This is a genomic window from Bacteroides sp. K03, from assembly GCF_019734355.1.
GTDB classification, from domain to species: domain Bacteria; phylum Bacteroidota; class Bacteroidia; order Bacteroidales; family Bacteroidaceae; genus Bacteroides; species Bacteroides nordii.
In genome coordinates this window covers 1-57,671 of sequence record NZ_JAASHC010000015.1, presented here as the reverse complement: position 1 = coordinate 57,671, position 57,671 = coordinate 1, and the positions used below count along the sequence as shown (strand labels likewise).

General features: G+C 38.5%; 35 protein-coding genes (1 of these 35 running past the window's edge). 15 read left to right on the top strand and 20 right to left on the bottom strand.

The genetic code is table 11. The features are described from left to right. Positions 1–491: the final stretch of a GNAT family N-acetyltransferase gene (locus HCG69_RS12010; RefSeq protein WP_195349481.1), read on the top strand. The gene continues 523 nt to the left of window position 1, outside the view; 491 of the gene's 1,014 nt are visible here — the last part of the coding sequence; the start codon falls outside the window, past its left edge; the stop codon is at positions 489–491. Positions 492–846: 355 nt separating this feature from the next. Here HCG69_RS12010 and HCG69_RS12005 read toward each other — a convergent pair whose 3' ends face one another. The 4 genes from HCG69_RS12005 to folP form a co-directional block, all read right to left on the bottom strand. After that, positions 847–2,166, bottom strand: a complete 1,320-nt coding sequence (locus HCG69_RS12005) for a TldD/PmbA family protein (protein ID WP_025867685.1) — start codon at positions 2,164–2,166, stop codon at positions 847–849. Positions 2,167–2,278: 112 nt separating this feature from the next. Next, positions 2,279–3,817, bottom strand: a complete 1,539-nt coding sequence (locus HCG69_RS12000) for a TldD/PmbA family protein (RefSeq protein WP_002558947.1) — start codon at positions 3,815–3,817, stop codon at positions 2,279–2,281. Between the two features lie 16 nt (positions 3,818–3,833). Further along, a complete protein-coding gene (gene cdaA, locus HCG69_RS11995; RefSeq protein WP_044095016.1) occupies positions 3,834–4,598 on the bottom strand; it encodes a diadenylate cyclase CdaA in 765 nt (254 codons plus the stop codon). 44 nt (positions 4,599–4,642) lie between these two features. Then, a complete protein-coding gene (gene folP / locus HCG69_RS11990; protein WP_007483652.1) occupies positions 4,643–5,497 on the bottom strand; it encodes a dihydropteroate synthase in 855 nt (284 codons plus the stop codon). 220 nt (positions 5,498–5,717) lie between these two features. Between folP and murF the strand changes: the two genes are divergently transcribed. Next, positions 5,718–7,016, top strand: a complete 1,299-nt coding sequence (gene murF / locus HCG69_RS11985; protein WP_025867684.1) for a UDP-N-acetylmuramoyl-tripeptide--D-alanyl-D-alanine ligase — start codon at positions 5,718–5,720, stop codon at positions 7,014–7,016. Positions 7,017–7,020: 4 nt separating this feature from the next. On the opposite strand, the gene HCG69_RS11980 is transcribed toward murF, so the two are convergent. Continuing rightward, a complete protein-coding gene (locus HCG69_RS11980; protein WP_002558943.1) occupies positions 7,021–7,428 on the bottom strand; it encodes a VanZ family protein in 408 nt (135 codons plus the stop codon). Positions 7,429–7,531: 103 nt separating this feature from the next. Between HCG69_RS11980 and HCG69_RS11975 the strand changes: the two genes are divergently transcribed. Further along, positions 7,532–8,899, top strand: coding sequence for a sodium-dependent transporter (locus HCG69_RS11975; RefSeq protein WP_195349479.1), 1,368 nt, complete (start codon positions 7,532–7,534; stop codon positions 8,897–8,899). Position 8,900: 1 nt separating this feature from the next. Then, a complete protein-coding gene (locus HCG69_RS11970; RefSeq protein WP_025867683.1) occupies positions 8,901–9,806 on the top strand; it encodes a helix-hairpin-helix domain-containing protein in 906 nt (301 codons plus the stop codon). A gap of 181 nt (positions 9,807–9,987) precedes the next feature. Here the strand turns inward: HCG69_RS11970 and HCG69_RS11965 are convergent, their stop codons facing one another. The 3 genes from HCG69_RS11965 to HCG69_RS11955 form a co-directional block, all read right to left on the bottom strand. Next, positions 9,988–10,644, bottom strand: a complete 657-nt coding sequence (locus tag HCG69_RS11965; protein WP_002558940.1) for an ABC transporter ATP-binding protein — start codon at positions 10,642–10,644, stop codon at positions 9,988–9,990. 101 nt (positions 10,645–10,745) lie between these two features. Next, positions 10,746–11,456, bottom strand: coding sequence for a ThiF family adenylyltransferase (locus HCG69_RS11960; protein WP_221650237.1), 711 nt, complete (start codon positions 11,454–11,456; stop codon positions 10,746–10,748). Continuing rightward, positions 11,456–13,591 (bottom strand): cation:proton antiporter, encoded by a 2,136-nt coding sequence (locus HCG69_RS11955; RefSeq protein ID WP_221650236.1) that lies wholly within the window; start codon positions 13,589–13,591, stop codon positions 11,456–11,458. Before HCG69_RS11955 ends, HCG69_RS11960 begins: the two co-directional genes overlap by 1 nt. A gap of 143 nt (positions 13,592–13,734) precedes the next feature. On the opposite strand from HCG69_RS11955, the gene HCG69_RS11950 reads away from it, so the two are divergent. Then, on the top strand, positions 13,735–14,745 hold the full coding sequence (locus HCG69_RS11950) for an aspartate-semialdehyde dehydrogenase (protein ID WP_221650235.1): 1,011 nt from the start codon (positions 13,735–13,737) through the stop codon (positions 14,743–14,745). A 98-nt stretch (positions 14,746–14,843) separates the two neighbouring features. On the opposite strand, the gene HCG69_RS11945 is transcribed toward HCG69_RS11950, so the two are convergent. The 12 genes from HCG69_RS11945 to HCG69_RS11890 all read right to left on the bottom strand — a co-directional run bounded on the left by HCG69_RS11945 (position 14,844) and on the right by HCG69_RS11890 (position 39,914). Then, a complete protein-coding gene (locus HCG69_RS11945; RefSeq protein WP_221650234.1) occupies positions 14,844–17,303 on the bottom strand; it encodes a phosphodiester glycosidase family protein in 2,460 nt (819 codons plus the stop codon). Positions 17,304–17,371: 68 nt separating this feature from the next. Continuing rightward, complete coding sequence (locus HCG69_RS11940) at positions 17,372–19,798, bottom strand: Ig-like domain-containing protein (RefSeq protein ID WP_221650233.1); 2,427 nt, start codon at positions 19,796–19,798, stop codon at positions 17,372–17,374. A gap of 6 nt (positions 19,799–19,804) precedes the next feature. Beyond that, entirely contained in the window at positions 19,805–20,671 is an 867-nt protein-coding gene (locus HCG69_RS11935; protein WP_221650232.1) for a hypothetical protein, read from the bottom strand. Between the two features lie 30 nt (positions 20,672–20,701). Then, positions 20,702–23,185, bottom strand: coding sequence for a phosphodiester glycosidase family protein (locus HCG69_RS11930; RefSeq protein ID WP_255585889.1), 2,484 nt, complete (start codon positions 23,183–23,185; stop codon positions 20,702–20,704). A 28-nt stretch (positions 23,186–23,213) separates the two neighbouring features. Continuing rightward, positions 23,214–25,658, bottom strand: a complete 2,445-nt coding sequence (locus tag HCG69_RS11925) for a phosphodiester glycosidase family protein (RefSeq protein WP_221650230.1) — start codon at positions 25,656–25,658, stop codon at positions 23,214–23,216. A gap of 62 nt (positions 25,659–25,720) precedes the next feature. Further along, complete coding sequence (locus tag HCG69_RS11920) at positions 25,721–28,156, bottom strand: phosphodiester glycosidase family protein (protein ID WP_221650229.1); 2,436 nt, start codon at positions 28,154–28,156, stop codon at positions 25,721–25,723. A 145-nt stretch (positions 28,157–28,301) separates the two neighbouring features. Then, positions 28,302–29,741: a T9SS type A sorting domain-containing protein gene (locus HCG69_RS11915; RefSeq protein ID WP_221650228.1), complete on the bottom strand. Its 1,440-nt coding sequence runs from the start codon at positions 29,739–29,741 to the stop codon at positions 28,302–28,304. Positions 29,742–29,799: 58 nt separating this feature from the next. After that, positions 29,800–32,589 (bottom strand): family 10 glycosylhydrolase, encoded by a 2,790-nt coding sequence (locus tag HCG69_RS11910; protein ID WP_221650227.1) that lies wholly within the window; start codon positions 32,587–32,589, stop codon positions 29,800–29,802. A gap of 82 nt (positions 32,590–32,671) precedes the next feature. Further along, the gene (locus HCG69_RS11905; RefSeq protein WP_221650226.1) at positions 32,672–34,330 is read right to left on the bottom strand and encodes a PKD domain-containing protein; all 1,659 of its coding nucleotides are present in this window, start codon (positions 34,328–34,330) and stop codon (positions 32,672–32,674) included. Positions 34,331–34,351: 21 nt separating this feature from the next. Further along, the gene (locus tag HCG69_RS11900) at positions 34,352–35,197 is read right to left on the bottom strand and encodes a hypothetical protein (RefSeq protein ID WP_221650225.1); all 846 of its coding nucleotides are present in this window, start codon (positions 35,195–35,197) and stop codon (positions 34,352–34,354) included. Positions 35,198–35,223: 26 nt separating this feature from the next. Beyond that, on the bottom strand, positions 35,224–36,879 hold the full coding sequence (locus tag HCG69_RS11895) for a SusD/RagB family nutrient-binding outer membrane lipoprotein (protein WP_221650224.1): 1,656 nt from the start codon (positions 36,877–36,879) through the stop codon (positions 35,224–35,226). A gap of 14 nt (positions 36,880–36,893) precedes the next feature. Next, entirely contained in the window at positions 36,894–39,914 is a 3,021-nt protein-coding gene (locus HCG69_RS11890) for a SusC/RagA family TonB-linked outer membrane protein (RefSeq protein ID WP_221650223.1), read from the bottom strand. Between the two features lie 489 nt (positions 39,915–40,403). Between HCG69_RS11890 and HCG69_RS11885 the strand changes: the two genes are divergently transcribed. The 10 genes from HCG69_RS11885 to HCG69_RS11840 all read left to right on the top strand — a co-directional run bounded on the left by HCG69_RS11885 (position 40,404) and on the right by HCG69_RS11840 (position 56,969). Continuing rightward, positions 40,404–41,252 (top strand): hypothetical protein, encoded by an 849-nt coding sequence (locus tag HCG69_RS11885; RefSeq protein ID WP_002558923.1) that lies wholly within the window; start codon positions 40,404–40,406, stop codon positions 41,250–41,252. An 836-nt stretch (positions 41,253–42,088) separates the two neighbouring features. Continuing rightward, positions 42,089–43,003 (top strand): hypothetical protein, encoded by a 915-nt coding sequence (locus HCG69_RS11880; protein WP_221650222.1) that lies wholly within the window; start codon positions 42,089–42,091, stop codon positions 43,001–43,003. 11 nt (positions 43,004–43,014) lie between these two features. Then, positions 43,015–46,896: a T9SS type A sorting domain-containing protein gene (locus tag HCG69_RS11875; protein WP_221650221.1), complete on the top strand. Its 3,882-nt coding sequence runs from the start codon at positions 43,015–43,017 to the stop codon at positions 46,894–46,896. Positions 46,897–47,027: 131 nt separating this feature from the next. Continuing rightward, positions 47,028–47,474, top strand: coding sequence for a T9SS type A sorting domain-containing protein (locus HCG69_RS11870; RefSeq protein ID WP_122201050.1), 447 nt, complete (start codon positions 47,028–47,030; stop codon positions 47,472–47,474). 43 nt (positions 47,475–47,517) lie between these two features. Continuing rightward, on the top strand, positions 47,518–48,699 hold the full coding sequence (locus HCG69_RS11865) for a hypothetical protein (RefSeq protein WP_221650220.1): 1,182 nt from the start codon (positions 47,518–47,520) through the stop codon (positions 48,697–48,699). A gap of 5 nt (positions 48,700–48,704) precedes the next feature. Further along, on the top strand, positions 48,705–54,794 hold the full coding sequence (locus tag HCG69_RS11860) for an FG-GAP-like repeat-containing protein (protein WP_221650219.1): 6,090 nt from the start codon (positions 48,705–48,707) through the stop codon (positions 54,792–54,794). Positions 54,795–54,798: 4 nt separating this feature from the next. Next, a complete protein-coding gene (locus tag HCG69_RS11855) occupies positions 54,799–55,179 on the top strand; it encodes a hypothetical protein (RefSeq protein WP_221650218.1) in 381 nt (126 codons plus the stop codon). A gap of 12 nt (positions 55,180–55,191) precedes the next feature. Further along, complete coding sequence (locus HCG69_RS11850) at positions 55,192–55,614, top strand: hypothetical protein (RefSeq protein WP_221650217.1); 423 nt, start codon at positions 55,192–55,194, stop codon at positions 55,612–55,614. Then, positions 55,611–56,381 (top strand): hypothetical protein, encoded by a 771-nt coding sequence (locus HCG69_RS11845; protein ID WP_255585882.1) that lies wholly within the window; start codon positions 55,611–55,613, stop codon positions 56,379–56,381. Before HCG69_RS11850 ends, HCG69_RS11845 begins: the two co-directional genes overlap by 4 nt. Before the next feature lie 174 nt (positions 56,382–56,555). Beyond that, a complete protein-coding gene (locus tag HCG69_RS11840; RefSeq protein ID WP_221650216.1) occupies positions 56,556–56,969 on the top strand; it encodes a hypothetical protein in 414 nt (137 codons plus the stop codon). Positions 56,970–57,671 lie beyond the last annotated feature (702 nt).

Here is a 57,671-nt window from a genome sequence, read left to right as displayed (position 1 = left end):
AAGTAATTTTTGCAGATCTGCTTATCAGTAAAGGCACATTCTACATAGCTACCGTTCAGGAGCAGATAGCAGGCATAGCCGTTGTTTATCCGAATGGTAATGGATTACAAATAAATGAATTGCTGACAGAAAACAGCGAAATTGAAAAAGCATTGCTCTATCATATCCGGCAGGAAGCAGGTACCGACGCTATAACAATGATTACTCCCCCTATGGCTGCCGAAGAACAATATCCCCTCGGCATGGCACGTATCATTGATGCCAGAACTATTTTACAGTTCCATGCGGCCTTGCATCCGGAAATTGAAATGAACATAAAGCTAACAGACGAACAATTGGCTATAAATAATGGCTACTACTACCTTTACAAAGGAAAATGTAAATTCAGTAAAGAGCGGTTGTTAGGTAGCCACCGGCAATTGACCATCGGGGAACTATGCGAAAAGCTCCTCTCTCCATTACAACCTTATATGAGTTTAATGCTGAATTAACAGCTATCATGCAAAGCATTATCTACTAATCCTTTCGTACTCTTCTTTAGATTTAAGGATACAGAACATCCGGATGTTGTTAAGCAAAACACCCGGATGTTCTGATTCACAACATGGGGATGTTTTCACCGACAACATCCCCATGTTATTGATTCTTTCCATTTGATTTATTACAGGCAGAAATAGGGTAGTCTGATTGTATGATAAGTATTGGTTTACACACTTAAAGTAGTAAACACGGTAGTGATCATATAAAAGAGAGCATCCTGCACACCTCTCAGCTTTTGTCATTGAAATGCCAAGAAATAGTGTACAGGATGCAAGTGTGCTTCGGAAAGATTTGTATAAGATTAATTTAGAGTCCGCTAAAGTCTACCCCTTCAAAGACCAATGACGGGATACGCCAGGATGAAGACAACCGCGGATCGTTTCCTGTTTCGGACAACGACGACCAGAGAGTCAACATATTACCAGTCACATTCATTTCGGATACAGGCTGTGTCAGCTTCCCATTTTCAATAAGGAACCCTTCGATACCATACGAAAAGTCTCCTGTAGAACTATTACAGTTCCCCCCATTAAAGCCTGTCACAAGAATTCCATGGTCCACTCCGGCTACCAGCCCGTCGAGATCCTTTAAGCCCGTTTGCATGACTAGAATAGAGGGTGAGTTAATAGTTGGAGAAACTCCCATCTTTCTGGCATTATAGGTATCAATAAAATAAGTTTTCAACACTCCATTCTCAAAAACCGGACGTCGTTCTGTTGCTACGCCTTCACTATCAAAATAGCGGGCGCCAGATGCCTGTTGCAGATGCGGTTCGTCTATTAATGTCATCTTATCGGCCAGTACTTTTTCGTTCAGTTTATCCAGCAGGAAAGAATTTTTCTGCTGAAGAGAAGATCCATAAAGAGCATCTACCAAGGGACTTAGTAGCTGACTGACATTCATTGGATCCACCACCATCGTATATTTACCGGATTTCGCTTTTCTTTGTCCTACCTTACGCAAGACGCGTTCCAGAGCTTTCTGCCCGACGCCTTCTTTCACCAGTTTATCAAAATAGAGTGATGATTCATACCAACCAGCAGAAGGGCGTGCCTCTCCTTCGCCCTTTATTGCAACCTCGGCATAAAGAGAATACCAACTTGATTTTGTTTCTCCTTCAAAACCATTACTGGTGATCCGGTATCCAAAATTATCTCCATCGCTATAAGAAGAGCTGACAGAAATAATACGGTCATCTCTACCCAGTGCCTCTTCGGCAACCGCTTTTGCCAATGCTACTTTATCATCGGGACGGATGGAAGAGAATTTCGCATCCAACAACTTCAAATCGGGGCTTCCCCCTTTATAATAGCGGGAAGCATCCGGCAATACACGTGCCTCATCCTTTGCCAGATAACGGGTAGAGTCAATACCATTCTTTATAAATGTTTCAAGTTCTTTCTTATCCAGCCGATTGGTAGAATAGGTTCCATAGCGTCCGTTTACATATAAGAAAATGGTCAGGCCATTTTCCGAAGCCTGCTGTAAACGGTCCATTTTGGCATCACGCAACTCAAAAGAAGAGTTTGATCCGGCATAAAGATTCACTTTTGCTTGCTGACAACCATTCTTCAAGGCATAATCCATTGCCCATTGTGCCAGTTTTTTATTGCTATCTGAAATCATAAGAGTTGAAAGTTGAGAGTCGAAAGTCGGGAACTAAATATATATCTTTACCACATTCCGCGAAATTTCAACTTTAATTTTTAATTTCTAATTTTTAGTTCTCACTGTTTCCTCAGTTTTCTCCTCCAACGGTCAGTTTACTAACCAACGCCGAAGGCATACCACAAGTCACCGGACAAGATTGTCCATCCTTTCCGCAAGTCCAGGTACCATTATCAATCTTGTCATTATTAGCCACCATAGTAATATCTGCCAATGCTTTCGGACCATTCCCGATGATATTGATATCTTTAATGGGTTGTGTCAATTTTCCATCTTCGATCAGATAACCCGATTTCACGAAGAAAGTAAAATCACCTGCTCCAATCTGCACCTGCCCGTTTGTAAACTGATCGACAAAAATACCTTGTTTCACAGATGCTATAATATCTTCCTCTTTCATATTGCCCGGCTCCATATACGTAGCACGCATACGAGGAATCGGCATATTCCGGAAAGTCTCACGCCGTCCGTTTCCAGTTGGAGCAATACCATAATGTTTGGCACTGATACGGTCGTGCATATAACTGGTTAAAACTCCTTCTTTAACGAGATATGTTTTCTGTCCTTCCACTCCCTCATCATCAAAGTTTACAGATCCACGATTGAAAGGAATAGTACCATCATCTATTACAGAAATATGTTCATTGCACACTTTCTTATTCAACTGATCGGAGAAAATAGATACATTCTTACGATTGAAATCTGCTTCAAACGCATGTCCGATAGCCTCGTGCAACAGGATACCGGAACCTCCTGCACCCATCACCACAGGCATCTCTCCACCTTTAGGCTTGATGGCTTTAAAAAGAATGGCTGTATTATCTACGGCTTCACGTGCCAAAATATCAACCAGGTCATCAGACAGAAACTCAAACCCTTTACGATAAGCACGGGCAGCATAACTGTTTTCCGTCTTTCCGTTTTCCTCCATAATGCAGACAGCACCAAGTGTCACCATAGGTCGATAATCATAATACATCACGCCTTCACTGTTACAGAAAAGAATATGCGATGTCGAATCACTTTGATTGGCCATTACTTTGGACACACGTTTATCCAGTGCAAATATTTTGTCATTCAGCTTTTGAAGATAAGGCATCTTATCTTTCAAACTGATCTCCTCCCAAGGAGTAGTGATCGGATAATAGTTTTTCTTCAATGTTTTTTCTGCCAGACGTACAGGACCGTATTTCTTCTTGCCGGATGCAATACGTGCAGCCGTACGTGCAGCATTCAACATATCGTCAAGTGTCACATTTTCCACATAGGCATAACCGGTCTGATCGCCTGCCAGCACACGCACCCCCATACCAAAATCTATATAGGAATTACAGCTATTCACCGCCCCGTCTTTCAAACTGATTACATTGGTGAAGGTATGTTCAAAAAAGAGATCAGCATAATCTCCTCCTTTTTCAAGGGCTGTTGCCAATACTTTCTTCATATCTTCTTCGCCCACACCAAAATGATTCATTGCCTGCGAAAGCGCCGCCTTCTGGTCAGCTCCTCCCAAAGCTCCCTTCACCGAAGGAATAGCCAACGCTGAGCCTGCAGCCAACGAACCTAATAATGCCATACCTCCTGTTCTTATAAAATTTCGTCTGTCCATAATATATCTATTATTTTTAGGATTTCTTCGTTAATAAACTTTCCAGCTCTTCGGCACTCAAACGAAGATAAAACTGCCCCTGATAAGCAACAGAAATCGATCCGGTCTCCTCAGATACAATAATAGCATGCGCATCCGATTCCTGTGATATCCCCATTGCAGCACGATGACGAAGCCCCAATTCTTTGGGTATATCCAGATTGTGAGATACCGGCAGAATGCATCCGGCAGCTTTAATACGCTTTTTACTTATTACCATCGCACCATCATGCAAAGGACTGTTTTTGAAAAAAATATTTTCTATCAAACGCTGATTTACATCCGCATTAATAATTTCTCCGGTACGTACTACCCCATCCAAAGGAACATTGTGTTCAATCACAATCAGGGCGCCTACCTTTTGTTTACCCATACTGATACATGCCATTACCACCGGCATGATATCTTCATGTTCTAATGACTCTTTTTTATTCCCGGTAAAAAAACGCGCCAGGGCATTGACATGCTGATGCGAACCAAGCGTAAGCAGAAAACGGCGTATCTCATCCTGAAAAAGTACAATCAGAGCCAGCACACCGACATTCATCAAAGTATTAAAAATAGAACCCAGAAGTTTCATCTCAAGCACCTGAGTTACTACCAGCCACATCAGAATCAGCACAAGAATACCTGTGAACACTTTGATAGAACCCGAAGCTTTCATCAATTTGTAGACATAGTACAAAAGGAAAGCCACCAACAGGATGTCAATAAAATCTTTGATACCAAACTCAAAAAACATACCGGCAGCCATGGCTATTATTTGATATTCACCCATATAAACATTTACAATTTATAACTTACAATTTTCTCCACCATCCTTACTGCTTCCACTGCTTCACGCACATCATGTACCCGCAGGATATTGGCTCCCTTCATTAAAGCAACCGTATCCAATACAGTAGTTCCGTTCAGAGCGTCTTGCGGCGTACCTCCAAGCAAACGATAAATCATTGATTTTCTTGAAACACCCACCAATAAAGGCAGTTCGAAAATACTGAATTCTTCAAGGTGTGCCATCAGTTCATAATTATGCTCTAACGTCTTACCAAAGCCAAAGCCCGGATCAAGAATAATGTCTTTCACACCCAAATCACGTAACTGCTGCACTTTCATGGCGAAATACATAAATACCTCCTTAAGCAAATCGTCATAATGTGGCTCAGATTGCATATTCTGAGGTGTACCTTGCATATGCATCATGATATAAGGCACTCCCAACCGGGCAACAGTTTCAAACATTTTCGGATCCATCTCTCCGGCTGCAATGTCATTGATGATAGCAACACCATATTCCTTTACACATTGTTCCGCCACATCAGCCCGGAACGTATCTACAGAAATAACAGCGTCCGGATGATTACGAACCACAATTTCCAATCCTACCCGTAAACGACGCATCTCTTCTTCGGCAGAGATGTTTTCCGCATTAGGGCGGGAAGAGTAAGCACCAATATCAATTATGGAAGCACCTTCGGCCAATATTTGTTGTGCACGTCCGACAATATCTGCCTCAGTTTGCATCCGGCTTCCGGCATAAAAAGAATCAGGAGTAACATTCAGAATACCCATCACTTGTGGGACAGAGAGATCGAGCAACTGCCCGTTGACATTTAAATATCTATGCGCTAATGAGTTCATTAATCTCGTTTTTCGGTTAGATTATTGCAAATGTAGAGAAAAAAAGCAAGTAACCGCCTATTATCACAAGAAATTGTACCGGATACGGCATTCTCTTAGTGCTCATTAAGAAAGAATCTTATCAAATAAAAAGAAAAGGAAGAGATTTCCGGCTATTCTTTTCACACGATTCAAGATTATACTCTATCTTTGCTGCTGTCTTTATAACTATAGAAAGAATATGGAACTCTCTGCTCTCTACCAGATATTTCTGGAATGTAATACAGTAACTACCGATAGCCGCAATTGCCCTAAAGGCTCTATGTTCATTGCCCTCAAAGGTGATTCATTCAATGGGAATGCTTTCGCCACACAAGCTATTAACGACGGGTGCGCATACGCAATTGTTGACGAAGCAGCTCATGCAGTGAAAGGTGACAAACGCTACATCCTTGTAGACAGTTGCATCGAAACTTTACAACAACTGGCCAACTACCATCGTAGGCAATTAGGTACCCGGATCATTGGTATTACCGGAACTAACGGGAAAACAACCACCAAAGAATTGATCTCAGCCGTACTGTCACAATCCTATAATATTCTTTATACGCAAGGTAATTTAAACAACCACATTGGAGTACCTGTTACCCTTCTTCGCCTGAAAGCAGAACATGACCTTGCAGTCATCGAAATGGGAGCCAATCATCCGGGAGAAATTAAATTCTTAGCAGAGATAGCCGAGCCGGATTACGGCATTATTACTAACGTGGGTAAAGCACACCTCGAGGGTTTCGGCTCATTTGAAGGAGTTATAAAAACCAAAGGAGAACTGTATGATTTTCTGCGTAAGAAAGAAGGTGCAATTATCTTCATTCACCACGACAATCCATATCTTATGAATATTGCTTCCGGACTGAATCAAATACCTTACGGAAATGATGAATCACTCTATGTCAATGGTCATGTGACTGGGAACTCGCCTTACCTTACCTTTGAATGGAAAGCAGGAAAGAACGGTGAAAATTACGAAGTAGAAACCCTGTTAATAGGAGAATATAATTTCACTAATGCTTTGGCTGCTATTACTATCGGACGCTTCTTTAAAGTTGAACCGCAAAAAATAAATAAAGCACTCACTGAATATGCTCCGCAAAACAATCGTTCGCAGCTGAAAAAAACAGCCGAGAACACACTGATTATCGATGCTTATAATGCCAATCCTACAAGTATGATGGCAGCACTGGAGAACTTTAATAAAATGACAGTTGCGCATAAGATGCTAATATTAGGAGATATGCGCGAACTGGGAGCTGAAAGTGCAGCTGAGCACCAAAAGATAGTAGACTTCATTAAAGCATGCGAGTTTGAGAAAGTCATATTTGTTGGAAACCTGTTTGCTGCAGCCGAACATTCATACCAGACATACTCCAATGCCCAGGAACTTATACAGGCATTACAGACCGATAAGCCTAAAGATTATACCATCTTAATAAAGGGCTCTAACGGAATAAAACTTAGTTCAGTAGCAGATTATCTATAATCTGCTACTGTTTCCCTTTTATTGTTTGTTTCAGCATCCGGGGGCGTATCCAATAGTAACCGATAAGACTGGCAAAGATTGCCCCCAAAGAATTGGCTGTAAAGTCTAACCAATCTCCTCCACGATACGTTGTACAATACTCCTGTAACAACTCTACACACCCGCTAAACAATACCGGGCAAACAAAGGCACCGACCCATGCATGCCACATAGGAGAATCTCCTTTTCTGTGAGTACGCAAAAACTCCAGCCACAACATGCCGGACATACCGAAATACATACAAAAATGAACAATTTTATCTATATTGGGTATTTTGCTTAACTCTGTTGAAGGTGGTCTAAAAAACGACAGGTAGATAACTACCAGAATAATTAACAGAGAAACCGGGTATTTCTTAATATAATAAAGCATATCTAAATAAATTACAGATGTTGGGCAAATATAAGGAACATTTCTTATATTTGCATGTTTAAGTAAGATAAATATATCGAATTGTAAGATAAATAAAGCTTTTATGACTAAAAATGACAGAGCGAACTTTGGCACTAAGTTGGGGGTGATACTTGCCTCTGCAGGATCAGCTGTAGGACTGGGTAATATATGGAGATTTCCATACGAAACCGGTAATCATGGCGGTGCCGCTTTTATCATTATTTATCTGGGTTGTATTTTTCTTCTGGGACTTCCGATCATGGTATCCGAATTTCTTATTGGACGCCATTCTCGCGCAAACACCGCCAGAGCTTATCAAAAGTTAGCTCCCGGTACGCATTGGCGTTGGGTAGGACGTATGGGAGTACTTGCCGGCTTTCTTATTCTCAGTTATTATTCGGTAGTGGCCGGATGGACGCTCGAATATATTTTCGAAGCATTAACCAACGGTTTTTCAGGTAAAACTCCGGATGAGTTTATTTCTTCATTCCAGACTTTCTCAAGCAACCCATGGCGACCGGCGATTTGGCTGATCCTATTTCTACTCGGTACTCATTTTATTATTGTGAAAGGCGTAGAGAAGGGAATAGAGAAATCTTCCAAGATAATGATGCCTATGCTGTTTATTATCATCCTTATATTAGTAATATGTTCTGTGTCTTTGCCAGGAGCAAGCAGAGGTATCGAGTTTCTACTCAAACCAGATTTCAGCAAGGTAGACGGAAATGTATTCTTAAGTGCAATGGGACAAGCTTTTTTCTCACTTAGTTTAGGGATGGGGTGTCTTTGTACCTATGCTTCCTATTTTAGCAAAAAGACCAATTTAACTAAGACAGCTTTCAGTGTAGGGATTATTGATACAATTGTAGCCGTACTTGCAGGATTCATCATCTTCCCGGCTGCTTTCTCTGTGGGTATTCAGCCGGATGCAGGTCCAAGCCTCATCTTTATCACCCTGCCTAATGTATTCCAGCAAGCATTCAGTGGAGTGCCGTTATTGGCGTATATATTCTCTGTGATGTTTTATGTACTGCTGGCAGTGGCAGCTCTTACTTCTACTATCTCTTTGCATGAAGTTGTTACAGCTTACTTGCACGAAGAGTTTAAGTTTACTCGCCACCGGGCAGCATTATTTGTTACAGGAGGGTGCATCTTCCTCGGTATACTCTGTTCTCTGTCACTTGGAGTAACAAAAGGTATTACTATTTTCGGATTAGGAATGTTCGACCTATTTGATTTTGTCACCGCAAAAATCATGTTACCACTGGGTGGGTTGTGTATCTCAATATTCACCGGGTGGTATCTGGACAAGAAAATCGTCTGGAGCGAGATTACAAACGATGGTACACTGAAAGTCCCGGTTTATAAACTCATTATCTTTATCCTGAAATATATTGCACCTATTGCAATCTCCTGTATCTTTATCAATGAGTTAGGATTACTCAAGTAATATGTGGAAAGACTTTTTCTACTTTTCGCGTACAGAACGGCAAGGTATCATAATTCTTGCCGCTTTGATTATTTTGGTCGGTACAGCTTCATGGTTTATACCGCCAAGAGAAGTAGCAAAAATTGAAGATAACCAAAAATTCGAAGAAGAGTATGCCATTTTCATGGCATCACTAAAAGAAAAAGAACAACAAAAAGAAGTAAGTTCTAAAAAATACCAGTATGAAAAACGAGAAGTAATACTCGCTTCTTTCGATCCTAATACGGCAGACTCTATTACTTTTCTTAACCTGGGACTTCCGCTATGGATAGCAAAGAATATTTTGAAATACCGTGCCAAAGGAGGACGCTTTCGCAAACAGAGTGACTTCCAAAAAGTATATGGATTGACAGAAAAGCAATACACAACTCTCGAACCTTATATATCCATAGCAGATATACCGAAAGAACAGGACACAATTCGCCTGTTTAGTCATCAGGAACCGCGGGATACTCTACAATATTACAAATATCCGAGTGGAACAACAATCAGCTTAAACCAGGCTGACACCACTGAATTAAAAAAAATCCCGGGTATAGGAAGCGCTATCGCCCGTATGATTGTAGGATATCGGAAAAAACTGGGAGGATTCTACCAAGTAGAGCAACTGCAAGATATTCATTTGGATACGGATAAACTACATGAATGGTTGTTTGTTAACAAGAATGAGACCCAACGGATAAACCTGAATAAAGCAGGAATTGAAAGACTTAGAGCACATCCTTACATCAATTTCTACCAGGCAAAGGTTATTGTTGAGTACCGTAAGAAAAAAGGAGAAATAGAGAGTCTGAGCCAATTCAAACTCTATGATGAATTTTCTGAAAAAGATTTTGAACGGATATCACCTTATGTTAGTTTTCATTGAAATAAAAAAGATGCATCCTTATCACACTAGATAAGAATGCATCACACACAAACAAAACAAACACTCTACCTACTATCTTCACAGACTTCTGTAGAGAAGCGATATAAAGATACAGCTAATTGATTAATATTAATAACCAATCAGCCATATGGTATCATTTTTTAGAATTTCCCCCTTCGTATTAACACTTATTAATTATACCATCTATCATATGGACAGTACGATCTGTAATCTGAGCTAGCCCCTCATCATGGGTTACGATCACAAATGTCTGTCCTAAACGGTCACGAAGTTCAAAAAACAATTGATGTAATTCTTCCTTATTATGCGTATCCAGGCTACCAGAAGGCTCGTCAGCTAATATTACTGCCGGATTATTGATAAGAGCACGGGCTACAGCAACCCGTTGTTTTTCTCCACCGGAGAGTTCATTAGGTTTATGAGAAGCACGCTCTGCCAATCCCATAAAGTTCAGTATCTCTAATGCATGCGCTGTGGCTTCCCTGGAAGATACCCCGGCTATCAATGCGGGAATCATGATATTTTCCAATGCTGTAAATTCAGGAAGTAACTGATGAAACTGAAAAACAAAGCCGATATGCTTATTACGAAAAGCAGAGAGCTCTTTTTCTTTCATCCTGCTGACATTTGTACCATCAATATAGACATGTCCGGCATCTGGTTCATCAAGCGTACCCATAATCTGCAACAGAGTAGTTTTACCGGCACCACTTGGTCCGACAATACTTACAACTTCTCCTTTATTTATCTCCAGATCAATACCTTTGAGAACCTGTAAAGAACCGAAACTTTTAGTAATTCCTTCTAATTTTATCATATAATAATGTGCTAATGTGGCAATATGCCAATGTGCCAATAGGCTGCACTATAGTAACATACCAATTGGCACATTGGCATATCAGCACATTGAATAATTATTCATAATCGTTTTATTACATACTCTGCCAGATAGCAACCAAAGACGGCAGGCATATAACTCACCGTACCGCAAGTTGACTTCTTATTCATTTCATCATCAGTGAGCAGTACAGCGTTAGAATCAGCTTGTTCTGTACTAAATACTACCGGCACTTTTCGTTTAACTCCCATCTTCTGCAAACGTTTCCGGACAGCTTTACTCAATCCGCAATGATAGGTATCCCAAAGGTCGGCAAAACGAACTTGAGTTATATCACTTTTTGCCCCGGCTCCCATACTGGATACAATCTTAATACGGCGTTGCAAAGCATGATAAATGAGATAGCATTTAGGGCTCAACGTATCTATGGCATCAACAATAAAATCATATTGGGCAGCATCCAGCAGTTCCGGGATATTTTCATCTTTCAGAAAAACGGGTAACACTTTTAAATCCAGTTCCGGATTAATATCTTTAAATCTGGCTTCCAATATATTGGCTTTAGGCATTCCCAGGGTAGAATGCAAAGCCGGTAACTGACGATTTAGATTGGTAGGCTGAACCGTATCAGCATCTACAATCGTCATTCGCCCCACTCCGGCACGGCAAATCATTTCTGCTGCATAAGCACCTACTCCACCCAAACCGACTACAAGTACATGGGCATTACGCAACCGCTCCATCTTCTCTTCACCTAACAAGAGTGCTGTTCTTTGCTTCCAGTTTTCCATCAATTTTTCTTAAACCATTTATAAAACCACTTACCTACCTTTTCATAATGCTGCGACTCATTACTACCACGTGGATTTGAGAAAGAAATAGCTTCCTGAGGTTCTCCCAACTGATCCGGATATAAAATAATAAGGCTGTTATTTGAGAAATATTTCCCAAGTTGGGCCGGTAGTTTTTCAAAAGCCGGATCATAAGAGATAGATCCCCGGCGAGCACTGACTATAACCAGTAAATGATCATAATTCACTTGACCGGTAAGCAATAGCAAGTCTCCCCAATCGTCCAGACGGGAGAAATCTGTCATGGTCAATCCATATTTCTTTTTCACCAATTGCTGTAAGTATCTCAACGTCTGTTCATTCGCAAAGAAGTGCGCACGACATCCCAGGATGTTTGCCATGCGACAAAAATGTTCCACCCACTTCTGAAATCCGGCTTCGTACTCCGCCTTCGGAGGGACAGCAATAATAATACGCCGAAGCGTATTAACCGGCATAAGGAACTTGGCTATCATTACTTCCCTATGTAACCCCTTCAACAAACTATCTGCCAGATTACCAAAGAAAGAGTCTACAATATTGACCTTACGATGCAATCCGATTACCACATCAGTCACTTCATATTCTTTTGCTGTATGGATAATACCGGAGGCAATATTAAGATCATACCGGCTCACCTGTGACAAAGGCACATCCGCTGATGCAGCTATCATAGCAGCACGTTCCAAATTTCTTTTACCACACAACTCCAAACGTTCCGAACTACTGTTATCATTAATCACATTCAACGCCAGCAAATTATTTTTTTGTTTAGAATCGCGGATCAGCAAAGACAAGTTTATCAAATCATCAATAGTATCCGGATTTGCCACCGGAATCAGAATCTTCTCAGGTGTCTCCTTTTTACTATTTTCCGTATCCAACTGTGCTTCATGCATAGCGAGCTTACGAGCAGCCCGTTCAGTAGCAAACGAGCTGATGATGCAAGTGAACAGAATTAATACAATAGTACCATTCAACACATCCTCATTCAATAATCGCTCGCCACTGGGCAAAATAATATTATAGCCCACAAGTACGGCTGCCAGCGTAGCTGCCGCCTGTGCATTGCTAAGCCCAAACATCAACTCTCTCTCGATAGCTTTCATCTTATAGATTTTCTGAGTAAGCCACGAAGCAATCCACTTACTCGCCAATGCAACAGTAGTCATTACTACTGCCACTTTTAAAGCGTCACCATGTCCAAAGAGAATTTTAATATCAATCAACATTCCCACTCCAATCAGGAAGTATGGAATAAACAAAGCATTACCCACAAACTCCAGATGATTCATTAACGGAGATACATGGGGAATAAGACGATTTAATACCAATCCGGCAAGAAATGCTCCCAAAATACCTTCCATTCCTACAAACTCCATCAATCCGGCTCCCAGGAAAACCATTGCCAGAACAAAAATAAACTGCATCACATTGTCGTCGTACTTTCGAAAGAACCAACGTCCGATACGAGGAAAAAAGAAGATAATAAGAAAACCCAGGAAAATAACTTTAACTACCAGCCACAACCAGAACATCTCCGAAGACTCACCTTTAAACAATCCACCAATAACCGCCAGCACCAACAAAGTCAATGTATCGGTAACCGCTGTTCCTCCAACGGCAATACTTACACTTCGATGACGTGATACTCCGTAACGAATCACAATAGGATAAGCCACAAGCGTATGGGAAGCATACATACTGGCGAGTAACACAGAGGTAATGAACCCATATTTCAATACCGTCATGTTAGTGATAAACCCCAGTGCCATAGGAATAACAAATGCCAACAGCCCTAATACCACAGCTTTACCACGATTCTGTTTAAAGTCCCCCATGTTCATTTCGAGCCCGGCCAGAAACATTATGTAATAGAGACCTACTTTTCCAAAAAGTTCAAAACTACTATCGCGTGCCAGAATATTGAATCCATGTTCACCAATCACCACACCAGCCAGAATCATTCCGATTATATGTGGAATACGAAGCCGACCCAACACCATAGGAGCAAACAATATGATAAGAAGTACAAGGAGAAATATCCATGTAGGATCTATTATAGGTAGGTTTAAATTAAAATCGGGCCACTGCATATATCTAAGTTTTACGTTTTCTCTGCAAAATAACAAAAAAGTTATCAATTATATGCCAGAATGTTATAATTTTGCAGTCAATTATTTGCTATTCGGAAGAATAGTAAGCGAAATACAATATTCAATTAAAACAAAAGAAAAAGATGAAAGTAGCTATTGTTGGCGTAAGCGGAGCCGTAGGACAAGAGTTCCTGCGCGTGCTTGATGAGAGAAATTTCCCGTTGGACGAGTTGGTTTTATTCGGTTCTAAACGTAGTGCCGGCAGCAAATACACCTTCCGCGGTAAACAGATCGAGGTCAAACTCTTGCAACACAACGATGACTTTAAAGGGGTAGATATCGCTTTCACATCGGCTGGCGCAGGTACGTCCAAAGAATTTGCAGAAACTATTACTAAATATGGTGCTGTGATGATTGACAATTCCAGTGCTTTCCGTATGGACAATGATGTGCCTTTGGTAGTTCCTGAAGTAAACGGAGCTGATGCCAAAGACCGTCCACGGGGCATTATAGCTAACCCTAACTGTACAACGATCCAGATGGTAGTTGCACTGAAAGCCATCGAACAGCTTTCACATATAAAAACTGTACATGTGTCTACTTATCAGGCAGCCAGTGGAGCCGGTGCAGCAGCCATGGACGAACTTTACGAACAATACCGTCAGATCCTTGCAAATGAACCTGTCACCGTAGAAAAGTTTGCTTATCAACTGGCGTTTAATCTAATTCCTCAGGTTGACGTATTTACTGAGAATGGATATACAAAAGAAGAGATGAAAATGTATAATGAAACACGTAAAATCATGCACTCGGACATAAAGGTTAGTGCAACTTGTGTACGTGTTCCGGCATTGAGAGCTCACTCTGAAAGTATTTGGATTGAAACAGAACGTCCTGTATCTGTAGAAGAAGCACGCGAGGCTTTTGCTAAAGGTGAAGGGCTTGTCCTTCAGGATAATCCAGCAGAAAAAGAATACCCGATGCCGCTATTCCTTGCTGGTAAAGACCCTGTATATGTAGGCCGTATCCGTAAAGATTTAACCAATGATTGCGGATTGACATTCTGGATTGTAGGCGATCAGATAAAAAAAGGTGCGGCACTGAATGCTGTACAAATTGCAGAATATCTGATCAAAGAAAAGAATATTGGATAATTTACAATAGGAATAAACAAAGCCGTCTGAGAACTATTTCTGAGACGGCTTTTTCATTTACACATATTTAATCTAACACCTATATATTTTTTCTTTTGTCACTTCTTTACAATAAATTTGTGCACCTCTCTTTTTCCATCAATAGTCACCGACAAACAATAGATTCCATCATTCAAAGAATACAAAGGAATATTATACGTATATTCTCCGGCAAGCTGGCGATTCGTAAGATAGTTCATAATCTTCTTCCCATCGACAGTCCACAAAGCAATAGAAGCAGTTCCAACTTTAGATAAAGAATAGTGTAAAACAGCCTCATCCCGCCAATTTAGTAACTTCGAAAAAGATTTATCAACAGTAGTTCCGGAAATTCCAACCTCTGAGGAAGATGGATAATAGGCTTTCAAATCTTTGAAAGAAATCTTTGTATCACTGAGAGTTATACCTGGCTTTAAATAAAATTTCATACCGGTTAGGGCCAAAGGATATTCAATCAGATCAAGCGGTATATTACCATCCATAAAAGATATGTAATAGGTAGAATCTTTCCTGACAACAGGTATCAACTTCGTTTTCAAAAAACTTGTTTTTGTATTTGATGCAAAATCAAGGTAGAGTTCTTTAATCAAATCATCTCTCACGAACATCCGGAAAGAGACCGAGTCAGGTAAACTATAAAAAATTACAGGCTTATTAAACTCAATGGAAGCAGAACGTCCGGTTTTGACATCAAATATCATATTGATACCATCCTCCCAGCCATTGGGTAATGCGGTATTTTCATACCTCAAATTGGAAAAGGTTCCGGAAGTTTTTATTGGCCACGATGCTAAGTCAGCAAAGGTCTCATGTATTCTTTCCTTACCAGCTATCTCAACTTTCACATTTACATGTACACTCAACTCATCTAAAGTTCCGTGAAGTTCTGTCTCGCCATTAGCTATACCCTTTATCACTCCATCCTGTACCAGACAGCAATCAGGATTAGAGGAACTCCAGGTAAATGCTCCCGGATCTAATTGATAAACCTGTTTCCATGATTTTGCATCAATCCTGATAGGGAATTCACGTATCCCATCTATCAAAATATTCTGCGGATAGGCCTGAACATCCGAGACTGGAGATACAAAAACATTCAAAACCGCTTTTTTACCATCCTTGGTGGCTATAATCTGACCTTTTGTCGCATTCAGGCTCGCATGGAATACATCATCTGCGTCTACATATCCCAAGTCCTCAGGTACACATTGATAAGTAAATCCTTGAACTCCCTTTTCCAACATTTTATCATGTTCATTAAAAGACAGAAGTGTAAGTGGATTCAACGAGACTGCCGTAGTATAAAGACTGGGGGTTATGAACGCATAAGAAGCAACAACCTCTTCCTCAGGTGCAGTTGATACAACCAGCAAAGCATCGGCTACCGGACGAATGCTACCACGCATCGGATAATTCAGCATTTCATGATCAACAGCTATCGTTGCAGAACCTCCACTATCGAAGTTTACTACATTCCACGAACCATGGGCCAACATCCAATTAGCAATATCAATACAATTTACTCCCGGACTGGCAGAAGTTCCTCCTTCAACCGTTACAACATAAACTGTTTTGCCGTCTTTTGACATTCCGGCCATCACCCGGGCAGAGACCTCATATTCGCGCCCGTTTTCGAAATCATTATATTCACCTTCATGTAATTTTCCTTCATAAGCAATACTGGGATAACCATGAAAACCAGCTACAATATTTTTTATTGGTTCGCCAAACTTACCTTTCACAAATTTCTGTGAAATAAAGATTATATCACCCGGAGTGACTTTTCCCTCGAAGCTCTGAATACTTTCGTTCCGTGCATAAATCACACATTCCGTTTGTGACGTTTGTAATGGAGCATCTGATACTTCTAAGACTTCACACTTTATATCATCACCATTTACCGTCCACCCACCCAATGGTTTGACCTTGATATATTTTCCAGGTTCTGTCAGCGTTCTACTATTCAAGTGATTAAGTAACACACAGTTTCCCGAAATAAATGTAGCAGCAGAGTTATAATAATCAATTTTCACAATACTGCCATCTTTTAAAATAACATTTGAGTTCAGAGACGGGTAAAATACTGCCGCTGTTTTATCTTCCGAAACAGCAAAGATAGAGCGTCCCCAACCTACTCCATAAGGTATCTCACCATTACTAACATTAACTCCGATACATACACCTGCTTCATAAACGAAGAAATCATGGTTGAATGCAGCACAAACGCGATGTCCGGGATAAGTGTGGGCTTTAGACATACTCATAACAGTCTCTCTGGGTACATCCGGAACCTTATTGTTCGATTGTACCTGCTCAATCTTCGTATAAGGATTCGTCAGATCTATGGTTGTGACCCACATTAGTATAGGTTTATCCCGATAGGCTATTTTGGTATATTGCACTCCCGCTCCCAAGCTATAATGCTCCAGTGTATCCGGAGTTCCCCATACCGGTTCTTGTGCTTCCAAGGTATTACAGAATGCCAATAGTAGTATATATAAAAGAATCTTTCTCTTCATACTTAATGATTTTTTATCAAATTAAGTAACGGCCGGCTTATTTGCCAGCCGTTATTAAAAAATCAGTATCAATCTCTCAAAACTATTTTCTGCGAAACGCTACTTCCTGATTCCAAATTAGCCTTTATCACATAAATACCTTTGGTCAATCCACCAACATCCATCCGGGATGAAGCCACTTTCGATAATAGTTCTCCCGACAATGAATAAAGCTCCATAGATACAACCTTGTCACTGCTTGCCACAATTTCATTAGTTCCGGCAATATAGCGGAAAGAGAATCCTGAAACGATTTCAGCCTCTATAGATGTCAAAGTATTATCATATACTAAAACATTATCCACATAAATTGTTCCTGTTTTTGTCAGAGGTTGTGCTTTCTGCTTTATTTTCAGTCCGGTAAGTTCATAAGTTTTCTTTGCAGGAAGGGTTCCCAAAGATACTTCTACAAATGCCCAGTCACAAAATGTAAGATCGGTAAGCTTGATCTCCTGAATATCTCCATCAGAAGAAGACAGTTGTAACCAAACCTCATTACCGGTCAGATCACCCAAAACATGCATACCAATTGCTTTAGTGGCATCAACCTGAAATCCTGAAGTTGTTTGATAACATGCTATACCGTCTGCTGCATCTACTGCAAAATTATATGTAAACGCACCAGAAGAAGAGCCAAACAATACTTTAGAGGTATTCCGGGAAGTACTGGCCGACGTAATGCCCGTACTGCCATCTGCGAAATAAGTAAATGTTCCGGCAGTTTCCATATCCAAGCCAACCGTTCTATCTGTTACTTTCACATCTACAGCTTTAAAAGTATAATCTATCGGTTCAACAATATCAATACCATCAACATCAATCATATTTCTGTCAACAACAACACGATACGTTTCATTTTCTGTTAATCCTTCGGAAAGAGTGAACGCCAAAGAACCATAAGGTGCACTGACAGAATTTACTTTTATAGAACGAGGAACTTTAGATAACTCTTCACCTTTTGAATTATAGATTTTAACAGCATCTCTGACCAATGTAGAATTCAATTTATTATCAAATCTGAACTCAAATGGAGCACTTTTACCATAGTTAACGCATTCTACCCCAGGAGTCGGATAACAACCCAATAGTTTCAATCTATTACGATCTTTAGTGAGGAAACTGAATACAAAATCTTTTTCCATTGCCATATTACCAGGGTGTTTCAGGCTTTTATCCAGTTTCACTGTATACAAAGTAGAAATATCATACGGTTTATCCGGTGCAAAGATCATCCGATGTTGACTATCTTCAAATGTAATTGTCCCTTTTACATTCGGAGTAATGGAAAATGCTTGTATTGCAGATTCTGTATCTACATCCCAATTAAACTCAAAAACGATCTTCGAACTACACTCTACAAGTTCACCTTCTTCTACTTTAGGAGAATAGCTAACCACTTCGGGAGGGGTCAAGCGCTGCATATCTAAACGCGCATCTAAATAACTGACCTCTCCAGCTTTTACTTCCAAGTCATACGTTTTATCAAAATACTTATCAGCAGTCACTTTTACTGTATACTTTCCAGGGAGTAGCTGCTTAAACACAAATACCCCATTATCAATATCATCCGTTGTATATGTAAGATTTCCGGGGTTAACCGTAACAACTGCTTTATTCAAGGCTAATAGCTCATCTTTTGAGTTCCTGATTTTCACATGGCTTCCCAAATCTTTATTTCGGCTATCATGAACACTACCTACAATATTTCCCGTAGTAAGAAGGGCTTCCGCCTTAAATATTTCACAAAAAGATTTATAAAAATTCCACGCCTCTAACCATTTATAATCCATATTCATCAAACGCCGGGTTTCAGGTATGTAATCATGCATAGAACCTTCCGATATACATCCGGGGACGGTCAATCCTCTCAAAACGCCGTACCCGTTACTCCACCCCATTACCTGAGCTGCAAATGTTTTATCACCACGTACAGTATAATCAGAAGCCCAACAATTTACTTCGTTTGCATAAAGATTCTTAGCGATAACAGTACTAATCTCGCGGCTACGATCTGAATGAGGAGTAGGTGTAGGATATGTATGATTATCATCCGGATCCACACCTGCATAAAGCTGAAGAACATAGTTTGTAACTCCGGCATTACTATGAATAGAAAGCATATAATCCGCATTACATTCATTTGCTTCTCTTACAATCTGAGTTAAAGGCAGATCATCGGCTGTTGTATTTGTTGTACGACTAATGTATACATCAGCCTTCGCACTTTTCAACAGTTCAACTAACTGTACTCCTTTATCCAAATTAGACTGTGACTCCCAAAAGCCATTTACATCACCCGGTCCATAAGGACCAACCGGAATGTTCCGGTCATCACTATCAAATCCACCATGCCCCGGATTTACATAAATTGTGATTCCTGACAAATCCTGTGCGTATGTTCCACTTGTTTTTAATAATAACAAGCCTATAAAAAGAATATAATATATTTGCTTCATAGCGGCCTATTTTTTTAATTCTAATACTATAATTTCACCCTCCAAAGTATTGTAGGCTATCTTACCACTTTTCCAATTAGTAGTTGGATACATTGCTATCTCTGTAAAAAGGGACAATACTTGTCTTTGTTTCCCATCGGCAGATACCATTACAACAGATGACTCTGTTATATAATCTCCATTATCTTTATCAGCCATACCTACGATTTTATGATCGTCATACCATACAGGAGCATTCAGATAGCCTATCTCAGAAAGAATCTTCCCATTCAAATCACAGATATAAGTTCCTTTTCCGGTTGCAGTAAATAAAATTTTAGTTTTATCGGGAGATAAAGATCCCCACAAATATCGGCTCCCTTTTGATAATGGCTCAAGCACTTTACGATCTCCATTGCGTTCAACAATCAACTGAAGCTTCTCTGTATAAGCATTTATGCTCTCCGTCTCCTGAAATTCCAGCCCCATACGAACTTTATTCAATTCAGATTGAAGACGCACAGGAGAATTCATACAATTCTTCGACTGCAACAATTGACGATCATAACACATCAAAGTATTCTGCCGGTGCATATTTTCTCTTTCCACCGACCTATAATAGATCTTATCATTATTCTGACTGAAATCCGGAGAATACCCTGCACCCTCAGCATCCGTAATCATCAGAGAAGTTTTATTATTCAGTTTATACAGATACAAACCCTTATAATTCTCAGACGTATACAACAATTCAGAACCATCCGAATTAAACACCGGATAAAAAGCCGGTACTTTTTTCTCCACAGTAATTCGTTGTACTACCGAAACCATTTGTGCTTCGGCCCAGGTGACATTACAAATTAACAATATCCATATACAAATACTCTTCTTCATAATATTCTATTTAAAATTGTACTAACCCAACTAATATTTCATAAACTTAAATACAGAAACCTCTGCTCCCTTATAAACCTTCAGCAGATAAATTCCTTTATTCACTCCAGAGTCATCCAACCTGATTTTGCCAGTCTGAAGGCGACCCAGTTTTTTCATTTTTACTGCCATACCTGAAACTGAATATATCTCATAACTCACAGGTAACTCTTTATCCATACTAAATGACAAATAAGTTCCATCAACATCCGTCAAAAGGCTTATCTCATTATCTCCTATCCTATTAGGTATAATACCATCTCCTTGTTCTTCATAAATCAACGAAAACTCTTTCAACTCGAAAGCATACTCAGCTCCAACAGTGTGTCCGGAAGCATTAAGAGTTACCTTTATTGAATTAAATTTGAGTGGCCAAATAGCCATATCCGTAGGATCATCAACAAGATCTGCCAGAGATAAATAAATCACATTATCCTCATTTACCTTAAAATCGGAAAATTCTTTTACTACAGAGTGAGATAAATTATTAGGAACAAGATCCAGAACAATCTTATTCAAAGGTAATTCGTGAGGATTGAATACAATCTTCAGAGCCTTAGGCAAACTATAAAGATTCATTTTTTTTGCCAATGTGAAATAAGGAGTACGAGTAGACGAATATTTATAAGCAATATTCAATGTGCTTGTACCACTCATTGAAATATCTTTTAGATTGGAAGTTAACTTAAGCGAAGGATCCGTAAAACTAATAGCAGGTAATGAGGAGGCAGAAGGTATTTCAACATTCACTTTTAATGTTCCCTGATAATCATTCATTGAACCCGTAACCATAGAGGAACCATTGGCTACAGCAGTTAAAACACCTTTGTTGACTTTACAAATATTCTCATCTTCAACTCTCCAATCCAAAGCATTATGATCTATCAAGACTTTATTTCCTTCCAAAGTCGTTTCTACTTCAATCGGATAATGAATCTTAGAATCCAGAAGTACAGAGTCCAAACGAATAGAAAAATCCTTCACTTCTTTTACATAAACAGTCTGAGAAACTTCTAACCTTCCATAATGAGCAGTCAAAGTACCAGAAACAGCATCTCCTGAAACCACAAAATTACCTGCCTCATCAATATGCCCAAGATTTGGAGAACAGGAGAAGGTAACACCCTCAAGATTATCAGTAAGCAATCTGTCATACTGATTATACCCCATTATTTGGGGTTTAATTATACCATATTTAGGTAATTCAAACTTATAATCTGAAAAACGTAGACGGGTAATATCCTGAGATTCCTGAGATAAATCTACAACCAACCAACCGTTACCTACAGGTCGTTCTTTACCATCAGCCGGACGGTTAGCTACTTTATTGTTTACTATTATTTCCGAAGAACCTCCACCGTCAAGTCCAATGGCATCTGTGGCCCCCCAATGTTTCAAAATATCACAAACTTCCGTAGTCGTCAACCCAATAGAAGCTGATGTCTTACCATCCGCAACAAGCAGATACACCCAACGTTTGTCTTTAGAAGCTCCAACAGCTGTACGCGGATATGGAACCGCATTATAGTTTTCAGTAGTATTACGTTCTGTAAGTACTCCGTCGTACATTAATGCTGTATTGCCACCTATCATTTGCTCAATCTCTGGATAAGTTCCAAAATTCACACAACGTATCCCCATATTAATAGTGATTTCCTGTCCCTCTTTCAATTTACATAAAAAAGCCCGGGATTGCTCACTTGTACCAGAAAGTACGTATTCATCAGCAGCAATCGGATTACTTCCTCTGTTTTCTATCCTTTTTCCGACAATGCACTTTACTGGTTTATTCACTCTCCACTTTTCACCAGATTTCAAACTTAAATATACCTCAGTACGTTCTACTCCAAACATCTCACTGAAATTTTCATCTTGACGTGTTTTCTCTCCTGCAAACCGATTATAAAAAGTCAAATCACAAGCAGAGCAATCTGCACGAGGAATATTAACATGCTGAAATTTATAAGTTCCGGCATCCCCGGCGTCAACCTTACCCTCAAACTCCATATGATCGAAAACCGGAACATTATTCACGTCTATGGTAGCAAATCCCCACCAGGCATCCCGGGGTTCACGTTGTATTTCACCATCTTTAATACTACCTCCACGAGGAGCTCCCAAAGGAAACTCATGATGATCAGTTACATTAAAAAAATCACCATTTATACCACAATATGCTTTATGTCCCTCATAAGTCATACGCTCACAAGCATGCGTTACAAGTTCTGTCCCCGGTATGCTATCATTGGCCAGAAAAGTTTCAATCTTATTGTATGGATTATGCATATCCAGTTTAAGGATATAGGTGTAAGCAGGTATATCAGGAATATAAATTGAAGTATAAATAGCTCCCGGACCAACAACTTTACACTCAAGAGTATCTATATAATGAGGTTTCTCATTGATCGTTATATAACCTCCGGCATACACATATTGTCCTAAGAGTAAAGGTAATGCCAATAAAAACTTTTTCATTTTCATACTATTTTTATATGTTACATGATTAGTTATGTATAATCAACTTAACCGTATCTGTTTTACCACCAACTAACACTTTCACCAAATAAGTACCATTAGCTAAATTGTTTATCGGTAAAACAAGATTCCTTCCATCACTCATTTTGTAATCTTCAGATGCAACCATCATTCCGGTACTTGTATAAATTCTTAAACTGACATCTGTTTTTTTATCCAGATTAACATTCAAACAAGCTTCTTTTTTTGCCGGATTAGGATAAATGGATAACCAGGAAAGAGTTTTCAGTTCGGGGAAACCAACCGTAATATAGTCATATACCATAACCATTTCTTTGATCTGAATTTTATTATGCCCTACAGGATTATCAGAAGTAAATGCAAACCTCATCGAATGAAAATGTATAGGATATCCGACTTTGTCATTTACATCTGTTAAGATATCTGAGGCTGGTATTACAATTTCACGATCTTCATCTTTCGAAATATCAGTAAATTCATACGGAGTATAAGCAGATTTATCGTTTGTCCGTAAGGAGAAAGTAACTTTACTCAAACCTGCTTTTCCCGGATTCAATATTATACGCACAGATGTTGGCAAACTATATAAACAAAAATCATTCGTCAATTCTATAAACGGAGAACGTCCGGCAGAGTAGTCATACTCTATTCCATCAGGTAATAATTTTATATTCTTCAAATTAGAGGTACTTTTTACACTCCAGGAAGGAGTAGACAAAACGGGCATCTCCAGAATTGGTTGAGAAGGTATTTCCACTTTAACCTTCTGTTTGCATGAGAACTCTCCCAATGTTCCATGAATATACGTCACTCCATTGGATAATCCTTTTAATACCCCTTCAGTTACTGAGCAAACTGAAGGATCTTCAACTTCCCATTGTAATAATTCCGGTGCCACAAACAACGTTTTATTTTCTACTTCTGCCAATAATTCAATATGATATGTAGAAATATTATTGAGTAAAACAGAATCCAATCTCAACTTAAATGAAGACTCAACTAATGAGACCGGCCTTGAGGTCTTCACCCCTTTATACTCTGCGGATAATATTCCAGTACCGGTTTTTTCCGCACCAATAAAATTACCTTCTGCAGTTATATATCCTATCTCCGGAGTACATGAAAATGAAACATTCTGAAGGTCCTTGCTCAACAAATCACCGTATCTATTATAAGCATATACAGCAAGTTTTAAAAAGCCGCACGTCGGTAGTGTATAAGACACTGGTGCAAAAGCGAGCGAAGCAATCTCCTGGTCTTCAGGGGCATTCGACACAACTAACATCCCATTACCGACAGGGCGTACAGCACCATCAGAAGGGGAGTTTTTAACTTCTCCATTAACATACATAACAGAAGAGCCTCCGCCATCCAGATTAACAGCATTCCATGCTCCAATTCCTTTAAAAATATCTCCAAATTCAAAGAGAGTTACTCCACGTGAAGAAGTTTGCCGGCCATCAACCTCAACTAAATAAACAATCGTACTATCTTTTGAAAATCCGATACCGGTACGAGGATTTGCTGATTCATCTCCTTCATATCGTTGCCCATTTTTCAAGAGAATGTGATCGCTTCCTCCCATCAATTCTTTGAAGTCGTCCAATGTTCCCGGATTACTTCTCAAATCCGTTTTAAGGTTGATTGTCAATTCATCTCCGACTTTCAATTCTTTTAAGAAATCAGATGATACTCCTCTTCCATGTAGTACAGCCTTTCCCTCTGGAATAGGGCTAAAACCGTGATTTTCTATTATTTCTTCCGCAATACAAGTTATTTCCTTATTTGCCGAGAAAAAAAAGGTTTCACCGTTTTTAGGGGTTATAATAACTTTTGTACCTCCCTCAATCCCACTGGTATATGTACCATAGGCATTAGTATAAAGGGTTAATAAATCGGTCACTTGTGGTTCCCACTCTAAACGTTGCATATTTACTGTATGCAGCCGGGTTGCTCTATTACCACTTTTTACTGTTCCGGAAAAGTCTATCCTATCAATATAAGGACGATTATTTTTATCTAAAACAAATGCAGCTCTTCCTACAGGATTAGTAACACATTCATTATTAATGAACTGTCCGCTACGAGGTATACCTATCTCAACAGGATCTATATAAAAATAAAAATCACCATTAGTAGCTGCAAAAACATTATGTCCCGGAGCCGACTTTCGTATAGCCATTTGAGTCGGACGCTCAGTCGTAACAGCACTATCTCCTCCCAAACAGGTTTCTAACTTTACGTTGGGATTTCTAAGATTAACTTCCAGTACATGGATTTTTAAAGGAAATTCCGGTAAATCAATATAAACATATTCTGTTCCAGGTCCAACTTGATGCTTATAAATCAGTGTATCAATTCGATATGGTTTATCATTTATCGTAATATACTCTTGGGCAAGTGAATATTGCCCAAGAAGTAATAAAAATAATGTAAACAAAACTCTATTCATGTCAGTCACATTTATTAGTTTAAAAGTAATTTAATCATTACCTCAAGTATATGAATATACTATTATTTTATTATGAGCTTCATCGTTTCGTTACTACCATCATCCATACAAACTTTTATCAGATAAATGCCAGAAGTCATGTTACTCACAGGTAGTTCCAACAAATTACAAGTAGAATTATCAGCTGATATTACATTTAGTAATCTTCCCTCAGGACTAAAGATCGAAGCACTCGTTATATGTATATCCTCATTCTTCAATGCCACATATGCACGGCCATCAGCTGTCGGGTTAGGATATATAACTAATGAAGAAAGCAACTTTAATGAAGAGAGGCCTACTGAAATCTGGTCATAAATAAGTTCCATATTTCTGATATAGATAGTGTTCTCACCAGCCAGATTTCCCGAAGCAACTAAAGGAAACTTGATTGAGCTGAAATGAATAGGGAAAGAAGCATGTTCCGGCTCTTTTGCAAACCAGTCTTTCATTGCCAAAAGTATCTCTGTATCTTGATTCTTTACGAGCTCATTCGTATATTCATAAATAGAATTAGAAGACGACAAGTTCTCTCTACCAGAAATAATAACTTTTGCAACAGCTGCATTTCCCGGATTAATCATAAAACGAATTGCATTGGGTAAGCTATAAAGGTCAAAAGTTTTTGCAAGTTCAATAAAAGGCGAACGGCCAGATGAATATGTATACCGAATTCCACCTGAAAGTAATTCGATATTCTTTATATTCGTACTTGCTTTTACTGTCCATTCATCATTTATCAGCGGAAGTAATGAAAGTGAATACTTCTCCGGGATTTGCACCTTCACTTTTAACGCACATTTCAGATCATCAAGTGTACCACGAATAATCGTTTCTCCATTTTTAAGTCCGGTAACAATTCCATCATTAATCGAACAAATCGTTGGATTATCAATGCTCCATTCCAATGCATAAGGTGCCAAAGGATATTCTTTATCTCCTACACGTGCATTCAGTTCAATTGGATAACCGGTGTATCCATCAATTATCACTGAATCTAAACGAAGAGAAATTTCTTCTTCTTTTAAATATTTGATATGGATTGACGTTTCTAGTTGATTCCATTTGACTTTTAGTATACCATCACGACTTCCATTAGCAAAAAAAGAGCCGTCCTCTCTTACAGTACCTACTTCTTTTTCACAGCTATAAATTACATCTTTCAAACCTAAATTTATAAGTGTTCCATACTGATTATAGCCATAAATAACAGGTGTATATGATCCATATCCCGGTAACATCACAGTTTTCTCATAAGGAAGAATTTCTGCAATTACATCATCACTTACTGACAAATCCACAGCAAATATACCATTAGAAACTGCACGTTCATGACCATCACTTGGTGTATTCATCAAACCGAACTTATTCAGATACATGCCACTGGACCCACCACCATCAAGATTTAAAGCGGTAGTTGCACCTGCACTCTTCATTATATCTGCCAAATGTTTTGTTGTCAATCCGGTAGAAAAAGACGAACGCCCATCTACCACACAAAAGTATACTTTCTTCCCATCAGCAGAATATCCTATGGCAGTACGAGGATGTCTTTCAGCCCAATCATTGTCCTGTACAACACCATCTTTTAAAATTATTCTATCACCTCCCACCATGGCTGTTAGTTGAGAAGCACTTCCGGCTGTTTTGTTTACACCAATAAAAAGAGTAAGTTCATCACCTTCTACCAAAGACTTTAATGCTCCAGCAACAGTTCCATGACCAGATAAAACAGCATGTCCTGCCGGTATTTGCATATTACCTTTTCCATCAACCACTTTAACCACCTTCACTTTTAAATCCTTATTCACTGTCCAGGCCATAGTAGGTTCCAACTGCACAAGCACTTCTACTCCATAGGCATTGGTACGCGTATAATTGCCATTTAATGTATTATACAAGATTAACTGGTTTTCGCCTCTTCCTACATTTACACCATTTATTGGGTATACTTTTTCACCTATTGAACAAGTAGAATTCGCAAAAAGCATGTTATCAATTATAACATCTTTACCAGAAAAGGCGATATGTGGAGTCTGAGCAGGAGTTCGTCCCATCTGTCCTTCGACGATACTTCCATGAATCGGATATCCGACATCTCCTGAAGTAGCAAAAAAGTCTGCATTCGTTCCTCCGAAATATACCTTACCTTCTTTACTTTTTCGCTGAGCCATAGAGCTGATGCCTTCACAGGTAATCAAAGAATCTTTTCCATGAACAGCTTCAAAAGAGATATAGGGATTTGTTGCATCGACTTCCAGAAAAAATGTACGAAGTTTCACACTTGATGTGTAATAATGCATAGCTGTATAATAAGAGCCTGGTCCGACTTTAAAATGGCTCAATGTATCGGCCTGGTACTCCGTTCCTCCAATTGTAACAGTGGTTTGTGCCAGAGAAATGCTGCAATAATTTGAGAGGAAAAATAAAGATAAAAATAGTGCTGATAATGTTTTCATAATTTTATTTTTCAAGCTAAAGAATAAGAAATAAAAAGAGCTGTATCTATTTATATATCCGCATTAAAAAGACGGCATATTCTTACAGATACAGCTCGGTATTTCAGAATGCTCTCATCCGAAATGAGATATTCAAAATGCAATATTATTCAACAACAACTTTCGTATTCAAAATATTGCCAGCATTCTTAGCTTTCAAAACATAAATACCCGGTAATGCCTTAATTGAAGTAGTATTTGTTCTTTCTACCACTTTCTGTCCAATCAGATTATAGAGTTCAATGTCAGCTGTTTCTGAAAGTACCACTTCTCCTTTAGACGAAATTACTTGCAGTGTTGACATAAATCCATTCTGTATACCTACTGAAGGATGAGCTCTATTTATATTTTCTCTTGTACCAAAATCATAGGCAACAGCTCCACCACGATTACAATAAATAACAATACGTGCAATACCAGTATCTTCATTTACTACTACACGGGGAAGCACTGTTCGTTCCGGATTAGAAATATTTCCTAATCCCTTCTGCGGCAAGTCATAGACTAACTTCATAGAAGAGAACTCCATCGCCTCATTCAAGGAAACCAAACGTAATCCTGTTTGAATTGCATCAAGCTGATTTGAAATACTATAAATAGCATAATTAACCCCTCCTAATGAAAATTCTGCGACACCATTATTACCGGCACTCATTGGTTGAATAGCTTTTCTTGCTTCCTCATCAGTGATACTTGCAAAACTATCGGCAATCGTTCCATCCATATTATAAAGGGTTGCATAGGCAGTAAAAGCATCCATATAGAAAAGATTTTCATCAACCGGACAAACGCGTGTACCATAATTATTTGATGCTGCCGTTGGATAATATTCCTGAATAAAAATCTGATCTGATTCTTCCTGAGGTTGAAGTTTACCGCCAACATAACGCCATTTCAATACAGTTTTTCCATACAATTCATCGCCATTAGAAGTAGCAGAAAGAATATATCCATCGCCATTCACAACATCACCATAAACACCACAATAGTCGAAACGTCCTTCAAGTCCTTCAACTGTTGTACTCAAGATATTTTTCACGCTACCATCTTCCAGGTTTACAGCCCAACATTCTGCCGGTGAAACTCCAATATTAGTTGTCATTCTCCATAACAAAACATTACCTGCTGCATCCACCTGAATATCATTCGCCTGGAATCCGGAAATATCATCAACTTCATTCCCATCTTTATCTGTAGTTTTACCACGATACCAGATGTCTTTTGATACCTGGACCGATTTTATATGCTCACCAGTCAAAGCATTATAAATTTCTACATGAATATCATTATCAGCAACTCTGTTTGAAATCAGCATTTTACTCCCGTCAGCAGAAATTGCCATACCACGAGAATTAGCTCCGATTATTCCATAGTTCTGATTTCCTAATGCAGTATACCATCCCCACAATGGGTATACAGCCATAGTCTGACCATTTACATCTACATCTGTGTAAGTAGCATCATCTTTACCAATTTGAGGACCATCCTGGGCATTCAAAGAAATACCGCCCAACAACATAGCTGCTCCAAGTAATAACTTTTTCATAATACATTTTTTTAAATTAAACATTTGAGTAGAAATACTATATCCTTTTTACTAAGAATCAATTCAATAACTTTAAAGTCCATAATTGTCCATTCAAGTCAACTCTCAACAAATAAACCCCTTTAGGTAAATCACCCAATTCCAAAGAAATTTCAGCTGTATTGTCTATTTCTTGATTCTGACAAAAGACTTTTCGTTCATTTCCCACAATATCAAAAAGGGAGGCTGAAAGAGTGCCACCATTAATACCGGCATTTATTTTCAATATTTGGTGAGTTCCCATACCTATTACACTGACTTTCTTTATATCCTGCTCTGAAGTAATGGACGTTGCTCCTCCCCAATGAAATTTCACAACTGGCGACCATTCAGTCTGCCCATCTTTATATTTAGCTCTTACCCTTGTATAATAGGTACCTACAGCAAGTGTTCCAAAGTCTGTCCGGTATTCAAAGGCTCCTGTTGTCTTTGATGTAGTTCCCCGAACCGGGAAAGTTACTTCCTTCGACAAGTGTGCCTGAAAACCGGTCGCATAGATATTATCCTTCCATTCTATGACCATCGACTCTCCAGATAAAGATCCTTCATTTACGGGCGAAACAATTATAGGAATATCCGGGTAAACCATTTCAGTCGTGAAAGTCACAACTGCAGTTTCCACCTCTTCGCCATCCTGAAGAGCTTTGATCTTAACATAATAAGTCGTAACAGGTAACAGAGTTCCTACAGGAATTTTTAACGAGTTCTTCCCCACAACCTTCTCTGAATATACAATCACTTTATCCGTAAAAGTATAAGCAGATGCCACAAGGACAGTATATTCCATGTCAGATTTACCGAATGTACTCCACGAAACAACCGGAGTTAGTTCAATATTAGTACTCCCCATTGACGGACTTGTTACTGAGAAAGTCATAGGTGTAAACTGACGGATTTCGGATATTGCATCTTTATGTCCTGCCTTATGAGATACTACTCTCCAATAATAAGTTTTTCCAGACTCAAGTATTGCTATTTTATCTGTAAACAGCTCATTCGTAACAACATCTTTACTACTATGCAACACAGAGAACTCCTGATCTTCAGCAATCTGCAGAGTATACCAATCAGCAGATACAGGTTCCCATTTAAATCTGAATGGAGCCATTATCTGATCACCGGATACCGGATATATCAAATTTGCAGCTACTCCTTCTACTTGCTCTTTATCAATCAAAATCGGCGTATATTCATTTCCATACCTATCAAAAACTGCTACAGCAAAAGTTACAGTATTCAAATCTATACTTTCAGGAATTTCAAAAGAATTCGTATATGAAACCCCAAGTAAATAACGTGACGAATTAAATGCATCCAAATCTGTAACTTTGTCCTTGGGAACTGCATATACAGTATAACGTACATTTTTATTTGAAGAATTCCACTGTAATATTCTCTCATTCAGATTTATCGAAGAGACTGAAGATACAGAAGACGCATTCTTCCAATCAATAGCTGGTACCAATGCCTTTTCCATGAAGCAATAATTCTTCAAATAAGGCATTACGCCTTTTACATTATATATATACTTAGTAGAATAGAATACGCTTCCGGGAGCTCCATCAAGCGTACTAAGTCTGTTACGCTCTATTTGCAGTCCAATTTCCTCCGGTCCGAAAGATGCACGTGTCTGCACTGTATTCATTTGATTATTCTGTTCCCAAATGCCTCTCTCCATAGCAGAAAGAGTACTTAGAGAAACTTTCTCCTCACCTATTTTTACAATATCCTCCACTACCGAACGCGTATAAGATGAAGATTGAATTCCACTAATAGAATGACTACTGTAAAAATGCTTTTTAAAACGGAAAGCTAACTCAGACCACCACGGACAAAGTACATCATAGTCTTGTCCCACTGCTGTTGTAGTCCAATAAAGTTGTGGAGAAATATAATCAACTGTACCTTCCTTTAACCATGCTACCGGATCACAATATATCTCTTCATACATATTTCCACCGGTAATACCCTGTGGTAACACAATACCCTCTTTTTGAGCAACATCATTATTCGTTGTCCATATTCCAAACGGAGAAACTCCAAACGTTACATATGGCTTCTCTTTTTGAATCATATTATACACAGAAGCCACCATTTTATTAATATTTTCTCTTCTCCAATCCCCTAAAGACATATCCTCCGGTTTATACTTTTGCTGAGCATCTGCATCCAGATCTACAGGTGTACCACCATAAGCATAAAAATAATCATCAAAGACAACGCCATCGACATCGTAATTTGTTACAACCTCGCGCACTATATCTGTAATCCGTTGTCGAACTTCAGGCAAAGCAGGGTTCATAATAGCATTATACTTACCATCTTGTACGGGATAAGTAAGTATCCATTCTGGGTGAGTTTCACGATAGTCACCAGCTTGCCCATCCCAATAGGTTGATGCTGTAGAGAATCGGTAAGGGTTCATCCATGCGTGCACTTCTATACCACGTTTATGAGCTTCTTCCACTACAAATGCCAAAGGATCATAACCAGGATCTTTTCCTCGCTCTGAGACTAAATCACTTGACCATGGCTCATAAGAAGACTTATACATTGCATCGCATCTGCTTCTAACTTGAAAGAAGACAGCATTTATATTCACTGACGCTAAATTGTCTAAAATCCGGATCATTTGATCTTTCTGGGCTTTTATTTGTGCTGAATTCCCTGTTTCAGTTATTTTCGTCGAAGGCCAATCCAATGACCAGACTGTCGCCAGCCAGGTAGCACGCATTTCTCTTTTAGGAGTTTGTGCATATCCCGATATTAAAAATAAACTAAGAAATAATATAGAGTATAAATACTTCATGTATATATAAATTTAGAATATTATAAAAGTGTACCAGAGTATACACCGGAATGTATCTCCGGTACACATTCTCTCTCAATTATCAAAATAACTTTGATTTTTTATGATTGATAGCTACTCCATAGATTTCGACACCTTCTATCACTGTTTCAACCTTATAGGTACCTCCATCGGGATAACAACGCATCAATCCGGATTTAACAGATGAAGTCGGATCTGCACGGTATCCGAAGTAAACGGAACCATCCTCAGGATCTAATACCATTTGGCAAATATCAATATACTCACCAGAGCTTCCTTCACTGTCAGATACAAGTTCTTTAATAAGATAATTCTTTATTGAATTTTGCAGAGCTGTCTGTCCTGCCGATTCATTCGGAATTGCAGACATCGGAATTGCATAAATTCCACTAGTAGCTCCTTCACGGACAGCAAAGAATACCATCTGACGCAATTCATCAATTGCCAATGATTTAATAAATAATCCTCCTGCTGTCATACCATTTGAAGGTACACTTGAACTACCAATATCTGAGTCTTTGAAACGGAAAATACCCGGATTATTAAATGTTTTAGGCCACCACCAAGTACCATCACTTGTTTTAGTAAACGAAGCATTCATTGCTCCATAATCATATCCATTTTTATAATAACCCAATTTGTCATTTTGCACAAAATAGTCATATTTACTATTTGTCACATCCAATAATAAGTTTCTTTCCGATAGAGCCAATCTACGAATACCCGTATTTCTGTCCGTATAATAAAGCATCTTTTGATTTTCATCAATATATCCGAAATGAGGATCATTAAAAGCTGTTTTTTGATTATTAGTCAACATCGTTTCGACTGAGGCACCATCTTTAGAAATCACAGAAATCTTTCCATCACCCAAATTTCCATCAACATCATCCACATAACCTATCTGTTTTCCTGCATCCAATACAAATAACAAAGAATCTGAAAATAATAAGTTATAAGGATGTTGGCCGGACTTCACCCCTAAGTCAAAAGAAGAAATTTTAATATTATCAGGAGTATCATGAACTAATTTCAAGGCTTGTATATTTCCTTTTTTAACAGCATAATAAAGAGTCTTTACTTCTTCTGTATAACCAACAGGAACTTTAATAACTCCCTCTTGTAATGTACGTCCGCCAAGTTTAGTTTTCAGCACTATTTTTTGTGATCCTACATTTAAAAATTTCAGCTTACCAGGATTTTCTTTATTAGATGTATTTACAGGAGTTGAATTCTCATCTACTGTCCCTTCCGGAAAAATCCATTGATATTCCACTTCTTTGTTATCTGGATTTGGTAAAACGACAGACAATTCTATAAATGTCTTATTTACTTCACATATTTCATCTTCCATAGCACTAATAGAGACAGTAGGAGCTATGTCATTGATAAGTAATCTATAATTTCTTTGTCCCTCTCCTTCCACTTTTAACGTGACAGTATAAGTACCAGCTACTGTATATTTGTACTGAGGATTTTCTTCATTAGATACAACAGTACCATCTCCAAATTCCCAAACACAATTTCCTTTAGCAGATGACGTATTAGTAAATTGTATTACGGAGCCAACCAAATAATCCAATTTATATTCGTTTCCTGCTACTTCATATTTAAAATCGACTTTCTCACTAGGAAAATCTTCGATTTTAGGATCATTCTCTACACATGCATAAGAAAGCATCAAAAGAGATAACATCAATATATATGGTAATTTCTTCATAAATTTATAAGAGTATTAAGGTTAGTTCAATGTTAGTTCTTTCTTCTCCGAGACACCTACATTTCCCTGCTTATCAAAGACTTTATAAGCAGCATTTAGAATGTAGCTTTTAGTATACTCTAAGTCATAAGTAAGTGTACTTATATTGTAGATTAACTTTTCGAAGGGAATAGCATCGTATTTAGCTTTAACAACTTCTTTATACTCATCTTTTATCCAATATTCCATTTCTTGCTTATTGTCGTTAAAAACAGAGTCCGTATAACTTTTAAACTCTTCAGAATTGGACATATCCAAATTCAACATTAGCATTCTTAAATCTGAATATTTTTCTTTCTTTTCTAACTCTACATATAAATCACGCTGAAAAGCTGTAGCAAAAGTATCAGGGAATAGTTTATTAAATCTCTCTTGATCGAATTCTTCTACATTTTTCCATTCAACAGTTTTCAATGTGTTACTTGTAGGAAATACATCATTTACAACATAAGCTCTTTTATCTGCATTCCAATATTCTTCTTGAAACTCATATGTGGCTTTTTCTTGAAATACATGTGCAATGTTACTTACATCTACACTCTTGGTAAAAACAAATGTAACATTTGGGCAAGTGGCTTGCATCGAAATATGTTCTTCTTCATCATACCATACTTCCATATGATCTATAGCTACTCCTTCATTATTATAAAATTGTGCGGTAAAAGCAACCGTATTTCCTGCATTTACTGTACTAGAGGGTATCTCCCAATAAGTATGTGAAGTTCTCTGTCCAATACGAGCCCAATCATTGATAAGATCATGCTTTTCACACCCACTTACCCAAAACGTTAAGAAGGCAAATATTATCAGTATATTCTTATTTTTCATATATGTAACTCCTTTACTACACTTAATTATTTATGAGCACCATTATAAATCCCCCATATCATAGGCTTTTTCAACCATTCCGGATTCTTATAAGCTCCTAAACGCTCTAATTCCAAACGACTATATTTTTCTTCTGTTTCCGGATCATAATTCAAACGTTGTACCCAGACATCTGCTAATGTTCCATCCGGATTATAGTCTATGCACCAATAAGGTTCATACAAATTATATGGACGTTTCAGATTTGGATAAATTACAACTCCGTCATATGTAACATTATTCTTGCTATTACTATAGTTATAGCGACGCATATCAGTCCAAATTTCCGGCTGTAGGTACATACATACATATTTCTGCCGCATAATATGTCCAATATTAAAACCTATTTCAGGAAGGTAATCGACATTTTTCAAATACTTTTCTGTATATTTTGTATTACAATTGAAGCGTTCAAAACTTTTTTCCACCGCTTTTATAGTCCATTCTCTTGCACCAGTCTTATCTCCTCTCCAATACAAAGCTTCAGCCTTTATCAGCATCAATTCTTCAGTCAGAAATAAAGGTACATAACCATCATTTTTAGTATATGGATTTACAGTCAGATCTTGCGAACTCATCGGAGTAGTGCAATATAAATCGGGATAATGACTTTCTTTAGCAGAAGCATCCATACCAATATTACAATCCAGATAGCGGAAAATCGTTCTTCCGTCAGCACCTTTTCGGGGTTTCATAAGAGCCTCCATACGCGGATCTTTAGCATAACCTTTTATCGGATTTGGTGAAGCTTCAATGCCAAACATGTCTACCATCAAATATTTCGACGGAATTGTTTTATCTAAATCGTTCGAACGGCTTTCCCAACCTCCGATTTTGGGTTTTGCAGGTCCCCATGGGCAGTTAGCTTCACCTACTCCACCATCAAACTTGTAATTTGGTTCTTCCCAATCTTCCAAAGCAGCATTTACAGAATTTATTATCTGGTCACATGTATTTTGTGTATTATCCCAGTTAGGTAATTTACGCAACAAAATACGTGCTTTCAGTGCATATGTAAATTGTCTCCATTTTTTCAAATCACCAGAAAAAATCCGATCCATACTTTTGGTTATGGAGATATTTGCCGGACTATTTACAATACTTGGATCATTATACTGTGCCAACAAATCCTCAACCTCACTTAGCATCCATTCATAAATAGATTCTTGAGTGTCATAAGTCACATGATCTGTATATGCTGTAGTACGTGGCATATCACCAAAAACATCTGTAGTAAGTTGAGTAGACATCAAACGAATTGTTCGTCCGATAAGCGGGAAGTTGGTATACCCCGCTTCTTTAGCAGAAGCCAGCATTTCATTCAGATTCACCCCTATATCATAATAATGTCTGCGCCATTGAGGATGGCGATTCATTGAAAGAAATTCCCATCCCCCCTTATATGCGGTAGAATTTACCTGAGCCTTCCCTCCTGTAGTAAAAGCCTGAGCTAAATACATATTATATTCTGCATGATCATAGTTAGTCTGAGCAGCATAGAATGTTAATACTGGTAAAATGAGTTCAGGAGTGACTGTCGTAATATTATCCTTACTTCGATTAACATTCAGATAATCTTCACAGCTTACCAAAGCAATAGAGATAAGCAATAAGGCATATATAAAATTATTTTTTCTTCTCATAAATCTTATACTATTTAAAATGTTGCATTAATTGAAAAATTAAAACTACGTGTACTAGGTACTTTAAAATCATCAATACCCGTATTACCTGTCCCTCCAGCTTTACCTGCACTAATTTGCGGATCACATCCTGTATATTTTGTCAACAACAAAAGGTTACGTCCTGTAATAGAAAACTGTAAACCTTTAACAAACGACTTCTTAAGTAACGGCGTAAAATCATATCCTAAAGTCACATAGCTCAGTCGCACATAAGAACCGTCTTCAAGAAAATTCGAACTTACATTTCCAAATTTCTCACTTAACACAGTTTGAGTTAATAAAATGGGCTTTGTATTCTCTACATAAGTACCATCTGCCTGTTTTACCATACCTTTAACTACAACTTCCCGATTACGATATTTTTCAACAAAACGACTTTGTCCACTTGAAAAGAGTGAGCGTTCTGTCATATTTGCCACCGTTCCGCCTTTACGTGTATCTACCAAAAATGAAAGAGTAAAATTTTTCCAGTTCAGATTTGATGAAATACCTAATAAAAAATCAGGTTCACGATTTCCAATTAAATTGCCTTTTGCAGGGCTAATAACCGGGTATCCTTCTTCATCACAAACAATCTGACCATCCGGAGTTCGTTCATAATCTTTACCAGAAACGCCTATCGTAGGTCCATGCAGATATGCCACAGGAAAAAGATCACTAAACTGTTTCCCTTGAATTTCAGTTATATCATCAGGTAACCCTTTAACCCGTCCGCGATTAAGTCCAAAGTTCAGATTTGCATTCCAAAAGAAATCTCTGGTACGTATTATTTCTTGATTCAATTGTAATTCTACTCCCTGATTCTCAATATATCCCTCATTACGAATTTGAAGTATAGTACCTTTTGTTGGAGATACTCTTACATTTACAATCTGATTATCCACTGTGGTATTGTAATACGCTATATCCAACTTCGTTTTATCATTAAAAAAGCGTAAATCCAAACCAATTTCCCATGAACTAGCCATTTCCGGATCCAACCAAACAGCACGACTTTTAGCCGGATCAACTCCATATCCACCATCCGGGAAAGAAGCCTTTTGAATAAATCTCTTATCAAAAGCATAAGGATTAGTATCTTTACCTACCTTTGCCCAGTTACCACGTATTTTTCCATAACTAAACGTTTCGCTTGAAATCTTAAATAATTCTGTAAAAATAAAACCTCCCGTTACTGAAGGATAGAAATATGAAGTTTCACTTAATGTTGAAGAATAATCCTGCCTGGCTGTAGCACTAACGTGAGCAATACCTTTATAATCCAAACGAATTTCGCCAAAATAACCCAACATGCGTTTCAAAGAATGAGATAATGAGGTGTTTTTTCCCAGTTCGAGAGCTGGTAGATTCGAGATACTCTCAAATCCTGGTATCTGAAATCCAGCCCCACCAAATGCAGACTCCGTTCCTTTTCTTTCTTTTAATTCATATCCAGCCAAAAAGTTCAAATTAAAATCTTTAGGAAGCTCTAACTTATATGTAGCCAACGCCTGTACCGTTAATAATTGGGAACGACTTTGAGAATAGTTATATTCACCAAACTTGGCTAAATCAATATTCTCCGGATTACTAAAGTCTGATTTATCAAAAAGAGGGGCAGTTATAGATTCGGAGGTATAATGATTTTCATCAAAGCTAACTCTACCACTTAATTCAAGTCCTTTGACCGGATTCCAAACAATATTTCCCATTATAATATTACGGGCTGCATTATTTTCTCCCTGATCCATATAACGGCTCCACAGTGGGCTCAAAGGAATCTTCACAATCTCATCATCTGTCAATCCATCAAATGGATGTAACCAATTAGGTGTACCATTAGGTTTTATATAATCACGTATATCATTATTTATAGGCCAATTATATACAGTAGAGAGCACATCACCTGCCCCTCTCGATTTAGTTCTTATTATATTACCAGATAGTGAGGCCTTTAAATGCTTAGAAATCTCATATGTACCCTTCAATAAAAAATTCAACCGATCTTGATAATCATTAGGTACAACTCCATCTGTCATCGAATAACTGGCTGAAGCATAAGCAGTAAATTTATCCGTACCACCCGATAAGCTCACATCATATTTCTGAGAAAGCCCCATCTGAAAAAAGTTAGAAACATTATCATAAATTGTCTCTCCAGGTTGAACCATAGGTCCCCATCCTCCTGTTATGTCAACTTTCTCTGATAATACTCCTTTCACCCCTGGTACATAAGTCGTCTGCAATTTAGGTAGATGAAACACATTCTCGACCTGTACACTTGCATTGGCGTTAACCGTTATTTTTCCTTCTTTACCATTTTTTGTGGTAATCATTATAACACCATTAGCTGCCTCCTGCCCATACAAAGCTGAAGCCGCAGCCCCTTTCAAAACCGTCATATTCTCAATATCAGCAGGATTGATTTGCGAAGCAACACCTGCTCCAGAGACAGCTATGCCATCAATAATCAAAAGTGGCTCATTATTTTGTGTACCATTAATAGAGGAAATTCCACGAATTTGTATTTGAGATTCAGCATTAGGCGATCCACCTGAAGTACTTACACTTAATCCTGAGATCTTACCTTGCAACGTATTTACAAAGTTTGTATTAGCACCTCCCATGATTTCCTTCGAATCCAAGCTTTGTACTGCATAATTAAGTTTTTTCTTTTCCGCCTTTACTCCCATTGCCGTCACGACAACTTCATCAACCATTATTGAAGAAGGTTTCATGACAACATTTATCACAGACTGTTTACCTGCCTTCACTTCATGTGTTTCCATTCCAACATAAGAAAACACCAAAGTCGAATTGTCAGGTGCCTTAATTGAATAATTTCCATCAATATCAGTAATTGTACCCAGACTGGCATTCCCTTTAACAACAACAGATGCCCCAATGACCGGCATTCCATCTTCAGAGGAAGTCACCACTCCAGTAATCGTATGCTGTGAATATGCAGCCACAGCAGAGAAGAAAAAGAGTAGAACTAATAACTGTTTTTTCATAATATAATCTATTAATAATTTTATTTAGCTCTATCCAACGCAAGCATATGGATTTGAACATTAGAATAAATTTTCACTTAAATCAGTAAAAAAAGCATTCTTTTCTGATTACAGAAACAGATACCCCATTACCTTATCATATATGCTTTTATACTCTATAAAAGACTACGATTTAATTAGTTATAAAACTGGGGTCTTCAAACAAGAATTACAAGAAGGAAAATGTCTAACAAATATCATCTTTAAGGCTTCTTTTTATCAGACAAGATTTCTTATTTAAAGATCTCAACTTTTTATTACCTCTAATACATATGCTAAGTTCTATCAGAACTATATGATATATGCTTTGCAGTATTTCATTGCATGAGCATAAATGTACTTTCGTGATTCTCGCGGATTTAGTTTGGCGCTAAAGAAAATCTTGTTGAAGAATGAAAGATATAGCAAAAAAGGTTATATATTTGTAACCAAATCAAAAAAGAATACGGAATGAAACTTATCGCAGAAAGTGGTTCTACAAGAACTGAGTGGGCTCTTGTTGAAGATAATCATCTCGTACAGAGAGCTTTTACGGAAGGACTGAATCCTTTTTTCCAGACCAGAAGAGAAATAAGCAGAAGTGTAAGACTCGGTTTGCCAGAGTCCTTCTTTAAAAAGAAGTTGGATCAGGTATATTATTATGGCGCCGGATGTACATCTTATGAGAAAAAAAACATATTGGGTGCCTCTCTGGTAGCACAATTCAAGACTCCTATTCAAGTTGAAAGCGATTTGTTGGCAGCTGCACGCGGTTTGTTTAAATGCGAAGCTGGTATTGCCTGCATCTTAGGAACTGGTTCCAATTCATGTTTCTACGATGGTAAAATCGTTGTTAAAAATGTGAAAGCCGCAGGTTACATATTAGGTGACGAGGGAAGCGGTGCCGTGTTAGGAAAACTTTTTCTGGCTGACGTTCTTAAAGGATTAGCTCCTAAATATATTGCAACAGACTTTTATGATAAGTTTCGTATAACTGCAAATGACGCTATGGAATCTGTCTACAATTTACCATTTCCGAATCGATTCCTCGCTACTATATCTTATTTCTTAGCAGATTATCTAGACAATGACTATGTTTATAGCTTGTTAACCAATAATTTGAAAAACTTTTTTATCCGTAGTGTGTGTCAGTATGATTATAAAAGTTACCCTATTCGTTTTGTTGGTTCAGTAGCATACAGCTACTCCGAAATATTAAGAGAAGTCGCTCGTGGTTTTGGAGTAGAGCTTGATATTATTGAAGAAACCCCAATGACTGGATTAATAGAATTCCACTCTTTAAATATAGAAGAACCATAGGGTAAATACCGCACAAAGTTCATTGTTTCTATTTATGTTTCATTAAAATGTAATACGCCGTCCTATATTATTGTGAATTAATAAATATAAATCAAAATAAATGCAAATTAATGTTCTTGATATTAAAACTATTCTTATCTTTGCTATGAAGTAATTCTCAAGGAATTCTCTCGGCCTTTGTTTAATGATAACATTGCCTCTTAAAACAATTAATAAAAAGTTAACCATACTTATAAATAGGAAAAGGCTAAGTTCTGATAGAACTTGGTATAAATAAAAACTCCACCTAATTTCACAGAGCTTCCAAATTTTCCACAATCCGTAAGTAGTAGTATATTTAAGCACAATGTTTTAAGCTTAACAACAAAAAAACAAAAAAGCCTTTTAAATACAATAATTACAGAAACGGTAACTTATAATAAACCATACAAACAATCTCAAACCAACAAAAGAAAACTAACAACACACAAAGAACTAAAAAGCAACAGATTACCACATCGCCCCTCCATTTACACCTCCCCGACAATCCAATAAAGCGATACACAGCCAAAACAATTCATAAAAATCCAACCAGAAAATACTTCTCCCCTCAAAAGCCACAATTCCGAATGTTTAATATTAATAATCATAAAACAAAATAAGTTAATTTAATTCCTAAATATTTGTTTCTAAAAATAAATTAATGAATATTTGAGGGAATAAAATAAGCATAAGTAGCAGAAACAGTTCTTCCGATAGACGGAAATACTTCTTTTCAGTACCCTATTTTAAGAAAAGTACTAAGCTCAATATATAATATATAGAACACCATTATTAACCTTTAATTTTTTAAAATCATGAGAAAGTTTTTTCTGCTTTTGCTACTTTACTTATGTCAGCAAACTTACTCACAAGAAGTGAATGTTGTATCAGTAAAACAATTACCAGGTACAGATGTCGGTAAAGCTTACCATCCTAAGTTCAGCCCTACAGGTGAATACTTACTATTTACCTCTGATAATTATTCCGGGCTTAAAAAGTACGACTTAAAAAACGGAAAAGTAACCGTAGTAACTAAAGCGCCCAATGCCGGATATAATGTTCAGATCAGTACCGATGGAAATAATATTTTCTATCGTGAACAATCACTGAATAAAAGGAATATGAGAGAAACAGCTCTAAAGAAGATAGACCTGACAAATAAAAAAGAAAGTCAGTTAATATCGTCAACACGTAGCTTCCAGCTTCATAAAGCCATCGATGGGAATATTCTATATGTCAAAGACAACCGGTTGTCATCAAAAAGAGTATACGGAGAAAAGATAAAAACAACTCCGGACGTAGTCAACATCGAGAACCGCCAATTAATATTGTATCATAACGGAGAACGCACAGAACTATCTCCCAATGGTAAAAACTACAGCTATCTTTGGCCTTCCATATCTCCGGATGGCAGAAAAATACTGTATAAAGTAGCCGGAAAAGGCACATTCATATCCAATATAGACGGCTCCAATCCAATACGTATAGCTAACCTAAATACACCTGTATGGTTAGGTAATGAATGGATTGTAGGTATGAACGATAATGACAACGGAGAACGTATACTATCTTCAACCATCGAGGTTGTATCCGCAGACGGACAAAAACACAAAACACTTAGTGATCCTTCTATTATCGCAATGTATCCGGCCGTTTCTACCGATAACTCATCCATCGTTTTCAATACAGATAACGGTGATATTTACCTCATGCAAATTACCATTAAATAGAGATTTTAATTATGAAAACACTGAAATACATAATCATAGTTGGCCTATGTTTACTGTGCACAGGCCTCAATGCCAAAGACCTTACAGGCGTAAGAATCTATATCAATCCAGGTCATGGAGGTTTTGATGCAGCCAACGACCGGAATGTTGTCACTATTCCCTATGGAGCCAATAATCCAAAAGGTTTCTGGGAATCTTCCAGCAGTTTAACAAAAGGATTAGCTCTACGCGATATGCTCGAAGCCCATGGAGCAACCGTTATGATGTCAAGAACCGAAAACAGGGACGAAGACGATCGTAACCTCACTGAAATAGCAGAAGAAGCATCGGCAAATGACATGGACGCCTTCTTATCTATCCACAGCAATGCTGTAGGGGTAAATCAAGGAACCAATTATCTTTTACTGCTATATCGCGGAACAGATGACGAGCCAGATCCCGCACTTAGTAAACCAATGGCACAGACATGCTGGACCAGAATGTACGATAACCCATTAACCAACTGGACCTACTATAGTGCTACCAATATGAATGTTCGTGGCGACTTTTCATTTTATGGTTATCATCTGGGAGTTCTAAGAAACAATACAGTACCAGGCTTCCTTTCCGAAGGTGAATTCCATGACTATTTACCCGAAACTCACCGCTTGCTTAACGAAGATTACCGCAAACTGGAATCGGCACGTTTCTTTCGCTATTTTTGTGACTATTTCGAAGCAGAGCAGGACTCTAAAGGTATTCTGGCCGGACTCGTAAAAAGTTCCAACGAGCGTATCAACAATCCGCTATATCTTTATAAGGCCGGAACAAACGATCAATGGTTGCCCATAAACAAAGCTCAGGTAGAGTTATTCGACAATAAAGGCAACAGCATAGGTTCTTATCAAACCGATGAATGCTATAATGGATTCTATGCTTTCTTTAATTTGGAACCAGGGAAATACAAAATCAAAATAACAGCAGAAAACTATGAAACTGCCGAAATAGACGCAGAAGTAAAAGCTGGCGAGACAACTTCCCTAATCACACAAATTGAAAACAAAACAGTAATCATAGAAAAAGAGATACCTGCGGATTATCCGGACCCCAACCAGGAAGCAGGTGCTATAGCAATGCCATTTTATCAAACCCAGGAAACCGCTACAAATACATTCGAATGGCTTAAAGATAAGGATATCCGCAAAAGTATTTTACACGACAATAAGCTATACATTCTAACAACAGAGCCCAATATTTATGTAGGAAACCCAACTACAGGCGAATTAATTGGTGAGCTAAAACTCACCGGTATCGAAAGTGGTATTCTGCCAATAAGCGACATCGCATTCTCTGCTGATGGCTACTTAATGGCTTGTAATAAGAATGTTGTAAAACTACCAGCCGATGATCAGAAATTCAAAGTATATACCTGGGATGATGACGAATCAGAGCCTAAATTATTCTTTGAAACAACCCAACAGGGAAATTTCTCAGAATCCACTATCGGAGAGACATTTGCCATCAGCGGTCCACGCTGGAAATGTAAAATTTACACTCCGGCAGTTACTACCGGAAGTTCCAGACAAATCCGAATTGTAGGATATCTGATTGACGAAGAAACCCCTAACATCATTGGTTATAAATACATGATGGATGGTAGCTATACCGAGGCACTTTGGGGAGAAGCCATTACATTTACTCCTTCTCCTCTCGGCACCGACCGCTTCATTGCAGACAGCGAAGTATTATTACCAACTGAATTTGGTTTCGACTGGACAATCGCCGACCGTAATCCGCTAATCAACCACGGAGCAATAAATGAAAGTTTACTTTCACCACAAGCCAAAGGTGCTAACTTCTTCCGTTACGCACAACACTCATTTATGATATCTCCCAACTGCGATAACAATTTAAACCATCCATGTGCCGTTTTATTCGACATAACAGAGGGGCTGGATAAAGCAACCCAAATATCCGACGTATTGACCGGTAGCAATTCAAGTGAAAGTTCCGAACCTTACATGATGGCAACAGGTACAGTAAACGGATACGATATGAATCTATACCTGTATACCCAAAATACGGGAATAACCCAATTCCAAACAGTTACAACAGATGCTACTGCAAATATCTACGCCTCCGCACTAAAGATGGAAAGCACAGAACAGCAACATAAGTTCAGCTTCCTGCTCAATGAAGACGCCACCGAAGTAGCCATTGAATTCACCAGTGGAGACAAGGTTTTGAAATCATACAGTGCAGGTGCTTTATCTAAAGGAAATAACCAGGTTTCAATAGCAAAAACAGAAATACCTTTGGGTAAGGATATACATTGGCAAGTGAAAGCAACAGCCAAAAGTGTGGCCCGTCCGATAAAAATGACCGGAGACGAAGAGACACTAAAATTTTACAATGCCTACGGAGTTGCCATAGACAATAACCCCGAAAGCCCCTACTTTGGACGCATATATGTAGCAAGTAGCAAACCGGGAACTTCCGGCAATCGTGCCACAGGACAAGGTATTTACATCATGGATCCACAATTCAAAGACATTACCGGTCAGGCCAATAAAGCTTACGACGGTGGCATTGAGTGGAGTAGCAGTAACAGTCCATTCCGTTTAGTAGTAGCACCGGATAGCAGAGTATTCATGTGTGATTTCAGCGATACCCATTCCGGTATCTACATAATGGACCCTGCCAAACCAACTGACAATTTCGTCAGCCTATTCGATGGGTTGACCAGAGATGCCAATGGCCTCGCCAGTAACTCTTCCAACGAAGCAGTACACGGTTCTTCTTCCTCTTGTTATGTAACTGGCACAGGTGAAAATACAATACTGTATACATTCGACGAAGATTATAAAGTAGATGGCAAAGCCGGAAACATTCTGCAGTACAACATTGGAACAGCGACAAACTGGACAGAAGCTCCAAGCGTTGCCTTCAACAATGCGGCCACAGGCGGATATCAACTGAATATGAACTCTACAATCCTACCGGACGGACGCGGTGGATGGTGGATTTCCCAATACCGGGCAGCAGACGAAGCCAATGTTCCTTCGTTAATCCATTACAATGGTACTACAATAGACTTTGTATCAGGCAAGATAGATCCTACTATCATTGAAAATTCCCGGAATGGCGGTATGGCCATCAACTTCGACGGAACCCGCATTGCCATGGGATGTAACAATGAAATTAAGATATTAGGAATCACTTATAGCGAAGAGGGAGTACCTTCCATCAAAAGGCTTCATTCAATCAAACCCGGACTGGGAGCCAACTCCAACAGCCTTGCTTTTGACTGGGCCGGTAATGTATATCTGATTTCCAACTCCGGCGAACGCCTTGGCATGTGGACTCTTCCAAAAGCTGATAACACAGCTATTACACCAGCCCCATCTTCTCAAACAATCTCCAACGAAATCGGAACAGTTACCAATCTCAAAGCAGCGATAACCACCGAAGGCGTATCATTAACATGGGAAGCTCCGGCAGGTTCCGTAGACACTCCCGAATACAACGTATATCGTGGAGAAGAACTACTGGCCACCCTCACAGAGACAAGTTATACGGACGAGAATGTGGTGAGCGGCACATATTCATACAGCGTAACAGCCGTCTTCGGAAACTACGAAACAGCCAAAGCAACTACTTCTATAGTGATAACAGGCATAGAAGAGCCAGCCACAACTGCAACCTCTATTTATCCAAATCCTACCGATGGACCAGTTAATATAGAATCCGAAGAAGCCATTCATACCATCCAGGTGTATGACATGAACGGCCGCATTGTTCTGAATATGAATAATCTGAATACGAATAAAGAAACGATTAGCCTCTATGAACAGGCAAGTGGAATTTACATAATCAAGGTGAATAACACGATCAATCGAATCATTCGTAAGTAAATCAAGCACGAAACCGGTTATCACGGTTTCTATAGATTAATAGCAACAAGTTGACAGGAGGCTGGGGGAACAAATATTTCGAACAGCCTCCTGTTTGCTTATCAAACAAACTCAAAAACACTCTACAAATTATGGTGACTTATATAAAACGGATTCTCACAACCTCAATACTATCTGCACTATTCGGTTTTCAGGCTTATGCACAACAAGTTCTGAAATATGAATATGACGAAAGTGGTAATCGCCTATCACGGAAAGTTATATTGTTACCTTCCAAACAGGATCAAACCCGTCAGGGTAAATCCGGTCAGGAAAGCATCAACGAACTCATAGAAACTTTCTCCATAACAATATATCCTAACCCAACCCACGAAAATTTAACAATTTCAACTCAAAGCGCAAGCAATAATCCTCTCACAGAATTAATGCTTTACAACACACAAGGAAAGCTATTATACAAAGACAAAAACAACAATAATACCAATACGATTAACATGTCGATGTATGACAAAGGTATATACCTTCTTATCATCATGATAGAAGGCAACCGAAAAGAATTTAAGGTCATAAAACAATAGGTATCTTACAAAATATAAACCCTCAAATAATCAAACATATATTATGAAAACAATAAAACCTATCGTAGTTATCGCAGTACTTATCTGTTTATGTAAAACAGTAATTGCACAAACCTCTCAGATCACATACGGACAAGACCATCTAAGTGGCAAATTAGATATATCCGGTGTAGATTACGCCACTTCAAATGTATATACATGGACTTTTGACATTCCTCAAAACCAATCTGTCCAGATCACAAGAGTTAACAATTGCTACATGCCAACAACCACATGTATAGAAATACTCTTAAACAACCAAACTCCGATATTGAGTCAACCGTCTATAGGGGAATTCACTCAAACCGTGATCTCGACCAACGGTAAAGTAACCGTAAAAATGACTTCCCCCGGCCTGGAAACAGAAAAAGAAACAGTAGCAACAATAAGGTTTGCACAGATCACTACAAGTAACAGTTCAACCGTTGTCTATGAAGGAGATGTCCAACTAAACGCCGGTACCCTACGGGCATATGGACAAGAAAAATACCTGGGCTCTAAAGTTGCAGCCGTATTAGGAAAAGACTACGCAAGCTATACCTGCTTCGGAGCCATTAACGGAGGCCGCATCAGAGGCAGTAATGAAGGATACCTGATTATAGAAGGAAACCCCAATGGATATGGGGATAAAACTCTTTACCTGAACACATATACTTCCAATGCAAACATATTGATGACAAGTCCCGGAGGAAGAGTCGGCATCGGCATATCCAAACCTGCGGAAAAGCTTCATATAGGAGGTGCAATTCGTGGAAACGGGACCGGAGGTGCCTTAAAAATAAAAACAGAATTCGGACAAGTGGAAGTGGGTGCCCAAAACAACACAGGAATACATTTTACGACAACTTTACCCAAGTTTATCTTTAATCAAAACATGGATATAAAGGGAGTTCTCCGGGCAGCAGAAATAAAAGTGGAAAGTATTGATAAATTCGCCGACTTTGTTTTTGAGAAAGACTATCAATTGCCCTCTCTGAAAGAGACCAGTGAATTTATCAAAGCCAACGGACATCTACCGGGAATACCATCGGCTATTGAGGTAAAAGAAAACGGTATGAACCTGGTGGAAATGCAAGTAAAGCTACTTCAGAAAATAGAAGAATTAACCTTGCATGTTATCGAACTGCAAAACGTTGTCGAGCAACAAAACAGTAAAATCCAACAGTTGGAAAACACTCAAAAGTAAATATCATGAAAAAAATACAGGTCCTCTTACTATTAATCATGACCTGCCTGGGCAAGCCCAACCCGCTTTCAGCCCAAGCTAAAGAGTATACACTGCAGGACAACTATTCCGGCACTAACCAGGAATACATAGCCAGAGATTATATATCCCTGTTACCCGGCTTCTCTTATACGCCCTCCGACGGCAATACTTTCCATGCACAAATAGATCCTGCATTATTGTTTCCACCAACCGACAATACCATCGATCCCACTTCGGGAGGTATGGTTGGCAGCATCCCCGGGGAGTTCAGAGTCAATCCGATAGGAGCAGCCACTTATACCCTTCCTATTGACTGCCCGGAAGGAATCAATAACGTACAGCCAAAGATCTCATTAGTTTATGACAGCAATGGAGGAAACGGATATTTGGGTTGGGGATGGAGTTTATCAGCTTCATCAGCAATTACACGTACCGGGAGTACATTGCATCATGACGGAGAAATATCGGAAATAAAACTGGACAATACCGACAACTATATACTTGACGGACAGAGGTTATTCTTACTATCCGGTACTCCGGAAAACCCCAACAAGGAATTTAAAACAGAGATAGAGAATTATAGCCAGATAGGAACGAAAGTAAATCCTCAAATGTATTTTGAGGTTATCACCAAAGAGGAAACAAAGTTGGAATATGGTTCTACAGATGATTCCCGAATGGATGCAATTGATCAGAATCGGCGTCTTGCCTGGCTTTTAAAACGGGCAACAGACCGCAACGGGAATTATATTTTATACAATTATGACAAATTCCCCGAAGAACTGACAGGAGAAGTACGTCTACACTCCATCCAGTATACCGGAAATGTATCCGCCAACAAAGCACCTTCCTACACTGTAGAATTTCAATATGGCGAACGACCCGACCTACAATACTTATACATCGGAGGCTCCAGAACATGTATTTCCAGAGTACTGAGCAAAATAGTTATAAAGAAAGGAGAAAAAATAATACGGTGGTATGACCTGCGATACAATTGGGATCCGATCAATACCCGCCTGACGTCTGTACAAGTATATAACGGAAGTTATGAAAAAATGAATGCTACTTCCATCGAATGGGGAACGGCAGACAATTCAATTAAAACAGATGTTTTCCGCCCGGAAGGTTTATACAGAAAAGAACAACAACCTTTTTGGTATGCAGATTTCAATGGGGACGGACGAATGGACTTTGCAACTTTCGTTCGTGGAGATCCACAAAGCCAAATCGTATTCTACGTTGCCGATAATTCGGCCAATGGATTCAGTAAATGGCGGGCCATGGGACTCATACTCTTTCCGGATGAAACCAGTAGTGTTTATGATGACTTCCATACCATTATACCCGGAGATTTCAATGGAGACGGACTGACCGATTTTGTATTGGTCACTCGCAAAAAGAACTTCGATAGCAACATCGTCTATAACCATCAATTATATATTAACCAAGGCAAGCAGCCCGGTGCATTCTTCACAGGAGGAAGGTATATAGAGCAACCTACCGTAGGACTGGCCGGTGACTTTGACGGTGACAGAAAACTGGAGTTAGTTTTTGAAAACACCTCTCAGACTTATAGGCTAAGTGATTCTTCCATCAACAATTTAGTAGCAGGCCAGGACATCGTATGGGGCAACAAGGCCCATACAGCAGACTTCCCGAATAATAAATATATGCTGGATTTTAACGGGGATGGGAAAACCGATATAATGGTGCTGGATAGAAACGGATTCCGGATATACACCCTGAATAAAGTGAACGATAAATACAGATACCAATTATTATTCAGTGGTGATTATCCTACGTATAACACGGGGATTTATTTTTCAGACTTCAATGGTGATGGTAAAACAGACCTTATCACTCAGAAGATTGCTTATGATGAAACCGACAATGAAACTGCCATACATTTATCCACTGGTAAAGAATTCGCAAAAAGACTTCTCCCTGAATTGAAACAGCATTTGACCAAACTATACCCTGGGGATTACAACGGAGATCATAGAGTGGACATTGCCTATTTCACTGCATCAACAAAATTGACAATCGGATATTTTACCGGGCTCAAATTCAATTGGAATAACTTCACTCTCTTATCCGGTGTTGAGCCCATGAATAATAACATTAATGCCGATTTCAACGGAGATGGAAAAGACGAAATTATCTATAATGCATTCTCCAACACTAATGGCAATGCCATGTATTCGTTCAGCCTGGGAAAGAATTGCGAAGAGCTCTATGTCAATAAAATAAAAGACGGCATGGGAAAAACAATTTCCATTGGCTACGCATACACATACGATCCATCCGTCTATCTCACCTCGCAATTCTACCTGAAAAACTATCCTCTCATTGGTTTAAACGACAAATTGAAGGTAGTAAAGAGTTACGCTGTCGGTGACGGTACTACTATGTTCACGACCGAAATGAAATATCAAAACGGACGTATGCATCTGCATGGCAAAGGATTTCTGGGTTTTGAAAAAGTTACCGCCAAAGACATTGTATCTGATATTCAAAATACCACCACCTATGGATACGACACTCAATACTACAATGTGTTCGTGGAGAAACAAGAAAGTGAGACTTCCGGTAACCAGCTCATTTCTTCCCATGTATTCACCAACAAAAGAGAAGGTTTGGGAAAGAGGTACTTCCCCTATATAGAGGAAGAAACGAAAACCGATCATCTGAGCGGGTTAACCACAACAACACATAACGATTCGTATATTGAAGGAAACCCCGGTAAAGTGACTATTACCACCGGAGATATCAGGCAAGAGAATATTTATGAGTATACCAATGTCGGCTCTCCCTATCAGAACAAAATAAAAAGTGTAATTACCAACAAATATTTGGGTAGTGACATCTATTCTCAAAAACGAACATACGAGTATGACGAAAAGGGGAATCTGAAAAAAGAAATTCTGAATGACAATATCCCCACAGAGAAAGTCACAACGGAATATAGTGATATTGATCCATACGGACGTTACAAAACAAAATCCATAACGGCTTACGATGGAAAAGGATCTTTTGTAACCCGTTCCATCCAACGGACATTTACCCCTTCCGGTGATTTCATCGCTTCATCGAGCAATGTTCTGAATGAAGTAACCACTTATGATTGGGATGAAACCACCGGACTCCTGCAGAGGGAAACAAATCCGCAAGGACTCATCACCAGTTATCAATACGACAATTGGGGTACGCTCAGGGAGACCTGTTATCCGGACGGAAAGCGTAATACAGAAAGCAGACTATGGGCAAATGAAGGCAACGAATTCAATGCCAGATACTATACTTACAAAGAGACATCGGGCTCGTCGCCCACATGGACCTGGTACGACTCTTTGGGAAGAGCAATTGTTACCCAAAGCTATGGTTTGAACAACCAGTTGATATCCGTTTTCACCCAATACGACTCCCAAGACCGGGTCTGGAGAATTTCAGAGCCAACATTCAACAACACCCCGGATACCTGGGCAGAAACACGTATTTATGACCCGTTTGGCAGACCAAGTACGGTAGCCACCCTAATGGGTAAAACCACCTATGCATACAACGGATTGTCAACAACCATAGTATCCCCCAATGAAACCCAAACCACCGTATTAAACACTTCCGGTCTGACAGAGAGCGTTAACACGAACGGGAAATCGGTATCATATACCTATTACGCCTCCGGATTGACAAAAACTGCAACACCGCAGGGAGGACAATCCATCACGATACAATATGACCGTCAGGGTAATCAAACCAAACTGATCGATCCGGATACAGGTACAATACGCTCGGAATATAATGGGTTCGGAGAGTTGATTACTACCGTACAAAAAATACATGCCGATCAGGATAGCATCCGTACCGAACATCATTACGACAACAACGGATTACTGACCCAAATAGATCGTAACGGAGAAATCACCGGTTATACATATGACACCAATGTCAAGAGCCGGATCAAATCGAGATCCATTGCAGGCCGGCACAACCAGGCCTTCACGTATGACAAACTCGGCAGGATTACCGGAACAACCGATAACATACAGCAGAAAATTTTCAAAACCGCCTTTGAGTACGACTCTTTCGGACGAATCAAGAAAGGAACGTATCCTTCCGGTTACTACATTCTCAATCAATATGATAAATATGGTAATCTGACAAACGTTGCAGACCGCTATAACCGCAACATCTGGCAAGCCGTTGACGAAAATGCCAAAGGACAGATACTCCATGAAAATAAAGGTGGAAAAATTACCACTTACGAATATGACGACCGGGGATTCCCCACTGCCATTATGGCCAAAAACGTCATAGACATGTCCTATTCCTTCAATACCAAAGGTAATCTTGAATACCGTACTGATCGCCTGACCAATCAAAAAGAGGTATTCGCTTATGACGGCATGAATCGCCTGACCAATTGGGATTTATACAAGAGTGACGCCTTGGTGAAGCAAAACAACCTGCAATTCAATGATGCAGGAAATATTGCATCCAAAAGTGACCTTGGCAGCTTGTACATGAACTATGGGGAAGACGGTAAAGGTCCACACGCGCTCACCTCCATTAGCGGAGTTCCCAGAAATTTCCCGGCTGACGATTTGAATGTAACCTACACGGATTTTAAGAAAATCAATACCCTTGCAGAAGGTGACAAGCTATATACTGTCAGTTATGGCGTAGACAACCAGAGGTGTAAAACAACATATACTCAAAATGGTATTCTACAACACACCCGCTACTATTTGGGGAATTATGAGGAAGAAATAAATCCCATCCATAATACAACCCAAAAGATACATTATCTGCCCGGAAATTCTATTTTAATCATTGACAGTGAAGGCAAAGAGACACTGTACTATGGTTATGCCGATTATCAGGGTTCTCTGGTGGCATTAGCCACTCCAACGAGTGTGGTCAGGAATGGTAAGTTTGCTTACGATCCCTGGGGAAGAAGACGCAACCCTGACAACTGGGCAGAAAACGACAATCGTACCACATGGCTTGTTAACAGAGGCTACACCGGACATGAACATTTAGATGCGTTCGGAATCATCAACATGAACGGGCGGGTTTATGATCCACTCACCGCTTCATTCTTTTCCCCGGACCCCTACGTACAAGCACCGGACAACTGGATGAGTTTCAACCGGTATTCGTATTGTCTCAACAACCCGCTGATATATACCGACCCGAATGGAGAGTTTTGGTGGTATGTTGTGGCAGGCATTATCGGAGGAACCATCAACGTAGTCACCCACTGGGATGAAGTATCATCCGGCGGTTTTCTGACCGGACTTGGTTATTTTGGCGTCGGAGCCCTCTCCAGTGTTGCAGGTTGTGCAGTAGGCACAGCCGTAGCAGGAATAGTAGGAACTACCGGAATATTAGGTGGCGCTACCGTAGGATTTTTTAGTGGATTTGCTTCCGGTTTCGTTGCAGGCGGAGGAAACGCCCTGATGGCTGGTGACAACTTTATGGAAGGAGCGTTTAATGGTGCAGCAGCCGGTTCTTTTTCCGGTCTTTTATCAGGGGGCATCTTTGGAGGATGGAGTGCTTATTCCCAAGGGAAAAATGTTTGGACCGGAGAAGATATCCTTAAGGGGTATAATCCATTCTCTCCGGACTACAAACCCATAGAAAAAACAGTACAAACCAGGCCTACCTTAAAATCGCCTGATGATTTACCAACTATCCCTAAATTACCAGACGATGAAATCACAAATTATTCTATAACGACTTACAAACAAGAATATAGAAATCCAGTTATAGAAGGTAAAAAATTAATCATTAGGCCACTTGAAATTACAGGATATTCTCCACGGCTTGAATTACAAAATGATTTATATCACAATTTTCCACGAATCTTCGACAAACAAATATTGCAAGAAGGATGGTTATATGGTACTAATGGCAATAGTACAATGCTTGTTGCTCCAGGTTCCATTAATGGGGTGAATGGCATATACACTCTTGGAATAAATAACCAAACCGGGATTATATATCATAGAGATTTTTATGACTGGAATTCATTTATGAAATCATTTAAATTTAACACTAATTACTAAAATCATGGAAGATATTTATTTTTATAATTCAAACAGACTACCAATCATGAGTTGGCATAAAATCAAACGAGAAAACAAGAAAATATTTTTCAACATTAATATAACAAAAAATATATTTACAATTAAACATGAAGGATGTATCGATAATACAGGATTATTGTTACTAATGGATAATTTAAACGAAATATATATTGGGAATAAAAATATTATAGAATTCACCTTATTCTCTCCCCCTTTGAAAATAAAACTAGTAAAAGATATATCCGGTATTATTAATGTAAAATTATTATTTATCGATTCTGGATATAACGCAATAATGGAAATTGCATACACATTTGATCAGTCTTTTTTACCGGAGTTAATAAACCACTTATCACTTATTTAAAAGATGACACATATGAAAGATAATAAATTAGAAATCAGCTTCAAAGAAAGCCAAGGGAATAATGCTATATTATGGAATAATTTCATAAAAAAAGACGAAGAATATTTTAACTTTGATTTTAAATTGGAACTTTCTGTTTTTTCAGTAAAAACAAAGTTCAATGCTACAATTCAAGATATTATTATGTTTAAAGATCTTTTAAAAGACATGTACTATTCAAAGAGAGGAAACTGTTGTTTCTCCCCATTAGGAGAATTTGTTAAATTAGAAATAACATTTGTAAAAAATAACATTCTAAAGATGAATGGATATATAGCAGATAGATCAATCCCTCAAAGTAATTTCAGCTTTTCATATATCCTTAATGACAATGATTTGGCTGGTTGGATCAATGATCTTAACAAAGTAATCTACGATTATCTTCTACAAAAATGAAAAATGAATATAATCAAATGGTTCATATGAAAGAATTTAAAAAACAAATCATGGAACTTTTACAGCAGAAATTATCTGTATACGGATTTAAGAAAAAGAAGCAAGATCTTCTCATCCGCACCGTAAAAGAAGGTAATGTGGTCCAAATATTAGCGTTTGGATTTGCTCATGAGGGAAGAAACAGAATATCTATTTCTATTACTGTTGGCGTTATTTATAAGAATATAAACGATGAGGGTATAAAATTTGGTAAAGCGGATCATTTGGTATATTACAATCCAATGGAATGCTCACAAATTGGTGATCTGATGCCACAAAAAGGTTATTATGATTGGTATTTCGAGCTAAATGGTGATTCACAAGCCATAGAAAAAAATGTCAGAGACATGGTATTTACTACCATCGAGTATGGCTTTCCATATCTTGAAATGTTATCAAATGAAGAGAATCTTATCAATGAGATTGATAGAACTTCAACCACCAACTACAAAGGTCGTATTATCCCAATAATATATCATATGCGCAATGAAAAAGAGCGTGCATTGCAATACATTGAAAAATCAATCAAAGAGATATCTAAAGGATTCACTAAAGAAGATTATGAAAGTGCCAAAAGATTAGCTGGAGAAGGTGGATACTTTATAATGGTTGAAAACAATGCACTAAAATATTACATGGAGTTTGTGGAGAACTTCAAAAGAATATTGAATGAGGAAAATGTAGATTCAGTTTCTAAAGAGAATAATCTTCCGGATGAAATAAATTAAATTCACTTATGAAATTATTTTAAACGTTATATGGGCTATATAAATCATGAAAAATGTCTATATTTACAAATCAAACAGAAAAACAAGAGCACATAGTCCATATAATACAAAATTAATACTCTCAAAAGAAAAACAATCTATTCACCCAAATATAAAATATAGGAGAAAAGAATTATGAGTTATGATTTAATGGTATTTGAAAGGGAGAAAGCTCCCTCAAAACAAAAGGATTTTCTTGATTGGTATGAGAAAGAAACAGAATGGACCGAAGATCACGGGTATAATGACCCTACTGTATCGTCGCCCGCACTACAAGAATGGTATCGTGAAATGATACAAACATTCCCAAACATGAACGGACCCGATGCTCCTACTAACGAACAACTGGACGAGGACGAAGACTTAGAGTCACACCTCACAGACTATGCCATAGGACGTAATGTCATTTATGCCGCTTTCAGTTGGTCTACAACAGAAGAAGCGTACGAGCTTACAAAACGGCTGGCACAAAAACATGGCGTAGGTTTCTTTGACGTTAGCGGAACCGATGGAGATATTTTTCTGCCGGATGGAAGCTTAATGAAATAAATACGAAAACGATAAGAGAAAAAACTATCCCATATATAAAGTTTACTTCATACACAAAGGTGCATTTTTAACATTTCGTTAAAAATGCACCTTTCATCACATTACAATAATAATTACAAACACAATTATTCTTCATCTATTATATTCATTCCGATTTTACCCTAATAAATATATCTTTAAACCACTTTTTATTTATTCAGATAAATGGCATATAAAATTCGAGGCAAATATTTATAATTATTTTTCAAAACAGAAAAACACATAAAAGGTTAAAAGAGGGAATGAAAAACAAAGAAATATAACAACAAAGACAACAGAAAATAACCCACTGATTATCAAATAGTTAAATATTGCTTTTTTCCTCTACGAGGAACAACCCAAAACTCTACGAGAAACACTCAATTCCTCGTAGAGTTTCGAACGTTTTCTCTACGACAAACAGTCCGAAAATTTATAAGACATTACATTTTTCCATAAACACCCAAGAAGAGGATTCATTTCATTGTAACAAATTATCATCCACCATGACAAGCATTTATTTTAAACTGATTCCTCTAAAACAAAAGTGTACACTTTATACATGCAAGAATGTACACTTTCGCAATACAATAATGTACACTCTTATGGTTCTTCTTCAATTTAGTTGAACCGTGTTTGATAAGTCACTTTTGCAAAGTAGGCTCTATGGGATTCAAAATCATC

Coding starts and splice junctions, on each gene's coding strand:
- HCG69_RS11920 (WP_221650229.1), bottom strand. CDS start 28,156: ATGAAAACATTATCAGCACTATTTTTATCTTTATTTTTCCTCTCAAAT.
- murF (WP_025867684.1), top strand. CDS start 5,718: ATGGAACTCTCTGCTCTCTACCAGATATTTCTGGAATGTAATACAGTA.
- HCG69_RS11890 (WP_221650223.1), bottom strand. CDS start 39,914: ATGAAAAAACAGTTATTAGTTCTACTCTTTTTCTTCTCTGCTGTGGCT.
- HCG69_RS11915 (WP_221650228.1), bottom strand. CDS start 29,741: ATGAAAAAGTTATTACTTGGAGCAGCTATGTTGTTGGGCGGTATTTCT.
- HCG69_RS11955 (WP_221650236.1), bottom strand. CDS start 13,591: ATGCAGTGGCCCGATTTTAATTTAAACCTACCTATAATAGATCCTACA.
- HCG69_RS11970 (WP_025867683.1), top strand. CDS start 8,901: ATGTGGAAAGACTTTTTCTACTTTTCGCGTACAGAACGGCAAGGTATC.
- HCG69_RS11860 (WP_221650219.1), top strand. CDS start 48,705: ATGAAAAAAATACAGGTCCTCTTACTATTAATCATGACCTGCCTGGGC.
- HCG69_RS11965 (WP_002558940.1), bottom strand. CDS start 10,644: ATGATAAAATTAGAAGGAATTACTAAAAGTTTCGGTTCTTTACAGGTT.
- HCG69_RS11850 (WP_221650217.1), top strand. CDS start 55,192: ATGAAAGATAATAAATTAGAAATCAGCTTCAAAGAAAGCCAAGGGAAT.
- HCG69_RS11875 (WP_221650221.1), top strand. CDS start 43,015: ATGAAAACACTGAAATACATAATCATAGTTGGCCTATGTTTACTGTGC.
- HCG69_RS12000 (WP_002558947.1), bottom strand. CDS start 3,817: ATGGACAGACGAAATTTTATAAGAACAGGAGGTATGGCATTATTAGGT.
- HCG69_RS12005 (WP_025867685.1), bottom strand. CDS start 2,166: ATGATTTCAGATAGCAATAAAAAACTGGCACAATGGGCAATGGATTAT.
- HCG69_RS11885 (WP_002558923.1), top strand. CDS start 40,404: ATGAAACTTATCGCAGAAAGTGGTTCTACAAGAACTGAGTGGGCTCTT.
- HCG69_RS11900 (WP_221650225.1), bottom strand. CDS start 35,197: ATGAAAAATAAGAATATACTGATAATATTTGCCTTCTTAACGTTTTGG.
- folP (WP_007483652.1), bottom strand. CDS start 5,497: ATGAACTCATTAGCGCATAGATATTTAAATGTCAACGGGCAGTTGCTC.
- HCG69_RS11870 (WP_122201050.1), top strand. CDS start 47,028: ATGGTGACTTATATAAAACGGATTCTCACAACCTCAATACTATCTGCA.
- HCG69_RS11975 (WP_195349479.1), top strand. CDS start 7,532: ATGACTAAAAATGACAGAGCGAACTTTGGCACTAAGTTGGGGGTGATA.
- HCG69_RS11865 (WP_221650220.1), top strand. CDS start 47,518: ATGAAAACAATAAAACCTATCGTAGTTATCGCAGTACTTATCTGTTTA.
- HCG69_RS11925 (WP_221650230.1), bottom strand. CDS start 25,658: ATGAATAGAGTTTTGTTTACATTATTTTTATTACTTCTTGGGCAATAT.
- cdaA (WP_044095016.1), bottom strand. CDS start 4,598: ATGTTTTTTGAGTTTGGTATCAAAGATTTTATTGACATCCTGTTGGTG.
- HCG69_RS11950 (WP_221650235.1), top strand. CDS start 13,735: ATGAAAGTAGCTATTGTTGGCGTAAGCGGAGCCGTAGGACAAGAGTTC.
- HCG69_RS11930 (WP_255585889.1), bottom strand. CDS start 23,185: ATGAAAAAGTTTTTATTGGCATTACCTTTACTCTTAGGACAATATGTG.
- HCG69_RS11910 (WP_221650227.1), bottom strand. CDS start 32,589: ATGAAGTATTTATACTCTATATTATTTCTTAGTTTATTTTTAATATCG.
- HCG69_RS11960 (WP_221650237.1), bottom strand. CDS start 11,456: ATGGAAAACTGGAAGCAAAGAACAGCACTCTTGTTAGGTGAAGAGAAG.
- HCG69_RS11935 (WP_221650232.1), bottom strand. CDS start 20,671: ATGAAGAAGAGTATTTGTATATGGATATTGTTAATTTGTAATGTCACC.
- HCG69_RS11905 (WP_221650226.1), bottom strand. CDS start 34,330: ATGAAGAAATTACCATATATATTGATGTTATCTCTTTTGATGCTTTCT.
- HCG69_RS11880 (WP_221650222.1), top strand. CDS start 42,089: ATGAGAAAGTTTTTTCTGCTTTTGCTACTTTACTTATGTCAGCAAACT.
- HCG69_RS11940 (WP_221650233.1), bottom strand. CDS start 19,798: ATGAAGCAAATATATTATATTCTTTTTATAGGCTTGTTATTATTAAAA.
- HCG69_RS11845 (WP_255585882.1), top strand. CDS start 55,611: ATGAAAAATGAATATAATCAAATGGTTCATATGAAAGAATTTAAAAAA.
- HCG69_RS11840 (WP_221650216.1), top strand. CDS start 56,556: ATGAGTTATGATTTAATGGTATTTGAAAGGGAGAAAGCTCCCTCAAAA.
- HCG69_RS11980 (WP_002558943.1), bottom strand. CDS start 7,428: ATGCTTTATTATATTAAGAAATACCCGGTTTCTCTGTTAATTATTCTG.
- HCG69_RS11855 (WP_221650218.1), top strand. CDS start 54,799: ATGGAAGATATTTATTTTTATAATTCAAACAGACTACCAATCATGAGT.
- HCG69_RS11945 (WP_221650234.1), bottom strand. CDS start 17,303: ATGAAGAGAAAGATTCTTTTATATATACTACTATTGGCATTCTGTAAT.
- HCG69_RS11895 (WP_221650224.1), bottom strand. CDS start 36,879: ATGAGAAGAAAAAATAATTTTATATATGCCTTATTGCTTATCTCTATT.